The organism is Streptomyces cinnamoneus, from assembly GCF_014650495.1.
GTDB lineage: Bacteria > Actinomycetota > Actinomycetes > Streptomycetales > Streptomycetaceae > Streptomyces > Streptomyces cinnamoneus.
The window spans coordinates 115,344-171,883 of sequence record NZ_BMVB01000009.1 but is presented as its reverse complement, the minus strand read 5'-3'; the positions used below and the strand labels follow the sequence as shown (position 1 = coordinate 171,883).

The following is a 56,540-nucleotide window of genomic DNA, read 5'->3' as shown; positions in this document are numbered from 1 at the left end:
GCTTCCGTCGGCGAGCATCGCCCCGTACGGGCCGACGGACGCCGCGACCCACACCTCCCGCTCGGCCCGACCGGCGGCCCGGCGCGCCAGCTCCACGCTGCGCCGCAATAGCGCGGTCGCCTGCTCCCGGCCCGTGCCGCGCCGGGCAAAGCCCTCGAAGGTGGCCTGGTAGCTGGCGGTGATGAGCACCCGGGCGCCGGCCCGGACATACGCCGTGTGGGCCGCCTCGATCTGTTCGGGTGCGTCAGCGAGCAGCCGCGCCGACCACAGCTCGTCGGACAGGTCACAGCCCTGGGCCACCAGCTGGTTGGACAGTCCACCGTCCAGGACGAGCGGCCCGCGCGCGAGCGCGTCGGCGAGAGGGGTGGTGGGCGGGGACATCACAGGGGCTCCTCCAGCACTCCGATGCCGCGCCGGCCGCGGCCCGGGCCCCCATCCTGCACTCTCGAACACCCGTCAACCCGCCACCCTCCACACCGCCCGACTCACTCCGGCCGGGTGAAATCACCCGGGCGCGGCCGGCCGGCGGAGTATCCGCCAGTGTCCCGGCGCGGCCGGAGATCGTTGGCTCGGGCGGAGCCGGACCGCCCGGCCCGCGCACCGGTGTCCGCTGCCGGGGGCGTCGAACGCAACGCCGCCCTCCCCCCGTGGGAGGGCGAGGGCCGAGGAGGCCACCATGACCCAGGAAGCCGAGCCCGACGAGGCCATGCCCACCCAGGCCGCTTCCCAGCAGCAGGGCGCACCCAAGGGCCTGCTGCAGCAGATGGAGGAGCTGATGGCGGCGCTCAACGCCGATCTGACGCAGCTCGACGCCGACCTTCAGTCGTCGGAGCGGCCGTCCGCGGCCGGGCGGACCGCCGAGCCGACCGTGGACCAGGGCGGCGCCGGCACCGACTGACGACACCCACCGCACCACCGGCGCGGCCGTGCCCGCGCCCGCACTCCACGCCGTTCTCATGCGGCACCTCCCCGCTCCCGCAGGGCGAGCCGTCTCAGCAGCCCGCCGATCCGGTCGGCTGTCTCGTCGGCGGCGTCGATGCCTTCTATGCACTGCCAGTACACGGCGTCCTCCTCGCAGGCGCAGGCGACGCCCACCAGGGCTATGCCCACCTCGCCGAGGAGCTCGCCGAGTCCGGTCAACGCCGCCCAGGGGTCCCGCACTTCGGTGAGCTGCGCGGCCCGTAAGCCTCCGGCGCACAGCGCCGCCCGGCCCAGCGCGCCGGAGGCCCGGCCGCCGGCCTCGCCGAGACCCCGGGCCGCGGCCCGCGCCTCGAAGGGCCCGTGGACCGCGAGATGACTGCCGACAGCCTCCGCCAGCGCCTGCGCCTGCCACGCCTCGACGACCACGTCCCGCACCGTCCTGGCCTGCGCCAAAGCGCGTCTCGTGGCCTCGATCAGCCGCGCTGCCTCCATGACCGTCCCCCATGCTTTTCCGTCCGCCCGCTCTCACTACCCAGAGTGATGACTAACCGCCGGAAAAGGAAGGGGAATTCAGAAATCTGTGGACACAAAGTGCGGTGTGGATAACCCCATCACTCCGGAGAGTGACCAACCCCCTCGCCCCCGCCCTCTCCGGCAGTCCGGCCCGGCGCCGGAAATCGCCGCTCATTTCGGTCGATCTTCGCCGACAGCGCCGCCAGCACGTCGATCCCCAGCACCTCGCAGAACTGCAGCAGGTAGGCCAGGACGTCGGCGACCTCGTCCTCCACGCGCACCGCGGTCGCCGGGGTCTCCATCACCCGCGCGGACTGCTCGGGCGTGAGCCACTGGAAGATCTCCACCAGTTCGGACGCCTCGACGCTCAGTGCCGAGGCCAGGTTCTTGGGCGTGTGGAACGGCTGCCAGTCGCGCTCCGCCGCGAACGCGGCCAGCCGGCGCTGCAGTGCGTCGAGGTCGGGGGTCTTCCCGGGGTGTTCGGTCACGCCCCCAGGTCTACCATCGACGCTCCCGCCACCTCTTCCGCCGCATGCGCCACCGCTCCCCGCACCGTCCCCACCAGTCTGATGTGCCCCCGCTCGCACATCCGCGCCGCCAGCCCCAGCAGTTCACGGGCCTGCCGCGGGTCGAGACAGCGGTCCAGGCCGTCCGCCAGGACCGTCAGCACCTGCCGGGCCGGCAGCACCTCGGCCGCCTGGTCCATCGCCAGCACCCCCGGCCCCGTCAGCAGCACCAGACACAGCGCCAGATAGCGCAGCTCCCCGTCGCCCAGGTGCTCCAAGGGCGTCGCCGACCCCGCCTGCCGCGCCAGCACCGCCCGGACGAAGCCGCCCTCCAGGCCCTGGACCGACACCCCGTCGACCCGCCCCCGGCATCCGGCGCCCGCCGCCGTGACCAGCGCCGCGTGGCGCGTGACGCACTCGCTGCGGGTGCGGCCGAGCACCGCGGCAACGTTGTCGCACGCCCCGCGCAGCAGCCCGTCGCGCGCGGCGACGGGGGCGCGCATCAGCTCGGGCCGCGGGTCGCAGGGGAACACCGAGCGCAGCGCCACCACAACCTGCTCGGCCGCGTCCAGCACGATCCGCTGCCCGGCCGTCTTGCCCGCCACCCGCAGCGGCAGCAGCGCGGTGCCCAGCCGGTCGTCGGGCAGCGGGGCCCGGGTCACGGGCACGGAGCCCGCCGTGTGCCAGGCCGCCTCCACCCTGGGCAGCCCCGGGTCGCGCAGGGCGGTGGAGAGCAGCGTGCGCCCCGAACCCGTCAGCCGTTCGCCGACCACCCGTAGTTCCGGCTCCGCCTGCACGGCCACGTCGAGGCGGACCGGCCCTGCCGGGCCCTCCACGGTGCAACCGATGCGGAAGCCGCGCCGCCCTTGCTCGTCGGGCCTGGCCTGCTGCGGCACGCAGGCGGTGGCGCCGCCGGCCACGGGGGCGAACGCCTCGTCGAGGGTGTCGCCCCCGGCGAGCCGGGCGAGGGCCTCGTACGCCTGGAGGGCGCTGGACTTGCCGCTGCCGCTCGGCCCTCGGAACAGGGTCAGCGGGCCGAGCGGGTAGACGGCGTTGCGGTGCGACTTGAAGGCGGAGAGCCGCAGTTCGGTCACGGCGGGGCGCTGAAGCTGGGTGGCTGCGTCCATGCCCGGACCGTATGTGCCGACCCCTCAGCCAAACCGTTTCAGCTGATCATTCTTCCTACGATCGGGGTACGACGAGGCCACCTCCGTCCCTTCGGGCGCGAGCAGAAAGACATTCGTGTCGACCCGGTGCATACCGCTGCCCAGCCCGAAGACGACACCACTGGAGAAGTCCAGGATCCGCTTGGCGACGTCGGAGTCGGCGTTGGTGAGATCCAGCAGCACCGGAATCCGGGCGATCAGATACTCGGCGACCTCGCGCGCGTCCGCGAAGACCTGCACGCGCAGCACGACGAGCCGCCGCGTGTTCTCCTCGGGCTCCTCCTCGGGCAGGGCCCGGTGGTCGGGCCATGACGGCCATGTCTGGTGTCCGCGCAGCGGGACGACCTCGGCCAGTCCCTGCCACTGCTCGTCGGTGGCCTCGGACCTGTTCACCGGATCACACCCTTCCGGGGAACGTGCTGGCTATGTACATCCCGCGATTCTAGGGATAAACACCCCCGTTAGGCCCAATGACACGCGCCCGTCCGACCCAATGACATCACCCGGAGGGTGGCTGTACCGGCGCGCCGCTCACGAGGCGGCGGGCGCCGGCGGCCGGTGCTCCGCGGTGTCGGCGAAGGACTGCACGGCGCGTGTCCGCAGCGCCCGGTGGAGCCGCAGCAGGTGCCGGATCTCGCGGTGCACGGTGGACTCGCTGGCCTGCACGTCCGGCAGGAGGTCCTTGTCGAGCTCGTGGTGCAGCTTGGTCGCGCCGGCCAGTGCGTCGCGCCGCGTGGTTTCGATCCAGCACGCCACGGCGACGAGCCGCTCCCCCTCGTCCCGGCCGCCGGCCCCTCCGTGCCGCCCGCCGGCCCCTTCGTCCCGCCCGCCGGCCCCTTCGTCCCGCCCGCCGGCCCCTTCGTCCCGCCCGCCGCCCGCGTGTCGCGCCGCCTCCTGCAGCAGCTGCGGCGAGGCCCAGCCGTCGTGCAGGAACGTGATGCTGTCGCGGATGTCGATGACGCGCTGGTGGAGCTGCTCCCAGGGGTTGCTGAAGGTCAGCAGGTCCGAGGTGCGCGAGCGCGGGGTGAGGACGACGAGTTCGGGTGTGGCCTGCCGGAGCAGCATCCACAGGCCGTACAGGCGCTGCCGGCGGTACCAGTACAGGGCCGCCCGCCGCAGCGGTTCGAGCGCCGCGAGCGAACATCCGAGGGCGACGAGGACGAAGCGGGTGAACGAGCACCAGAAGCCGACCAGGGCGAGCGTCGCGGGCGCCTCGGTGAACCACCGGATGGCGCGGATCACCAGGTAGGGCAGCTCGGCAGTGGTGCCGACGGCGAGCGCCAGCATGCTCAGCCGCAGGACGGGGCTGCGCATGGTGATGCCGTGCCGCCAGAACAGGGCGCCCGCGCCCACCGCCGTGACCAGGCCGAAGGTGATCCAGGCGACGGCGTACCCGGCCCACCAGCCGTGGGCCTGCGCCCCGAAGCGGTCGGGCGCCGGGGTGACGACGAAGAAGGCCACGGCGAGCGCCGCCATGGTGGCCGCGCTGACGGCCGGTGCGCGGCGCAGCCACGCGGGGGTGGCGTGGCCGGCGCGGTGCAGTGCCACGGCGAACCACCAGACGGCGGCGAAGTCGGTGAGCGCCACCAGGGCGACGGCCAGTTCGCCGGCCTTGGCCACGCCGGTGGTGCTGTCGAGCCACTTGCCCACCGGGGCCTGGATCATCAGCGAGCCGGTGGCCAGCACCAGGAGCACGATCCAGACCGGGCGTTGGGGGGCGCGCCAGAGCGCGGATATGCGGAGGACCAGAACGGCCCAGACGATGAAGAGTATGAGCCCGCGCAGGGTCTCCACCCAGTCCGGCACATTATGCAAAGCCGGCTCCGAGCAGTTGTTCCGCCCGCCGCTCCACCGCGCTGACGCCCGTCGGCCGCAGCTGGCCCGCCCGCTTCAGGACCATGGTGGAGAACGTCTCGGCGAGCTCCTCCTCGGCGTTGCTGCACGCCTTGCCGCCCGCCGTCTGCCCGGCCTGTCCGTCACCGGCCGCGCGCTCCGCCTGCGACTCGTCGAGCAGCTCTTCGGGCGACTTTCCGTGCCCGGCCAGCATGTGGCAGATCTCGTGCAGGACGATGTGGTCGCGGTAGTAACCGGTGGCGGAGGAACGGTAGATGATGCGGTCCCCGGACCCGTCGTCGAACCACAGCCCGAAGGGCATGGCCGGAAGGTCCATCGGATGCAGGGTCAGGGGGCGGCCCCGCTGCTGGGACAACGCGCGGCACAGCGCTTCGATGTCCCACGGGCGGGGAAGTTCGGGGAGTTGTGTGACGAGCTCTTCGGCGACGGCCCGCACATGCTTACCAGTCATGGGCTTACCTCTTCCTTGGGTGGGCGGGCATCGCCGACTCATCTCTCTCCGATGGGGTTGCACGAAACGTCCTGGCTGACGCCAAAAATCATCCCCCGACGCGTTCGTGTCCCACCCGGTGACTCCCCCAAGTCCCCCCGCCTGTCCGATCAGCTGTTCAACTGTACATCCCGGTGGACACTTGGGGAATGATCTGATAGCCGTCGGTGGTTCCGGCAGGTCCCCGGCGGCGTCAACGCCCCCGAGCCACCCCCGACCCCTTTGGAGCGACGTCCGTGGACGATCCCCGTTCGGCCGTCCGAGCCGCGCGCCTGTTCGACGGAAGCACCCTGCACACCGGCCCGGTCATGGTCCTGGTCGACGACGGCCGCATCACCGGCGTCGACCTCACCGGCGCCCTTCCCCCGGAAGGGGTGGCGCTCACGGACCTGGGCGACGTCACGCTGCTCCCGGGGCTGATCGACGCGCACAGCCATCTCGTCTTCGACCCGGGCGGCCCCACCGAGCACCAGATGGTGCACGACGAGGACGAAGTCGTGCTGGCCCGGATGCGCGAGCACGCCACGCGCGCGTTGCGGGCCGGCATCACGACCGTTCGCGACCTCGGCGACCGGGGTTACCTGTCCCTGCGGTTGCGCGACGAGTACGCCGCCGGTGCCCCGGGCCCGCAGATCGTCGCCGCCGGTCCGCCCATCACCCGCAGCGAGGGGCACTGCTGGTACCTCGGCGGCGAGGCCGACGACAGCAAGCAGGCGGTGGCCGCCGTCGCCGCGCGGGCGGAGCGCGGCGTCGACCTCGTGAAGATCATGGCGACCGGAGGCATGTCCACGCGCGGCTCGAACCCCGGCGGCGCGCAGTACAGCCCTGCGGAGCTGCAGGCCGTGACGCGCGCCGCGCACGAACGGGGCCTGCCCGTCACGGCGCACGCGCACGCGGCGGCGGGCATAGCCGACGCCGTCGCCGCCGGGGTGGACGGCATCGAGCACTGCACGTTCATGACGCCGTCCGGGGTGCGGCGCGACGAGAAGACGGTGGAGGCCATGGCGGCCGCCGGCACGTTCGTCGGCTGCACGGTCGTCAGGCCGCGCGAGGGCATGCCCGCCGAAGTGCTGGCGACCATCGAGCCGTACTGGGAGAACCAGGCGTACATGCACCGCAACGGCGTGCGCGTCGTCTGCTGCACCGATGCGGGCATCAACCCGCACAAGCCGCACGACGTGCTCCCCAGCGACCTCGTCTACTTCGCCTCACAGGTCGCCACGAACACCGAGACGCTCGTGTCGGCCACCTCGCTCGCCGCGGAAGCCTGCGGCCTGGGGCACCGCAAGGGCCGCATCGCACCGGGCTACGACGCCGACCTGCTGGCCGTGGCCGGCAACCCCGTCCACGACATCAGGGCCATAGGCCGGGTCCGTGCGGTCCTCCGCGCGGGCCGTCCCGTCCCGCACGGGACGGCCACCACCGGCTGAGCCCGCCGCCGCCACGGCGCCTGTGGTACCGGATGACTCCGGTACCACAGGCGCCGTGGCCAACACGGTGGCCGCGTTCGTCTCGTCCGTACGGACGGGCGAGGGGCCGGCGTACGACCGCCTGACGCCGTTGCGCCAGGCGGAGCTGCTCGGCGCCGTGCGGCGGGCCGCGGCGTAGGCGCGCGGCACCGGGCGGCCGGCTTCACGCGGCCGCCCGGTGCCGGGTGGCCGCTCAGGCGGCCGGGCCGTCCGCGGTCTCCTGCACGGCGTAGGCGGAGGTCAGCAGTTCGGTGGCGCTGTCGAGGAGCGCCAGGCGCTTGTCCTCGGCGGCGCCGTCGATGTATTCGAGCGCGAACGTACCGAAGTGCAGGGTCAGCAGTGCGCTCACGCAGCGCACCTGGGCGGCCATGGGCGCGTCCGCGTCCTTGAGCAGGGCGGCCAGGGCCGTGGTGCGGTCGGTGAATTCCTGGCCCACGGTCAGTTCGCTGAGCGTCGCGATGTTCTGCTGCATGATGCGGAACAGGGGCGCGGCGTTGTCGAAGATCACGCTGTAGCGGGCGAGGAGCTCGCGCTTGGACTCCAGGGTCCGGGGCTGCTCGCGGCCCCAGGCGATGAGGGCGTCGAGCTCGCGGCCGACGTCGCCGAGGAGGCCGACGAGGATGTCCTCCTTGGTCTTGAAGTGGTAGTAGACCGCCGGCTTGGAGATGCCCAGTTCGTCGGCCACCTCGCGGAGCGAGGTCTTCTCGTAGCCGCGCTCCAGGAAGAAGCCCAGCGCCACGTCCTGGATCCGCTGCCGGGTGTTGCCACCCCTGCGCGCCTGCGGTGCCCCGTTCATCGCTTCGCTCTCCTTCGCTCGCCCTAGGTCCAAGGGCCCAGTCTCTTTTACTTGGCGACAAGTAAGCATGCTTCCTACTCTCTCCCAGTGTACGCAACTGACCTGGTGACAAGTAAGTAGGCGGCCCGGGAGCGGGACCCGTCTGCGGAGGGAAGTGGGGGCAATGTCGCAGGACACCGCCACCGCGGTCGCCGACGAGGGCAAGGTGCCGCAGCCCAGGGGGCTGCTCATCTCGCTCGTCGCACTCGTGATCGCGATGCTGCTGGCCCAGCTGGACAACCTGATCCTCGGGCCCGCGATGCCCACCATCGTGGGCGAGCTCGGCGGCCTCGACCACCTGTCGTGGGTGGTCACCGCCTACGGGCTCACCACCGCCGTCTCCACCCCCCTGTGGGGCAAGCTGGGCGACATGTACGGCCGCAAGGGCGCGTTCATGGCATCGATCGTGCTCTTCCTCGCCGGTTCGGCGCTGGCCGGCCTCTCCCGCGACATGGGCCAGCTGATCGCCTTCCGCGCCCTGCAGGGGCTCGGCGGCGGCGGCCTGATGGTCGGCGCGTTCGCCATCATGGGCACGATCGTCCCGAGCCGGGACCGGGGCAAGTACCAGGGCCTGTTCGCCGGCGCCATGGGCCTCGCCCAGGTCGGCGGCTCACCGGTCGGCGGCCTGATCACCGACTCGCTCGGCTGGCGCTGGGCCTTCTACATCAACCTGCCGCTGGGCGCGGCCGCCCTCGTCCTGTGCGTCACGGTCCTGCACCTGCCCAGGAAGCGGAACAAGGCCCGCGTCGACTACGCGGGGGCGGCCCTGCTGACGGTGTTCATCTCCTCGGTGCTGCTCTTCACCGGCTGGGGCGGCCAGCAGTACGCCTGGGGCTCGGCCCCCGTCGTCGGGACGATCGCACTGGCGGTGGTCTCGGGCGCCCTCTTCCTGTGGGCGGAGCGGAAGGCCGAGGCGCCGATCATCCCGCTGCAGGTCTTCCGCAACGTGAACTTCTCGCTGGGCACCCTGATGGGCTTCCTGGTCGGCCTCGTGATGATGGGCGCACTGACCTACCTCCCGCTCTTCCAGCAGGTCGCGCAGGGCGCCTCGGCCACCAATTCGGGACTGCTCTTGCTGCCGGTCTTCGGCGCCATGATGGCCGTCAACGTCATCGCGGGCCAGGTCGTCAGCAAGACCGGCAAGTACAAGCTGTTCATGATCGCCGGCGGCATCCTGATCCCGGTGGGCTTCCTGCTGATGTCCCGGATGGACGCCGGCACCTCCCGGGTGGTCTCCGCCCTGGGCATGGCGGTCTTCGGCGCCGGCATGGGCTTCCTGATGCAGACGACCATGCTGATCTCGCTGGACGCCGTCCAGCTCAAGGACCTCGGCGTCGCCTCCTCCACCGCCACCCTGGCCCGCACCATCGGCGGATCCGTGGGCGCCGCCGTCATGGGCGCGGTCTTCACCCAGCGCATGACCTCCTCCCTGGAAGCGGACGGCGGGGCGCCCGGCGCCGGCTCCGCCCACCTGGACGCGGGCACCCTGACCCGCCTGCCGGACGCGGTACGCGAGGTCTACGAACACGCGGTCACCAGCGGCATGCACCTCGTCCTCCTCGTCGGCGCCGGAATCTCCGTCGTGACGGCGGTGGCCACCTGGTTCGTCCGGGAGGTCCCGCTGCGCGGATCGGTGCCGAAGCCGGAGAAGAAGGCCCCGACCGACGGGCCGGTGGCCGCCTCCTCCCCCTGAACCGCCCCCTCCCCCAGGGGCGAAGCGGTGCGGCCCCGGCCCCCACGGGGCCGCACCGGACCCACTCCCACAGCACCCCCGCCCCCTTTCTTTTTTCCTTTCGATGACCTCGGATGACCTCGGATGAGCAAGGAGAACGACATGTCCGACAGCACCCTGCGCCTGGCCGTCATACTCGGCAGCAACCGTGAGGGGCGCTTCGGCCCCACGGTGGCCGACTGGTTCGTGGGCCGGACCGAGGAGCGGCAGGACCTGGAGGTCGACCTGATCGACCTGGCCGAGGTGGAGCTGGGATCCGCGGCCCCGACCATGAACCCGTCGCCCGAGGTGCTCTCGGTCCTCAAGGACCTGACACCCCGCCTGGAGGCCGCCGACGCCTTCGTGGTGATCACGCCGGAGTACAACCACAGCTACCCGGCCGTCCTGAAGACCGCGATCGACTGGCACAACCAGCAGTTCCACGCCAAGCCGGTGGCGTTCGTGTCCTACGGCGGCCTCTCCGGCGGCCTGCGGGCGGTGGAGCACCTGCGCGTGGTCTTCGCCGAGCTGCACGCGGTGACGACCCGCGACACCGTCAGCTTCCACACGGCCTGGGAGCAGTTCGGCCCCGACGGACTGCCCAAGGACCCGACGGGCCCGAACGCGGCCGCCAAGACCCTCCTCGACCAGGTCACCTGGTGGGCACGGGCGCTGAAGGACGCCAAGGCGAAGAGCCCGTACGGCTCCTGAGGCGGCGCTTTTGGATGCTCCGGCCCAGGAGCCGGAGCATCCGGTACCGCGCCGGGCGGCGCACCCCGTTCGATGTGAGCCAGGATGAACCGGCAAGTGCACATCGAACCAGTTTCAGTTGCGCCCGATATCTGGCAAAGTGTGGGTGGCCCCACAGCCTGTCGGCGGTCGAGCGGGCGCATTCACTGGTGCCACGTAAAAGGGGGGCAGCAGCCCATGAACGGCGAGAAGGACGACGATGTCCGGCGCCCACTGACGGTGGCCGAGAAACTCGACCACCTGCTCACCTTGCGCGCCGAGCTGAGCGAGGACGGCAAGCCCTCCTACAAGGCGCTCGCGGCGGCCATCGCCGCCCAGTCGGGAGAGACGTTCTCCGGTCCGTACCTGTGGCAGCTGCACCGCGGCGAGCGGACCAACCCCACCTTGCGCCATCTCTGCGCCCTGGCGAAGTACTTCGAGGTCCCCGTCTCGTACTTCACCGATGACGACGTCGCCCGGAAGATGATCAACGAGGAGCTCCTGGCCAGCCGGGAGCTGGACCGGTCGATGGCCGAGGCGGGGGTGAGCGCCCTCTTCCTCCGGGGCAACCTCGCGGCCCTGTCGCCGGAGGGCAAGCGGATGGCGGCGGACATGATCCGGCAGCTCCGCGATCTGGAGCGGGGTGCGAGGCAGCCTCCGTCCTCGTCCCCCGCATGAACCCCGGTGGCACGATCGGTGGTGGCATGATGCGACGTGGGTACGAGGTCATGTGCCCTCCTGTCCCGACGAGTCACGGAGAGCGGACCGACATGCACTGGAGGCGGCTGCGTCGGCAGTGCGAGAAGGTGATCGGCGAAATCCCTCTGCCGGAACCTTTCTCCGCCCAGGAACTCTGCACCCGGCTCGCAGCGGAACGCTCCCGTCCGCTCCACTTGCTGCCCCTGCCCACACCCACCGCCCCCGGCACTCCCTCGGGCATGTGGCTGGCGACCGAGCGCGCCGACTACGTCTTCTACGACGCGCAGACCAGCCCCCTGCACCAAGAGCACATCATCATGCACGAGATCGGCCACATGGTGTGCGACCACCGCTCGGGCATCGACGACTTGCGGCTCTACCGGCACATCGACATCGCGGACCCGCAGTCCATCCGGCAGGCGCTGCCCCGCCTGCGCTACTCGGACGAGCAGGAACAGGAGGCGGAGATGATCGCCACCTTGATCCTGGAGGCCGCGGGCCGCCTGCCGGCCCCGTCGCGGCTCTCGGGGATGCTGGCCGGGCTGGAGTCCGCCATGGGCCTGCGCGGCCAGCGCGGCACGGGGGCGTCATGTTCGCATGGTTAGAGACCTCGGGCATCGCGGCACTGTGGGCGGTCGCGCTCGCCCGCGCCCCGCACGGCCTGCGCAACCGCTTCCAGCGCCCGCTGTGGCTGGCCATCGTCATGATCGCGCTGGCGATGTCGATGCACCTGGAGCCCGTCACGGCCGCCCTGGCGAACGTGGTGCCGGACGAGCACTGGATCGACCTGAGCAAGCACCTGTTCAGCATCGTGGACGCGGCCGCTGTGCTCTGGTTCATCCTCGGCGCCGCCGACCGGCGCCGCCACACCACCCCGGTGTTCGGCACCGCCGCGGCCGTCATGGCCGCCCTGGTGCTGCTGGACCTGGCCGCGCCCCCGCACGCCCGCAACCAGATCGCCCCGGACCCGGCGACACCGGGCGTCCCGGACGCCTACTGGTGGGTCTTCTTCCTCTTCCACCTGCTCGCGGACACCACCTGCGGCATCGTGTGCTGGCTCTACGGCCGCCAGGACACCCCCCGGCTGCTCCGCCTGGGCCTGCTGCTGTTCGGCACGGGCACCCTGCTGGCCTCCCTGCTCTGGGTGCTCAAGCTGGTCTACCTGCAGACCCGGTCACCGGACCTCGGCCCGCTGTTCTCCCCCGTCACCGGCGCGGAAGCCTGGTTCATGGCGGTCGGCGCCGCCCTGCCCGTCGCCCTGCAGCTCCGTGCCCACCGTGACCACCGGCGGACCTACCGCGGCCTGGCCCCGCTGTGGCGCGACCTCACCTCGGCCAACCCCGACGTCGTCCTCAAGCCGGGCAACCGCCTGTCCGCCCTCGCGATGCCGCTGCAACTGCGGCTGTACCGGCGGGTCATCGAGATCAGGGACGCGATGATCGTGCTGCGCAACTACGTCACCCCCGCAACCCTGGAAGCCGTGCGCCGCCACGTCGCCGCACAGTCCGTCCCCGCGCACTTGACCGACGCGCACGTCACCGCCTGCTGGCTCGCCGCAGCGCTGGACGCCCGGCGCAACGGCCACGCCCCGCAGTCCCAGACGGTCAACCTCGCCGGCCCGGACGCCACCGACCTCGACGAGGAGACGGCCCACCTCCTGCAGGTGGCCACCGCCTACTGCGCCCCGTCCACCGGGACGTACCGGGCTTCGCCGGCGGGGGCGGGCTGAGGCTGCTCTTCATCCCCTATCCCCTGCACCCGCTCCCGCGAGGCACTGCCCGTCGGCGGACGAACGGCCATGAAAGGGGTTCTGCCGTGGGCGGTTCCGGCCGCCGTCGCCCATGAGCCCTCAGCGGCGCAAGCCGTCATCCGCGAGCTACTATCGCCCACAGTCAGGCAGTTGCACGGAACAGCGTCAGTGGAACGGTGCGTCAGGGAGAATGACATGTCGCGGGGTTCGCGTGGGCACAGGAAACTCGCTCTCTTGCGAAGGCTCGGCGCGCCGTCGGCGAGCACAGCAGAGGCGTCAGCCGCGGCCGTCGTCTCCCCGGCGCAGCAGCAGGTCGGCAAGGGGGATCTCAAGCAACTGCGCAGGGCTTCGGAAGCGGTCCTGGCCCGTCTGGACCTGCCCGACGGGTGCGACATCGCCACGCTCACCGAACGACTCAGCGCGGACCGCAACCGCCCGATCCGGCTCCTGGAGCTCACCATGGGAGCGGAGTCGCCCTGCGGCATGTGGCTGGCCACGGACGTGGCCGACATCATCGTCGTCGAGGCGAACACCAGCCGGCTGCACCGTGATCACATCATCGCCCACGAGCTCGCGCACATGCTGTGCGGGCATCGCGACTCCACCGGTCCGGACCCGACGGGGCTCGCGTACCTGTTCCCGAATCTGGACCCCCGGCGCGTCCGCGAGATGCTCGGGCGTACGAGCTACTCCACTGCGGAGGAGCAGGAGGCGGAGACCGTCGCCTCCCTCCTCCTGGAACGGGTCACGCGCCCTCCGAAGGAGTCCCGCTGGGACGTCCCGCCCGTCGACGCCGAGACCGTCGCGCGCATCGACCACTCCCTCAATCCCGGCCATGCCGGCTGACCTCCCGGTCCCGTCCGGGGCTCGCCCGCACCGCCGTCCTCCCGTCATCGGCCTGCGGCGACGGCAGGAGGCGTCATGACCGACGTGAAGGCGGTGGTGTTCCCCGCGTGCGCGGCCCTGTGCGCGCTGGCCTTCCTCTACAAAGTGCGCGACGTGCGGCGCCAGCGGGACGACCCGGCGCTGCGGGCGCTGCTCGTCGCCTTCTCCTGCAAGGGCGTCTCCTTCACGCTCTCCACGCCGCTCGTCGCGCTGAAGGTGGACGACGCCCTGGGCGTGCACGACCTGGGGGCACTGGGCATCCATCTCTTCGGCGGGGTGGCCTCCAGCGCTGCCTTCCTCACCGCGATCGTCTACTGGGTGTACCCGCGCGAGGAGGCCCGCCGACGCGCGCTCGTACGGCTGTTGGCCGCGGGCACGGTGGCGGTCGTCATGGTCGGTCTGTGGATCGCGGCGAAGCAGGGGAGCCAGCAGCGCAGCGCGCACTATCTCCTGCAGAACGCCCACCGACCGGTCGTGGCCACTTATCTGCTGCTGTACGTCAGCGCCTTCGGCGCAGGGATGATCGAGATCATTCGCCTGTGCCTCCGGTACGGGCGGGTGGCGGGGCGGCAGTGGCTGCGCAGGGGGCTGCACGCCACGGCGATCGGCGCGAGCGCGTGCCTTCTCTACTGCCTGAACCGCCTGTTCGCTCTGATCACGGTGCAGTGCGGGCTCGACCCGCTGGAGTGGGAGCTGTTGACGCCGATCACCAACGGCACGGGCATCTTCTTCCTCGTGGCGGGGCTCACCATGCCCTCGTGGGGCCCCCGGATGTCCGACGGGCGGCGTCTGGCCCGTAACTTCATCACGTACCAGCGGCTGTACCCGCTGTGGCGCGCCCTGTCCACGGCGATCCCCAGCATCACACTCAACCCCGAGCCGGCCAACCGCCTCGCCCGTCTCCTGCCGGGCGACATCAACTTCCGGCTCTATCGCAGGGTCATCGAGATACAGGACGGCCTGCTCGCCCTGCGGCCCTACATGGACCCTGGCGTCATGGCCGCCGCCCGGCGATCGGGACACGAGGCGGGGCTGTCCGGCGACGGGCTGCGGGCGCGGGTGCAGGCCGTCTCGCTGGCGGCGGCCCTGCGCGCGAAGCGCGACGACCGGCAGCAGCCGGAGGGGCAGCCCACGCCTCTCGGCCCGGACACGACCGAGGGAGGTTACGCCGACGAAGTGGCATGGCTCCTGAGAGTCGCCCGGGCGTACACCGCCCTTCCCTCCGCTGAGACCGCTGAGACCACTGAGAGGACCACTCGATGAAGTACCGCAGGCTCGGGGCCGACGGGCCGGAAGTGTCGGCGATCGGCCTGGGCTGCATGGGCATGTCCATCGCCTACGGCGTCCCCGACGAGGAGGAGTCCCAGCGCACCCTGGACCGCGCCCTGGAGCTGGGCGTCACCCTGCTCGACACCGCGGACGCCTACGGGCAGGGCCTCAACGAGGAACTGGTGGGCCGCTGGCTCCGCCGGCACGCCGGAGAGCGGGAACGGATGGTGGTGGCGACCAAGTTCGGCCTGCGCCACGACGCGGCCACCGGCCGGGTGGGCGACGTCGACACCTCGGCCGACTACGTCCCGGTCGCCTGCCGCGCCTCCCTGCGCCGCCTGGGCGTCGACCACATCGACCTCTACTACGCGCACCGCAGGAACCCTGACACCCCCGTCGAGGAGACGATGGGCGCCCTGTCCCGTCTGGTGGACGAGGGGCTGGTGCGTCATGTCGGCCTGAGCGAGGTCAGCGCCGGCACGCTCCGCAGGGCGCATGCCGTCCATCCCGTCAGCGCGGTGCAGGTCGAGTACTCGCTCTTCACCCGGAACGTGGTCGAGGGCGAACTCCTCGACACCTGCCGGGACCTGGGAATCGCGGTCGTGGCCTACTCCCCCCTGGGACGCGGCATGCTCACCGGGGCGCTCTCCTCCCGCGACGACCTGGCCCCGCACGACAACCGACGTCGCTGGCCGCGGTTCGCCGACGACGCGATCAACCGCAACCTCGCGCTCGTCAAGGCCGTGGGGGACGTCGCCGCGCGGATCGGCTGCTCCCCGTCCCAGGCGGCGCTGGCCTGGCTGCTGGCCCAGGGAGACGACATCGTGCCCATCCCCGGCACCAAGCGCCGCCGGTACCTGGAAGAGAACACCGCCGCAGCCGACCTGCGCCTGACCCCCGACGACCTCGACCTGCTCCGCGAGGCCGTACCGGAGGACGCGGTGACCGGCGCCCGGTACCCGGCTCAGGCACTGGAACGACTCGGGCACTGAGACCTTGCGGCCCGGCTGCCCTGTGGTGTGCAGGGGAGCCGGGGGTGGGATGGGGGGGCGCGCTGCGTTCAGGCGGGCGGCCCTGGCGGCTGGAGCGTAGGGGAGGTGGAAACCACGGCTCAAGGCCGTCACCGACAGAAGCGAGCAGCATGCGTCGGAGGAGCGTCACCAGTCCTCACGCATGGAGCTGCTGCCCAGCTCTCGGGCCTGATCCACGCCCTGTTCCAGGATTGCGATGACCATCTCAGCGGCCCCGCCGGGCTTCCGCTCCACTTGCGTGGAACCGTGAGTCCGCGGCATCGTGGCTACCCGCACCCACCTCGAAGGACGACTGGTCCGGCGTGATTCTGGGTCCGGACCTCTAGAAGCTCCGCTCGTTGGTCCCCCCCCTGTCACTGAGGCTTCGACCGCCGATAGCGCCGGATCAGCGGGATGGCGCATCTCCTCAGCATGGATACGGAGTTGCGAGAAAATCTCCAGGCGGACGGTCTTGATGCGGTCCGTCCCAGCTGTAGCTACCTGCGTTTACCGCGTCACCGTCGCACCTGAGCTCCCGGCTGCCCCGCCATGCTCCCGAGCCGTTGAACGAACGGCGAAATCAGGCCAACACTCACCGTGACGCTGCAACTTGACGCGCGCGCTAGATGCGTCATACGCACTCTGTCGCGGGCATAGCCAGCAAAACTAGTTACGTTGCGTGATTGACACATAAGGGTATATAGCCGAGAGTAACTCGTCTGTCGCTCGTCTCATGCCCGGTCGCCACTACTCTCTGCCGACACAGTGAGAAGCCCACCCAGCCGCTGATGCTTGCCAGGGCGAGCGGTGGGTGGGCAGTTGAACCAGGAGGTTCGGTATGAGTGTGTCCCTCCCCTGCGGGGGTCTGTCAATTCCACGGCAGCGCCGATGGGTCGTCGTCACGGTCGTCGTGGTCGCCCTCCTCGTGGCACCTGCTTGCGCGCAAGCCATGCAGGCGTACGCAGATGCGACAGCGGTCGTAACGCTGCTGCTTGGGGTCGGCGGCGCTGTAGCGAAGCAGCCCGGCAACCGCCTCGGCTCTCGGCGACCCCCGAACACGCGGCGGAAGTGAGTGCCTTACTGCGTGACAACGCCGGCGCACAGCGGCGGACAAGCGGGGACGTCTGCGGGCCATCACAGCAGGTGAGGGTACGCAGGCTCCAGAGTGAGCGCCCGCGCATATGAAGGCCAGAGGCCCCGACCAGTCTCGGTCGGGGCCTCTGGGCACTGATGCCAACGAGTAGCCACACCTGAAGCGCACCGCTTACGCCCCATCAGGTTCAGCGTCAATCGAGCGTCACGAGCGTCATTTCAGCGTCAAGATACCGCCCGTACCGCACGTAACGCCCATAGCGCGCATGCACAAAGCCGCAGGTCAGGCGTCCTTGGCCACCGGCTTCAAGATCGCCACGCACTCCACGTGGTGCGTCATCGGGAACAAGTCGAACGCCCGCAGCTTCACCACCCGGTACCCCTCCTCCGCGAAGTACTTCAGGTCGCGGGCCAGGGCCGCCGGGTCGCAGGCCACGTAGGCGATGCGGCGGGCCCCCAGCGACGCCAGGTGGCGGACCGTCTCCTTGCCGACGCCTGCGCGCGGGGGGTCCAGGACGATGATGTCGGCGCTGTCGATGCGGGTGCGCGGCAGGACCTGCTCGACCTTGCCCTGTTCGATGCGGACGCGGTCGAGGTCCTGGAGGTTGTGGCGGGCGTCCTCCACCGCGCGCTTGCCGGACTCGATGCCCAGTACCGCGCCCTTCTCGCCCACGCGCTCGCCCAGGGCGCCCGCGAAGAGGCCCACGCCGCAGTAGAGGTCGAGGGCCATGTCGCCCTTGCGCGGCATCAGGCCCTGCATCACGGCCTGGACGAGGGTGTCGGCGGCCTGGGGGTGGACCTGCCAGAAGCCGCCCTCGCCGACGCGGTACGTGCGCTCGTCCGCGCGCTCGCGGACGAAGGGGCGGCCGTGGACGCGGTGGACGCGCTGGTCCTTCTCGCCGACGCGCATCACCGACACCGGCTTGTCCAGCTCGACGATGGGCAGGCGGCCGCCCGGCTTCGGGGTGAGGATCACCTGGCGGTCCGCGGAGCCCGAGGCCGCGATGGCCTCGACCGTCGCGATCTGCGGCCACTCGCGCTTCTCGATGCCCAGCTCGCTGACGCCGGGGGCGGCGATCATGCAGTGGTCGATGACCTGGACCTCGTGCGAGCGGTGCTTGCGCAGGCCCGCGTGGCCCTCGGCGTCGATGGCGTACTGGACGCGGGTGCGCCAGGCCGGCACCTCGCCCGCGGGAAGCTTGTCGCCCTCGGCCGGCATGACCGTGCCGTCCCAGCCGGCCTCTTCGGGGGTGAGGCCCGCGAGGCGCTGGAGCTGCTCGGCGATGACCTCGCCCTTGAGGCGGCGCTGGGCGCCGGGCTTGGCGTGCTGCCAGTCGCAGCCGCCGCACAGGCCGGGGCCGGAGAAGGGGCAGGGGGCCTCGACGCGGTCCTTGGAGGCCGAGAGGATCTCCACGGCGTCGGCGCGGAGGAAGCGGGACGTTTCCTCGCCCTCCGTCACCCGCGCCACCACGCGCTCGCCCGGCAGGGTGTGCCGCACGAACAGGACCCGGCCCGACTCGGTGCGGGCGACGCAGTGGCCGCCGTGGGCCACCGGGCCGACCTCGACCTCGTACTCCTGGCCGACCAGCGACTTCTGCGGTTCGGTCTGCATGGGGGTCGGCTCCAGTACGTAGAAAAAGGTGCGGCGGGGGCGCCGGACGACAGCCGTCCAGTCTACCGTCCCGCCGCACCTCGATCACGACGTGCATCCGACGCGGATCATGACGTGCCGCCGGTGGCAGCGGTTTCGCCGCCCGGCGGAGCCGTCACTACTTCTTCGTCGCCGCCTTCTCCTTCTTCGGCTGCGTCACGGGGCCGCGGCGCACCGAGCCGGGGGCGTTCCACTCGGCCCGCTTGCGGGCGCGCTGCTTGGCGGCCTCGGAGGAGTCGAGCTGCCAGGGCACGGAGGTCACCATCACGCCCGGTGTGAACAGCAGGCGGCCCTTGAGGCGCAGGGCGCTCTGGTTGTGCAGCAGGTGCTCGTACCAGTGGCCGACCACGTACTCGGGGATGTAGACGCTGACCACGTCGCGCGGGCTCTCCTTGCGCAGCCGCTTGACGTACTCGATGACCGGCCGGGTGATCTCGCGGTAGGGCGAGTCGAGGACCTTCAGCGGTACGTCGATGCCGCGGCGGTGCCACTCCTCGCGCAGCGCCTTGGTCTCGGGCGCGTCGACGCTGATGGTCAGGGCTTCGAGGGTGTCGGACCGCATGAGCTTGGCGTAGGCCAGGGCCCGCAGGGTCGGCTTGTGGATCTTGGAGACCAGGACGATGGAGTGCACGCGGGAGGGGCGTACGGTCTCGTCGCCCGGCTCCTCCTCGGCGGCGATCTCCTCGGACACCCGGTCGTAGTGCTTCCGGATGGCGGTCATGGTGGCGTAGAAGATCACCATGCCGAGGAGGGCGACCCAGGCGCCGTGGGTGAACTTCGTCAGCAGCACGACGACGAGGACCAGGCCGGTGAGGAACGCGCCGAAGGTGTTGATCGCGCGGGAGCGGATCATCCGGCGGCGCTTGCCGGGGTCGGTCTCGGTGGCCAGCAGGCGGTTCCAGTGGCGGACCATGCCGGTCTGGCTGAGGGTGAAGGAGACGAAGACGCCGACGATGTAGAGCTGGATCAGCTTCGTCGAGTCGGCCCCGTAGATGTAGACCAGGACGGCCGCGGCGCCGGCGAGCAGCACGATGCCGTTGGAGAAGGCCAGCCGGTCGCCGCGGGTGTGCAGCTGGCGCGGCAGGTAGCGGTCCTGGGCCAGGATCGAGCCGAGCAGCGGGAAGCCGTTGTACGCGGTGTTGGCGGCCAGGAAGAGGACCAGGGCGGTGGCGGCGGCGAGCAGGATGAAGAAGAACGAGCCGCCGCCGAAGACCGCCTCGGCGACCTGCGAGATCACCGGGTTCTGGGTGTAGTCCTCGCCGACCGGCACGCCGTTCTTCAGCAGGTGGGTGGCGGGCTCCTCGGCCATGCGCACCTTGGTGACCATGGCCAGGGCGATGATGCCGCAGAACATGGTGACGGCGAGGCCGCCCATCAGGGCGAGCGTCGTGGCGGCGTTCTTCGACTTCGGCTTGCGGAAGGCGGGCACGCCGTTGCTGATGGCCTCGACGCCGGTGAGGGCGGCACAGCCGGAGGAGAAGGCCCGCAGCAGCAGGAAGACGAGCGCGAAGCCCGCCAGGCCCTGGTGCTCGGCGCTGATGGTGAAGTCCGCGGTGGGGGCCTTCATGGTGTCGCCCGCGATCAGGCCGCGGTAGGCGCCCCACGCGACCATCACGAAGACGCCGCCGACGAAGACGTACGTCGGGATCGCGAAGAGCTTGCCGGACTCCCTGACCCCGCGCAGGTTCATCAGGGTGAGCAGGATGATCACGGCGATGGCGCAGGCCGTCTTGTGCTCGACGACGAAGGGGATGGCGGAGCCGAGGTTCTCGATGCCGGAGGAGATCGAGACCGCGACGGTCAGGACGTAGTCGACGAGCAGGGCGCTGGCGACGGTGAGGCCGGCCTTGGGGCCGAGGTTGACGTTGGCGACCTCGTAGTCGCCGCCGCCGCTGGGGTAGGCGTGGACGTTCTGGCGGTACGAGGCGACCACCGTGAACATCAGCACGACGACCGCGACGGCGATCCAGGGGCTGAAGTGGTAGGCGGACACGCCTGCCGCGGAGAGGACGAGCAGCACTTCGCCCGGCGCGTACGCCACGGAGGACAGTGGGTCGGAGGCGAAGACGGGCAGCGCAATGCGCTTGGGGAGAAGGGTCTCCCCGAGCTTGTTGCTGTGCAGCGCCCGGCCGATGAGGATCCGTTTCGGCAGGTCGGTCAGTTTGGACACGCAGAGGATCGTAAGGGTTCGGTATCGATGACGCCCACCCGGCTACCCGTGGGACCCGAAATCCGTTAAGGGGGCGTTAAGACCCCCCGACCGGGGTTTCGGCTCCCGCCGGGCGGGCGATCAACGTCCGTCAGGGGTGCAGGACGACCGGCAGCGCGCGGTGGCCGTTGGAGATGAAGGAGTCCACCTGGCCGCACCGGTCCGCGTCGACCGCCAGGGCCATGTCGGGGAAGCGCTCGAAGAGGGCGGGCAGCGCGATGGACGCCTCCAGCCGGGCCAGCGGGGCGCCGAGGCAGAAGTGGACGCCGTGCCCGAAGGAGAGGTGCTCCTTGGTGGCGCGCATCACATCGAAGCGACCGCCGTCGTCGCCGTAGAGCCCGGGGTCGCGGCCGGCCGCCGCGTACGAGGCGATGATCGCGTCGCCCTTGCGCAGGGTGATGCCGCCGTCGAGGGCGATGTCGTCCACGGCGTAGCGCAGCGGGAGGTTGGCGACGGGGGCCTGGACGCGCAGGGTCTCCTCGATCACGTCGTTCCAGCCGGCCCGGCCGGCGCGGACGAGCGCGAGCTGCTCGGGGTGGGTGAGCAGCGCGTGGATGGCGTTGTCGAGGAGGTTGACGGTGGTCTCGTGGCCCGCACCGATCATGAGCAGGAGGGTGTCGACGAGCTCCTGCTCGCTCAGCGGCGTGTCGGCCTCGTCGTCGCGGGCGGAGATCAGGACGCTGGTCATGTCGTCGCCGGGCCTCTCGCGCTTGGCGGCGACGATGCCGCCGAGGATGCGGTAGAGCTCGGCGTAGGTGGCGGTGACCTCCTCCGGGTCGGCGGAGGTGTGGAAGATCGAGTCGACGCAGCGGCGCAGCCCCTCGCGGGTGGGCTCGTCCTCGACGCCGAAGAGCTCGCAGATCACCTGGATGGGGATGGGGTAGGCGTAGCCCTCGCGCAGGTCGACCCGCTCCCCGGGCGCGGTGGCGGCGAGGCCGTCGAGGAGGTCGGCGGTCATCGCTTCGATGCGGGGGCGCAGGGCCGCGGTGCGGCGGGCGGTGAATGCCTTGGCGACGAGGGAGCGCAGCCGTTTGTGGTCGCTGCCGTAGGCGGTGAACATGTTGGTCACCGCCACCCAGGTGTACAGCGGCCACTCCGGGGAGATCTCACCGTTGATCCAGGCGGGCCAGTGCCGGCGCGGGTCCTTGGAGACGCGGGGGTCGGTCAGCAGCCGCTTGAGCAGCGGCTGGGACGTCACTGCCCACGCCACCACGCCACCAGGGAGCTCCACAGGGGTCGCCGGCCCGTGGGCGCGGATGCGGGCGGCCTCGCCGTGGATGTCGCGACCGGCGGGATCGATCGTGACGGGGCAGGTGGAGCGGTCCATCGGCTCTCTCCAGGTGTCTCGGGCGGCAGGTGCTCGGCTGAGGAGGGGTGGTGCGGCCGTCCGCCGGCCGGGCCGGGGTGCCCCGGGCGGACGGGGGCGGGCGCCGGTACGGGCACGGGTACCGGGGGGAAGCGCACGGGCAGGGCGGTCAGGGCGCGGTGGAAGGGGCCGGGCCGCCACACGAGCCGGTCGGCCGGCACGGCCAGCTCCAGGTCCGGGAGCCGGTCCAGGAGCCGTTCCACGGCCGTGGCGGCGATGAGCCGGGCGGGGTCCTTGGCGGGGCAGTGGTGCGGGCCGGCGCTCCAGGCGAGGTGGGCGCGGTTGCCGGTGCGGCGGTCGGAGCGCAGGACGGGGTCGGTGTTGGCGGCCGCGAAGCTCACCACGACGGGGTCGCCGGCGCGCAGGGGCACTCCCCCGAAGTCCAGGTCCTCGACGGGGTAGTGCACGGCGTAGTTGGCCATCGGGGGGTCGAGCCAGAGGACCTCGTCCAGGGCGTCCTCGACCGGCATGCTGCCGCCGGCCAGGTCGCCGGCGAAGCGGTCGTCGGAGAGCAGCAGCCGCAGCGCGTTGGCGATGAGGTTCTGCTGGGGCTCGGTGCCGGCGCCGATGAGGACGACGAGCTGGTGGAGCATCTCCTCGTCGCCGAGCTGGACGGGGTGGGCCATCAGCCAGGAGGTCATGTCGGCGCCGGGGCGCTCGCGCTTGAGGGCGATGAGCTCCAGGAGGCTGCTGGTGATGAGTGCGTCGGCCCGTTCGGCGTCGACGCCGTCGAAGATGCCGGAGAAGCCCTCGACGAGGCGGTCGCCGATCTCGGGCGGGCAGCCGAAGAGCTGCTGGAAGACCAGGAGCGGCAGGACCTTGGCGTACGAGCCGAGCAGGTCGGCCTCGCCGAGCGCGGTGAAGCGGTCGATGAGGTTGTCGGCGCTGCGCTCGACGTAGCCGCGCAGGGCGTTGGGGTCGATGCGGGCGAGGCTGTCGTCGACGGCCTGGCGGTAGCGGCGGTGGTCGTCGCCGTCGGAGAAGAGGCAGTTGGGCCGGTAGGCCATCATCGGCACGACCGGATTGTCCGCCTCGACCCGGCCCTCGGCGAGGGCCCGCCAGCGGCGGGCGTCCTTGGCGAACCGCTCCGGGCTGCGGAGCACTTCGAGCGCGGCCCGGTAGTCGGTGACGAGCGTGGCCTGCACGCGGGGCGCCAGCTCGACGGGCGCGGCGGGCCCGTACGCGCGCAGCCGCCCGTAGACGGCGTGCGGGTCGGCGGCGAAGTCGGGGCCGTACAGCGGCGTCGCCGGCCCCTGTGCCCGGTGTGCCGGGCAGCCAGGGGGTGGTGCAGAGGTCACACGGGCTCCTGTGCGCTACGGGTCTGCAGGTATTCCACGAGGGTGATCAGTGCGTGGGTGGAGGAGAGCCGGTCGCGGGCGTCACAGGTGACCAGCGGGGTCTCGGGGAGCAGGTCCAGGGCCTCGCGGATCTCCTCCATGGGGTGCACGGGAGCGCCGTCGAAGTGGTTGACGGCGACCGCGTACGGCAGGCCGTGCTCCTCCAGCAGCCCCATGACGTCGAAGGACTGCTCCAGGCGGCGGGTGTCGGCGAGGACGAGCGCGCCGAGCGCGCCCTGGGTCATGTCCTGCCAGAGCCGGGTGAAGCGCTGCTGGCCGGGGGCGCCGAAGAGGTAGAGCACCAGGCTGTCGCTGAGGGTGAGCCGGCCGAAGTCCATGGCGACCGTGGTGGTGGTCTTGCCGTCGATGCCGGCCAGGTCGTCGACGAGCGCGCCGGCCTGGGTCATCGTCTCCTCGGTGCGCAGCGGCCGGATCTCCGACAGCGAGCCGACGAAGGTCGTCTTGCCGACCGCGAAGTGCCCCACGACGAGGATCTTGGCGGCGGTCCGTACGGTTCGGGGCAGGTAGAGGTCTCCGTCAGAGGCGAGCGCGGAGTCCATCGAGCACCTCCTGCAGGATCTGGGCCTCGGGCAGCTGCGCCGAGGGGATGGGGGCGCGGGTGGAGAGGTGGCCGCTGTCCACGAGGTCGCCGAGCAGCACCTTGGTGACGCTGACGGGCAGCATCAGGTGGCCGGCGATCTCGGCGACGGACAGGGCGCCGCCGAGGCAGAGTTCCATGAGCGCGCGCTTTTCGGGGCTGAGGCCGCCGAGCGGCCGGTCGCCGTGCGCCATGACCAGGGTGACCAGGTCGAAGGTGTTGCGGGTGGGGTGGGAGCGCCCGTCGGTGACGACGTACGGGCGCACCAGCCCCTGCTCGCGCCTCGGCGCCGGCGGAGTCACGCCGGGCTGCCCGGGCCGCCCTGCCAGCTGTCCTGCCGCGGCGGGCTGACCAGCTCCTTGCCGAGCCGGTCGACGGTCTTCTGCATGCGGTAGGTGACGGCCTCCATGTCGACGTTCTCACTGGCGGAGACGGCGAGGTAGGCGCCGGGGCCGGCGGCGATGAGGAAGACGTAGCCGTGGGCGAACTCGATGAGCGTCTGCCGCCAGGGGCTGTCGTGGTGGGCGGGGTGGGTGCAGAACTCCGTGGTGGAGCGGCTGATGGACTGCAGTCCGGAGAGCGCGGCGGCCTGGCGCTCGGCCTCGTCCCGGTCGATGCCCCGGGAGTGGGCGCGCAGCATGCCGTCGGCGGACAGCAGGATCGCGTGCCGGGCCTCCGGCATCTTCACGACCTCGTCGAGCATCCAGCCGAGCTCTTTGTTCAGGTGGTCGTTCACGCGTGCGGGTTCCCTTCGTCTTCTGCGGGGGTGTGGCCGGGGTGCGGGGGCTGCTGACCGGGGTGCGGGGGCTGCTGGCCGAGGTGCGGGGGCTGCTGGCCGAGGTGCGGGGGCTGCTGGCCGAGGTGCGGGGGCTGCTGCCCGGTGGCCGCGTCGCCCGGGAGGTGCGGGAGCGGGTGGTTGCCGGTCCGGCCGGAGCGGGTGCCGCGTGCGAACGCGCCCATGCGGCGGGCGTTCTCCTCGGCGGTGCGCTCCCTGGGGAGCTCGGTGGGCGGGGGCGCCACGGGCCGTCCGTGTCCGGCGGCGGGCTGCCGGCGGCGGCGCTTGGGCAGCCCGCCGGCGGTGGACCCGGTCACGGCCCCGCCGCCCGTCGCCGCGCCGCCGCCCGAAGCGGCGCCGTCGCCGGGTGCCGCGCCGTCGCCGGGTGCCGGGGCGGGCGCCACGGGGCCGGCCGGGGGCGCGTCGGGGGCGGGGTGCGCCCGCTCCGGCGCCCGCCCGTGCGGACGGGGGTCATGGGGCCGCGTGTCGTGCGGACGGGCGGTGCCGTGCTTCCTGGTCGCGCCGTGGGCGGTGCGGCCGCGGCCGTGCCCGGTCAGCGGGGTGGTGCTCGGCCCGTCGATGTCGAGCTGGGTCAGCAGCGCGCTGGGCAGGAAGAGGACGGCCCGGACGCCGCCGTAGGGCGAGCGCGTGTCGACCGAGACGCTGAAGCCGTAGCGCGCGGCGAGCACGCCGATGACGGGGAAGCCGAACTGCGGCGGGTCACCGAGCCGGGAGACGTCCACGGGACGCCGGCCGGACAGCATCGCCACGGCCTGCTGCACCTCCCGCCCGTCCATGCCCACGCCCGCGTCGTCGATCACCACGCACGCGCCGTTGTGCACCGGCTGGAGGCTGACCTCGACGGTGGTGTTGGGCTGGGAGTGGCGTGCGGCGTTGTCGAGGAGCTCGGCGACGGCGAGCACGACGGGCTCCACGGCCCGGCTGACGACGGCGATCCCGTCCTGGCCGTGCACCCGGACGCGGCGGTAGTCGCGGATGCGCGAGGTGGCGCCGCGCACGACGTCGGTGAGCGGGGAGGCGACGCGCTGCCGTCCGGGCCAGGAGCCGCAGAGCACGGCGATGGCCTGGGCGCGGCGCCCGAACTGGGAGTTGGCGTGGTCGATCTCCAGCAGGTCCCTGAGGACGTCGGGGTTGTCGTGCCGGTCCTGCATCTCGGAGATGGCCAGCTGCTGTTCGTGCGCCAGACCCTGCAGGGCCCGCATGGACGCCTTGAGCGCGGCCTTCGCGGACTGGTCGGCGCGGGCCTGCGCCTTCTCCACGGCCTGGGCGAAGAGGTCCATCACGGACTGGAGGCGCTGGGCGAAGGCGGTGCCGGTGAGCCGCTCGTCGAGCGGTCCGGGCAGGGGCACGTCCTGGCTCACGGCGTCCGCGACGGCGGGCAGCCGGACGGCGACCAGGTGGGCCGTCTCCTCGTCACGCGCCCGGAGGCTCTCCTCCAGCTGGGCGACGCGCCTGCGCACTCCGGCGGTGATCTTCCGCTGGCGCAGCAGCAGGACCGCAACGACGGTCAGGGCGATCGCCAGACACCAGATCACCGCCTCCGGTATGTGATGTGACATCAATTCCTCTTGGACGACGGGGGCATGGATCGGAGGGACAGGTCGGTGTCCTGACGCCCCGTCCGGAAGCGGAATACCCGGATCATCCTAACCGCGCAGGTGACCGAGTGTCCGATCTTCGTTACCCATACCGAACTGGCTTACGGCTTGATCATTCGGCGAGCCTAGGGGAGCCGTCGGCGAGAGGAAAGGGAAAGGTGAGGGACCTCTCGGGCGCCGGGGATGCAGGGACAAGGGTGCGGGCGCACCATGTAAGGCGAGGCAGAAGGCGCCACGGGATGCCGCGATGCGCGGCGTGGCGCGACGGCCCGGAGTGCGGAGGCACCTCGTCAGGTCCCGCCCCGGAGCGGCACGTTCACCTCCGTCCGCCGGTTGCGGCGCCGGGCAGCGGACCGCAGGTTTTCGGACACCCCACCCCCCGCGGACGCGGTCGGACGGGCCGCGGGCCGACAGACGGACGGACTCCCCCACGGTGACAGGAGGGCAGAGTCATGCGCGGATCGAGAAGGACCGGGCGGCGCGTCGCGCCCGCCCTCGGGGTGGCCGGAATCATGGCGGTCGCGGCCCTCGACACCGCCGGCGCGAGCCCACGGACACCGCAGGCCGCCGGCAAGGGGGCAGCCGCACCGGCAGGGGTCGCTGCGGCCGCACCGGCCGGGGCCGCCGCGGCCCTGGTCGCCGGCCCGGACACCTGCGTACCGGGCATGGTCTGGCGCAAGGCGAGACCGAACGACCTCGTCTGCGTCACCCCACTCTCACGCGCCGCGATCCAGCAGCAGAACACCGAGGCCCCCGCGCACACCAGGGCCGACGGCAGCTGTACGTTCAACTGGGTCCGGCGCCAGGCGACACCGCTGGACCGCGTCTGCGTCTCCCCCGCCACGGCCAAGATCGTGCGGAACCAGACGGCGGTGGCGACGAAGTACTGGGCGGCCACCGCCGACAAGAGGAACGGCCAGACGCTCACCAAGGACCCGTTCTGGTTCCCGAACGCCTTCTACCGGATCCACAGCATCTTCACCGGCCCGAACCCGCTGTTCGCCGACGTCTTCCAGGCGAGCACGGCGGACGGCACCGGGCTCATCATCTACTCCAGGGTCGCCGGCGGTCACCAGGAGTTCCAGTTCCGGCGGGTGGGCAACGACCTCGCCTACCAGAACATCTTCGAGATCGTCGCGCGTCACTCCGGCAAGTGCCTGGACGTCTCCGGCTTCAGCCGGAACGACGGGGCCCGGGTGATCCAGTGGCCCTGCCACGGCGGCAACAACCAGAAGTGGTACCTCCACCGACGCGCCGACAATCTGTTCGAACTGCGCTCGGTCCTGAGCGGCAAGTGCCTGGACGCCGCCAACCCGAACAACCCGGCCGGGACGGCACCGCCCTTCGGTGCTCCGCTGCAGCAGTGGACGTGCCTCGGCAACCGCAACCAGGCGTGGCAGCTCATCCCGCAGCACTGACGGTCCGCACCGACGGTCCGCACCGACGTCCGCGGCCCGGCCCCGGGGCCAGTCGGCGGTCCGGGGGCCCGGTCCGTGAGGGGTTGCGGATACGGTGGTGCCATGCGCCGTGCGCGGACGAGGCTCCGGCGGGGCGTATCGCGTCGTACCCACGGGAACCTTCCCTGGGGCCGTGAGCCGAAGAAGGAAGATGTGAGCAGGGTGTTGGTGCAGGTCAGCGCGGTAGACCGGAGCACGGGGCAATAGTCATGCATATCGTGATCATGGGGTGCGGGCGAGTGGGCTCGGCCCTCGCGCAGACCCTTGAGCAGCAAGGCCACACGGTCGCGGTGATCGACCAGGACCCGACCGCCTTCCGGCGCCTGGGCTCCGGGTTCGGCGGCCGCCGGGTCACCGGTGTCGGCTTCGACCAGGACACCCTGCGCGAGGCGGGCATCGAGGAGGCGGGCGCCTTCGCCGCGGTCAGCAGCGGCGACAACTCCAACATCATCGCCGCCCGCGTGGCCCGCGAGATGTTCGGCGTCGAGAACGTCGCGGCCCGCATCTACGACCCGCGCCGCGCCGAGGTCTACCAGCGGCTCGGCATCCCGACCGTGGCCACCGTGCGGTGGACCGCGGACCAGATGCTGCGGCGGCTGCTGCCGTCGGGCGCGGAGCCGCTGTGGCGCGACCCCAGCGGCGGCGTCCAGCTCGCCGAGGTGCCCGTCTCCGAGGGCTGGGTGGGCCAGAAGATCAGCCTGCTGCAGGACGAGACCGGCGTGCGGGTGGCGTTCCTCACCCGCCTGGGCGAGGCCATGCTGCCGACGTCGGCGACGGTGCTGCAGGAAGGCGACCTGGTGCACGTGATGATGCGCACCGACGAGGTCGAGAAGGTCGAAGCGGCGTTCTCCGCGGGTCCTGAGGAGGCGCACTGATGAGGGTTGCGATTGCTGGTGCCGGTGCCGTCGGCCGCTCCATCGCGGGCGAGCTGCTGGAGAACGGGCACGAGGTGCTGCTCATCGACAAGGCCCCCTCGGCCATCTCGGTGGAGCGGGTGCCGCTGGCGGAGTGGCTGCTGGCCGACGCGTGCGAGATCACCTCGCTGGACGAGGCCGCGCTGCAGCGCTGCAACGTGGTCATCGCCGCGACCGGTGACGACAAGGTCAACCTCGTCGTCTCGCTGCTCGCCAAGACGGAGTACGGGGTGCCGCGGGTCGTGGCCCGCGTCAACAACCCCAAGAACGAGTGGCTCTTCAACGAGTCCTGGGGCGTGGACGTGGCCGTGTCCACCCCGCGCCTGATGTCGGCGCTGGTCGAGGAGGCCGTGAGCGTCGGCGACCTGGTGCGCCTGCTGCGCTTCAGCCAGGGCGACGCCAACCTCGTCGAGCTCACCCTGCCGCCCGAGTCCGCCCTGGCCGGCACCCGGGTCGGGGACGTGGACTGGCCGGAGGACACCTCGCTGGTCACCATCATCCGCGGCAACCGCGTGCTCACCCCCAACCGGGAGGACGCGCTGGAGGCGGGCGACGAGCTGCTGTTCGTGGCGGCTCCGGCGCGCGAGGAGCAGCTGGAGGACCTGCTGTCGGTGCGCCGCGAGAGCACGGAGGGCTGACCGCCGCCGGTCCGCGCCCGTAGGGCGGCACAAGGAGGACGAACAAGGAGGGCCCCCGGGACGTCGTCCCGGGGGCCCTCCGCGTGTCGTGCGAGGCGGCGTGCGAGGCGGCGTCAGCGCGCCGTGGCGTTCGCCTTGGCCTCGCGCTCGGCCTGCTCGGCCGCCTCCATCTCCGCGAAGACGTCGATCGGCGGCGGCGCCTTCGAGAGGAAGATCCAGGTCAGGTAGACCGAGAGCAGCATCGGCGGGATGCCGAGGGCCACCTTCACCCAGCCCAGCTGGGTCGCGTCGCCCCACCAGTAGAGGGGGAAGAGGATCGCCGACTTGGCGAGCAGGATCAGGCCCCACGCCCAGCTGGCCTTGGTGTAGGCGACCTTGCGGCCCGGGTTGCGGGTGCGCCAGGAGAGGTTCTCCTTGAACACCGGTCCCAGGATCAGGCCCATCAGCGGGTAGCCGACGATCGAGGAGACGATGTAGGCGATCGCCAGGCCGAGGCTGTAGAGCATGCCCGGCAGGTAGAAGTTCTTGGCGTCACCGGACATCATCGCGAAGACGGCGCCGAAGGCGACCCCGAAGACGCCGCTGAAGGCGTGCTTGAGGGTGTCCTTGCGGACGAGGCGGGCGAGGCCGAGCACCAGGGAGAGGCCCAGTGCGGCGATCGCCGCGATGTGGATGTCCCGCTTGACCGTGTAGATCGCAACGAAGACCAGGCCGGGGACGGTGGTCTCCACCATGCCGCGCACGCCGCCGAAGGCTTCGAACAGGGCGGCCTCGGTGACCGATCTGGAGTCCGCGCTCTGCGCGTCATCGGGCGTGCGGTGGTCCGTCGGCTTGTCGAAGGACGACAACGGCTACTCCTGTCCGAGCGGTCGGAGTTCGTATCGGGGGTTGAACAGCACTCTCCGGCCGCGGCTCATGGATATCCGGCCGGAGGCGATCAGCTTACGGCCGGGCTCGATGCCCGCGATGGAGCGGCGCCCCAGCCAGACCACGTCGAGCGCGGCCGAGCCGTCGAACAGCTCGGCCTCCAGGGCGGGCACCCCGGCACGCGGCCGCAGGGTGACGGTCCGCAGCGTGCCGGTGACCTTGACTATCTGCCGGTCGTCGCAGTCGCATATGCGCGTGCAGCCCACGGCCTCCGTGTCCTGCTGGAGCTCGGCGTGGTGCAGCTCCTCCTGGGAGGAGGACAGCCGGTCGAGCATCCGGCGGAAACGGCCGGTCGGCCTCTCGGAACGGGGTACGGCACTCATGCCCCCAGCGTACCGGGGCGACCCCGGCCTGGATCAGCACACGGAGGGGCCGTGCGGCCGGTCCGGGGCCGGACCCGAGCCGCGCTCCGGCGGCTCTCACACCTCGAAGCGGTACCCCATCCCCGGCTCCGTGATACCGCACCTCCCGGGGACGACCCCCGGACCCCCGGCCCAGGCCCCCGGCCGCCCTCACACCTCGAAGCGGTACCCCATCCCCGGCTCCGTGATGAAGTGCTGCGGGTGCGAGGGGTCGAGCTCCAGTTTGCGCCGCAGCTGGGCCATGTAGACCCGCAGGTAGTTCGTCTCGGTCCCGTACGACGGGCCCCAGACCTCCTGCAGCAGTTGCTTCTGGCTGACAAGACGTCCCGTATTGCGCACGAGAACCTCCAGCAGGTGCCACTCGGTCGGCGTGAGGCGTACGTCCTTGCCTCCGCGGTTGACCTTCTTCGCCGCGAGGTCGACGGTGAACACCGCGGTCTCGATGATCGCGTCGTCGCCCGCCGCCGACGGACCCGTCGGCTCGGCCCGCCGGACGGCGGCGCGCAGTCTGGCCAGCAGCTCGTCCATGCCGAACGGCTTGGTGACGTAGTCGTCGGCGCCCGCGTCGAGCGCCTCGACCTTCTCGTCGGAGGTCTGGCGGGCGGAGAGGACCAGGATCGGCACACGGGTCCAGCCACGCAGGCCCTTGATCACCTCGACGCCGTCCATGTCCGGCAGGCCGAGGTCGAGGATGACCACGTCGGGGTGGCGCGCGGCGGCGAGCTGGAGGGCGGTGGCGCCGTCGGGCGCGGCGTCGACCTCGTACTTCCGCGCCTTGAGGTTGATCACGAGGGCGCGGACGATCTGCGGCTCGTCGTCCACCACGAGCACCCGGTTCATGCTGAACCACCTCTGCTGTTCATGCGGGCCCCGCCACGGGGCCCGGGATCCTGGTCCGGTTCGGTCTGTGCGGCGACGGTCCCGTGCGGCGGCGCCGGGCTCACGTGGTGGCCTGGGCGGGCAGGTCCGGCCGTACGGGCGGCCGGCCGCCGGCGGCCCGCAGCGTGAGGACCATGGTCATCCCGCCGCCGGGGGTGTCCTCGGCCGCCAGCGTGCCGCCCATGGCCTCGGCGAAGCCACGGGCGACCGCAAGGCCGAGGCCCACACCGGCGCCGCGCGGGGCGTCGCCGTAGCGCTGGAAGGGCTCGAAGATGCGGTCCTTGGCGCTGTCGGGGACGCCGGGGCCCCGGTCGGCCACCCGCACCTCCACGCGGTTGCCGAGGGCGCTGGCGGCCACGAGGACGGGCTCCCGGCCCTCGGGGTTGTACTTGACCGCGTTCTCGACGATGTTCGCGACGCTGCGTTCCAGCAGGCCCGGGTCGACGGCCACCATGGGCAGCGTCTCGGGGATGTCGAGCGTGACGCTGCCCTCGGGGACGCCGCCCAGGGCCATCGGGACGACCTCGTCGAGGTCGATCTCCCTGATCAGCGGCGTGACGGTGCCGGTCTGGAGGCGGGACATGTCCAGGAGGTTGCCCACGAGGTGGTCGAGCCGGTCGGCGCCGTCCTCGATGCCGGCCAGCAGCTCGGCCTCGTCCTCCTCGGACCAGGCGACGTCGTCGGAGCGCAGGGAGGTCACCGACGCCTTGATGCCGGCCAGCGGCGTGCGCAGGTCGTGGCTGACGGCGGCCAGCAGGGCCGTGCGGATGCGGTTGCCCTCGGCGAGCTCCCGGGCCTGCTCGGCCTCGCCGACGAGCCGCTGGCGGTCCAGGACGACCGCGGCCTGCGCGGCGAAGGCCGCCAGCACCCGCCGGTCCTCGGCGGGCAGCACCCGGCCGGAGAGGGCCAGCGCGAGGTTGTCGCCGACGGGCATGTCGACGTCGGCGTCCTCCGGGCGCAGCAGGGGCTTGCCGGAGCTGGTGACGACGCTGCTCGCGCACGTCCACGGGTCGACGTCGCTGGCGCGCTCCAGCAGGGCGACGGACTCCATGCCGAAGGTCTCGCGGACCCGCTCCAGCAGGGCGTCCAGGCTGGTCTCGCCGCGCAGGATGCTGCCGGCGAGGAAGGAGAGGATCTCCGACTCCGCCCGCAGCCGGGCGGCCTGGTGGGTGCGGCGGGCCGCGAGGTCGACGACGGACGCCACGGAGATCGCGACGAAGACGAATATCGCGATGGCGATGATGTTCTTCGAGTCGGTGATCGTCCACCGGTGGACGGGCTCGACGAAGTAGTAGTTCAGCAGCAGCGAGCCGAGGGCCGCCGACGCCAGGGCCGGCCACACGCCGCCGAGCAGGGCCGCCACGATCGTCGTGCACAGGAAGATCAGCATGTCGTTGGCGAGCCCGAGCGGCGGGAGGACCCGCGTCAGCAGCAGGCTGAGCAGCACCGGGACCAGCGCGCCGACCGCCCAGCCGGCCACGATCCGGCCCCGGCCGAGCCGGGCGCCGCGGGCCACCGGCAGGCCTCGCCCCTTGGCGACCTCCTCGTGCGTGACGATGTGGACGTCGAGGTCCGGGCCGGAGTCGCGGGCGACGGTGGCGCCCACGCCGGGCCCGAAGACGTACTGCCAGGTCTTGCGCCGGCTGGAGCCGAGCACGATCTGGCTGGCGTTGACGCCGCGCGCGAACTCCAGCAGCGAGGCCGGCACGTCATCGCCTATGACGTGGTGGAACGTGCCGCCGAGGTCCTCCACCAGCGTGCGCTGGACCGCCAGTTCCTTGGGCGAGGCGGAGGTCAGGCCGTCGCTGCGGGCGATGTAGACGGCGAGGATCTCGCTGCCGGAGCCCTTGGCCGCCATGCGGGCGGCGCGGCGGATGAGGGTGCGGCCCTCGGGGCCGCCGGTGAGGCCGACGACGATGCGTTCGCGGGCGTGCCAGATGGTCGAGACGTCGTGCTCGGTGCGGTACTGGCGCAGGTACTCGTCGACGCGGTCGGCGGTCCACAGCAGGGCCAGCTCGCGCAGGGCGGTGAGGTTGCCGGGGCGGAAGTAGTTGGAGAGGGCGGCGTCGACCTTGTCGGGCTTGTAGATGTTGCCGTGCGCCATGCGGCGGCGCAGGGCCTGCGGCGACATGTCGACGAGCTCGATCTGGTCCGCGCGGCGCACGACCTCGTCGGGGACCGTCTCGCGCTGCCGTACGCCCGTTATCGACTCGACCACGTCGCCCAGCGACTCCAGGTGCTGGATGTTGACGGTCGAGACGACGTCGATGCCCGCCTGCAGCAGTTCCTCGACGTCCTGCCAGCGCTTGGTGTTGCGGGAGCCGGGGACGTTGGTGTGGGCCAGCTCGTCCACCAGGGCCACGCGCGGCCGGCGGGCCAGGACGGCGTCCACGTCCATCTCGGTGAAGACCGCGTCGCGGTAGGCGATCTCGCGGCGGGTCACCTCTTCCAGGCCGTGCAGCATGACCTCGGTGCGCGGGCGCCCGTGGTGTTCGACGAAGCCGACGACCACGTCGGTGCCGCGCTCCACCCGGCGGTGCGCCTCGGAGAGCATGGCGTAGGTCTTGCCGACGCCCGGTGCCGCGCCGAGGTAGATCCGAAGGTTGCCGCGTCCCATGGCCCCATTGTCTTTCACGAATCGCGACGGTGTTCGGGCCGGTTCTCCGTCCCGAGGTGCAGCACTGCCGCGCATGCCCGACCTTACGGCGAGCGATTCGGGCATTTCGGGCGCGAGGCGGTCGGACGGCAGGTATTGACGCACCTCTGACGCCTCCGGCCGTAACGCCCGTTCCGGCCCCGGCGAAACCGCCTTGACACCCTTCTCGCCCGGTTGCGAGGTTGGGCCGCATGACGGAGACACGAACCGTGCACACCTCCCGGCTCACCGGCGACGAGCTCCTGGCGATCCGCAGCCTGCTGGACGACGCCTTCGAGGGCGACTTCACCGACGACGACTGGGACCACACGGTCGGCGGCATGCACGCCCTGGTGCAGGAGGGCGGCGAGCTCGTCGCCCACGGCGCGCTCGTCCAGCGCCGCATGCTGCACGGCGGCCGCGCCCTGCGCACCGGGTACGTCGAGGGCGTGGCGGTGCGGCCCGGCCTGTGGCGGCGCGGGCACGGCTCGGCCGTGATGGAGGCCCTGGAGCAGGTGCTGCGCCGGGGCGCGTACGAGCTGGGCGCCCTCGGCGCCGCCGACGAGGCGGTCCCCCTCTACACGGGCCGCGGCTGGCAGCGGTGGCGCGGCCCCTCCTCCGTGCTCGCGCCGACGGGCATCGCACGCACGCCGGACGAGGACGGCTGCCTCTTCGTGCTGCCGCTGCGGGCCGCGCTCGACCTCGACGGGGAGCTGACCTGCGACTGGCGGCCGGGCGACGTGTGGTGAACGGTCGGCGTGCGATGGACGGACGGCATGCGGCGAACGGACGGCATGCGGCGAACGGTCGGCGTGCGGTGAACGGACGGCGTGCGGTGAACGGACGGCATGCGGCGAACGGTCCGCGCCGCTACCGCCCGCCGGGCAGTCTGGCCGTCCCCGCGTCGAGGTCGATGCCGGTCCGCCGCGGGGCGCCGTCCTGCTCGTCGTCGCGGAGCACCAGCCCGATGCGGCGCTGCTCCAGCTGGACCCGCTTGCTCGGATAGACGAGGGCGTGCAGCTCCTCCGTGGCGGTCGCCCCGCCCCCCCCGGGCGCCCAGGGCGCCGTCGGCGAGGCGGCCGGGTAACCAGCCGCGGCGCTGGGCCGGTTGGGCGGACTTACGCAAGGCCGCCAGCAGGAACAGCGGCACCACGATCAGCAGGACCAGCCTCGGGCCCGTCAGCAGACTCACCACGTGCCGCCACCGCACGGGGGCGAACTCCCGTTCCCCGTACGGCTCACCGTACGTCCGTGCGCGGCCGGGACCGGCGACCCAGCAGGTCTGCCAGGCCCTGCCGGGTCGCGGCCACCACCACGCGGTCGCCGGGGCCCAGGACGTGACCGGCGGGCGGCTCCCCCGGCTGCGCTCCGGGATGCCGGCCGTCGGGCCCCTGGTCCACCGCCAGGACCCGCCACGCACCCGGGCGGCACGCCTGCGCCGCCGTACGGCCCTCCAGCTCCGCGCAGCCCGCCACGTCCAGGGCCGCGATCAGGAGCACGCCGCGCTCCACCGGGATCGCGCCCAGGATCCGGCGGCCCATCATCGCCGCGGCGAACGCCGGAGCGGCCAGGAAGGAAACGCTTCTGCTGCGGGTCAGCGCCCGGGGGTGGGAGTCGCGCAGGGTGCGGTAGACGGCGCGGGCGAAGCGGTCCTCGTACAGGCGCATGACCACCCGGACGTCCGGCTTGACGGCCCGGGCGTACAGCACCGCCTCCAGGTTGGTGGTGTCGCTGCTGGTGAGGGCCAGCAGGGTGCGGCTGTCGCCGATCTTCGCGGCCTCCAGCACGCCCTCCTCGGTGATGTCGCCGATGACCGTCGGCACCCGCAGCGAACGGGCCAGGGAGATGCCGCGGGCCTGCGGGTCGCGCTCCACGCACACCACGGGGATGCCGAGCTCGCGCAGCCGGACGAGCACGCGCGCCCCGATCTTGCCCAGGCCCAGCAGCACCACGTGCCCCGACAGGCCACGCGGCGGACGCCGCAGCGCGGAGGCGGACCGGAACGTGCCCAGCCCTTCCAGCGCCGCGGCCAGCAACAGGGGCAGCAACAACAGCCCCACCAGCCCCGAGAGGAGCTGGAGGACCTTGCGGCCCGTCGACTCGTCCTTGGCCGGGTCGTTGATGGCGAACAGGTCCAGCAACGACAGGTACATCGCGTGCTTCGCACTGCTCTCCTCGACGACCAGCCACGACGCCACCGCCAGCCCGCACACGGCGGCCGCCAGCCCGAGCAGCGCCCACCGCAACCGTCGCGAGAAGAACGACCCCAGCGGCAGGCTGCGGGCGGCCGCCAGCCGGGAGGCGGGCGCCGGCGCCGACTCCGTGTACCGCACGGTCTCCAGCACGATCCGCCCGCGCGTCGCGGCCCGTTCCGCCTCCTGCTCACCGGGCAGCAGGTCGGGGCCGTCGCCGTCGGAGAGCAGCGCGAGCGTGCAGGTGCCGGGGGCGGCGGTGGCGCCGGGGCCCGGTGCGGGACGTTCGACGGCGCGCAGCAGCAGGCCGCCCGCCTCGATGACCTTGCTGGTGCCGGCGACGGCCGCGGCGACCAGCGCCGGGGCGGCGGTGTCGGCGTCCGAGAGGACGGTGGTGCCGGCGTCGGCGTCCCCGACGAGGGCGGCCTGGTCGAGGAGTTGCTCCAGGTGCTGGCCGAGGCGGCGGTTGTAGAGGCGGATGACCAGGCGCAGCCGCGGGTTGATGCGGCGGGCGCGCAGGGCCGCCTGGATGTTGGTCTCGTCGTCGTCGTAGACGAGCGCGAGGGCCATGGCCCGCTCGACGCCGGCCTCGGCCAGCGCCTCGTCGTCGGGCCCGGGCGCCTCGACGACGCGCACCGCGGCGGCGGGGCCGCCGTTCGCACCGCGCCCGACGGCACCCGTCATCCGCCCGAGGAGCGCGGCGGCCCGCCCCTGGACGGCCGCCGGCCGGCGGCGGCCCTCCCCCGCGGGCGGCACGACGAGGGTGACGCGCTCCCCGTAGAGACCGGACAGCTCCGCCGCAAGCCGGTGCACGAGCCCGTCGTCACCGCAGACGACCATGTGCGGGACCACTGGGGCGACTTGAGGTTGCTGAGGCAAGGTGACCACGGTCCAAGCGTGCCTCTTCGGCCCCCGCCCCGGCACGCATTTACGGGGGTGGTCCGGACACGTGTCCGGACCACCCCCGTCGTCCCGGGCGGGCTCAGTGCTGCGTCAGTGCTGGGCCCTGAGCTCCTTGAGCGCCACGTTGAGCTTGAGGACGTTCACGCGCTCCTCCCCCATGAAGCCCAGGAGACGGCCGTCGACGTGGTCCTCGACCAGCTTCTCGACCGTGGCCGCCGGCAGGCCGTTGGCCTTGGCGACGCGCTTCGCCTGCAGCCGGGCGTAGTCCGGCGAGATGTGCGGGTCGAGGCCCGAGGCGGAGGCGGTCAGGGCGTCCACCGGGACGGCCGAGGGGGAGACGCCGTTGAAGGCGGCGACGTCCGTACGGCGCTGCTCGACCGAGGACAGCAGGACCTTGCTGTCGGCGGCGAGGTTGGAGGCACCGGAGACCAGCAGCTTGTACTGCGTGTTCTCCGTGTTCGGGCCGGCCGCCGAGGGGCGCGGCTGGAAGAACTTCGGGTCCGGCAGCGGGTTGCCGTCCTTGTCCTTCTCTTCGAGGGTGTAGCTCTGGCCCAGCAGCCCGGAACCGACGGACCTGCCGCCGGACGTGATCTCCGAGCCGTTGGCCTGGTCGTGGAAGGCCGCCTGGGCGATGCCGGTGACGACCAGCGGGTAGATCACCCCGCAGACCACCGTGAGGACGAGCAGGGCGCGGAGTCCCGCGCCCAGCAGGCGGGCCGTGCTGCGTACGGAGTTGTTCATGGTGACGTCACCCGATGCCAGGGATGAGGGAGATGAGCAGGTCGATGATCTTGATGCCGATGAACGGGGAGACGAGGCCGCCCAGTCCGTAGATCAAGAGGTTGCGCCGGAGCATGGCGTCGGCGCTCATCGGTCGGTAGCGCACGCCCTTGAGGGCGAGCGGCACCAGCGCCACGATGATCAGCGCGTTGAAGACGACGGCCGACAGGATCGCCGACTCCGGGGACGTCAGACCCATGATGTTGAGCTTGTCCAGGCCCGGGTAGGCCACCGCGAACATCGCCGGGATGATGGCGAAGTACTTGGCGACGTCGTTGGCGATCGAGAAGGTCGTCAGGGCGCCGCGCGTGATGAGCAGCTGCTTGCCGATCTCAACGATCTCGATGAGCTTGGTCGGGTCGGAGTCCAGGTCCACCATGTTCCCGGCCTCCTTGGCGGCCGAGGTGCCGGTGTTCATGGCCACGCCGACGTCGGCCTGGGCCAGCGCGGGTGCGTCGTTCGTGCCGTCGCCCGTCATCGCGACCAGCTTGCCGCCGGCCTGCTCGCGCTTGATGAGGGCCATCTTGTCCTCGGGGGTGGCCTCGGCGAGGAAGTCGTCGACGCCGGCCTCCTCGGCGATGGCCGCGGCCGTCAGCGGGTTGTCACCCGTGATCATGACGGTCTTGATGCCCATGCGGCGCAGCTCCTCGAAGCGCTCGCGCATGCCCTCCTTGACGACGTCCTTGAGGTGGATGACGCCCAGGACGCGGGCGACGCTCTTTCCCCCCGGGAGTTCCTCTTCGACTGCCACGAGCAGCGGCGTGCCGCCCGCCTGGCTGATCCCGTCCGTCAGCGCCCGGGTGTCCTCGGCGATGCGGCCGCCGCGCTCCTCGACCCAGGCGATGACCGAACCGGTGGCGCCCTTGCGGACCTTGCGGCCGTCCACGTCCACGCCCGACATGCGGGTCTGGGCCGTGAAGGGCACCCACTCGGCACCGACGAGCTCGCCCTCGTGACGTTCGCGCAGGCCGTACTTCTCCTTGGCGAGGACGACGATCGAGCGGCCCTCGGGCGTCTCGTCGGCGAGCGAGGACAGCTGGGCGGCGTCGGCCACCTCGGCGGCCGTGGTGCCCTTGACGGGCACGAACTCCGCCGCCCGGCGGTTGCCGTAGGTGATGGTGCCGGTCTTGTCGAGCAGCAGCGTCGAGACGTCGCCCGCGGCCTCCACCGCGCGCCCGGACATCGCCAGGACGTTGCGCTGCACCAGCCGGTCCATGCCGGCGATGCCGATGGCGGAGAGCAGCGCGCCGATGGTGGTCGGGATGAGGCAGACCAGCAGGGCGGCCAGCACGATCATCGTCTGCTCGGCCTGCGCGTAGATCGCGAAGGGCTGGAGGGTGACGACGGCCAGCAGGAAGACGATGGTGAGCGAGGCCAGCAGGATGTTGAGGGCTATCTCGTTCGGCGTCTTCTGGCGGGCGGCGCCCTCGACCAGGTTGATCATCCGGTCGATGAAGGTCTCGCCGGGCTTCGTCATGATCTTGATGACGATGCGGTCGGAGAGGACCTTCGTACCGCCGGTGACGGCCGAGCGGTCGCCTCCGGACTCGCGGATGACCGGCGCCGACTCACCCGTGATGGCGGACTCGTCGACGGAGGCCACGCCCTCGACGACGTCGCCGTCGCCGGGGATGATGTCGCCGGCCTCGCAGACGACCAGGTCGCCCACGCGCAGCTCGGTGCCGGGCACCGACTCCTCGGCGCCGTCGCCGGTCAGCCGGCGCGCGACCGTGTCGGTCTTGGCCTTGCGCAGGGTGTCGGCCTGGGCCTTGCCGCGGCCCTCGGCGACGGCCTCGGCGAGGTTGGCGAACAGGACGGTCAGCCAGAGCCAGACCGTGATCGCCCAGCCGAACCAGTCGCCCGGGTCCTTCAGTGCCAGCACCGTGGTGGCCACCGAGCCGACCAGCACCACGAACATGACCGGGGCCTTGACCATCACCCGGGGGTCGAGCTTGCGGAACGCGTCCGGCAGCGACTTCAGCAGCTGCGCCGGGTCGAAGAGGCCGCCGGAGACGCGGCCGTGCTCCTCGGCGCCCCGGGGACGCTCGTCCTCGGGCCCGTCGGGGACGGTACGGACAGGGGTGGTCGTGCTCATGAAAGTCCCTCCGCCATCGGGCCAAGGGCCAGGGCCGGGAAGTAGGTCAAGCCGGTGATGATGAGGATCGCGCCGACGAGCAGGCCCGCGAAGAGCGGCTTCTCGGTGCGCAGGGTGCCCGCGGTCTCGGGCACGGGCTTCTGCTCGGCGAGCGAGCCGGCCAGCGCCAGGACGAAGACCATCGGCAGGAAGCGCCCGAGCAGCATGGCGAGGCCGATAGTGGTGTTGTACCAGGGCGTGTTGGCGTTGAGGCCGGCGAAGGCGGAGCCGTTGTTGTTGGCACCGGAGGTGAACGCGTAGAGCACCTCGGAGAAGCCGTGGGCGCCGCTGTCGTGCACGGAGTTGCCCGCGGTGTTGAGGATCGACCCGGGCGGCGACGCCAGCGCCATGGACAGGGCGGTGAAGCCCAGCACCAGGGTCGGGGTGATGAGGATGTAGCACGCGGCGAACTTGATCTCGCGGGTGCCGATCTTCTTGCCGAGGTACTCCGGGGTCCGGCCGACCATCAGGCCCGCGATGAACACCGCGATGATCGCCATGACGAGCATGCCGTAGAGGCCGGAGCCGACGCCGCCGGGGGCGATCTCGCCGAGCATCATGCCCAGCAGGGTGATGCCGCCGCCGAGGCCGGTGAAGGAGGAGTGGAAGGAGTCCACCGCGCCCGTGGAGGTCAGCGTGGTGGTGGTCGCGAAGATCGCGGAGGCGCCGACGCCGAAGCGCTGCTCCTTGCCCTCCATCGCACCGCCCGCGGCCTGGAGGGCCGCGCCGTGGCCCGCGTACTCGGTCCACATCATCAGCGCGGTGAAGCCGAGCCAGATCAGGCCCATGGTGACCAGGATCGCGTAGCCCTGCCTGACGTTGCCGACGAGCCTGCCGAAGGTCCGGGTCAGCGAGAAGGGGATGACGAGGATCAGGAAGATCTCGAAGAGGTTGGTGAAGGCGTCGGGGTTCTCGAACGGGTGGGCGGAGTTGGCGTTGAAGTAGCCGCCGCCGTTGGTGCCGAGCTCCTTGATGACCTCCTGCGAGGCCACGGCGCCGCCGTTGACCTGCTGGGTGCCGCCCGTGAGCTGCCCGATCTCATGGATGCCGGCGAAGTTCTGGATCGCGCCGCAGGCGACCAGGACGAGCGCGCCGACGACGGAGAGCGGGATCAGGATGCGGACGGTGCCGCGCACCAGGTCGGCCCAGAAGTTGCCCAGTTCGCCGGTGCGGGACCGGGCGAAGCCCCGGACGAGCGCGACGGCGACGGCCATGCCGACGGCGGCGGAGACGAAGTTCTGCACGGCCAGGCCGAGCGTCTGCACGGCGTGGCCCATGGCCTGCTCGCCGGAGTACGACTGCCAGTTGGTGTTGGCGACGAACGACGCGGCGGTGTTGAACGCCTGGTCGGGGCCGATCGCCGTGAAGCCCAGCGACAGCGAGTGGGGCAGGACGCCCTGGAGGCGCTGCAGCAGGTAGAGGAAGAGGAGCGAGACGGCGGAGAAGGCGAGGATGCCGCGCAGGTACGCCGGCCAGCGCATCCCGGCGCCCGGGTCGGCGCCGATCAGGCGGTAGATCCACTTCTCGGCGCGCAGGTGCTTGTCGGAGCTGTAGACCCGGGCCATGTAGTCGCCGAGCGGGCGGTGGACCAGGGCCAGCGCCGCGACGACGGCGGTGAGCTGGAGGATTCCGGAGAGGACGGGACTCATGTCTGCGCTCAGAACCTCTCCGGGAAAACGAGGGCGAGGATCAGGTAGCCCAGCAGGGCGACGGCCACGAGCAGGCCGACGATGTTCTCGGCGGTCACAGCTTCGTCACCCCCTTGGCGACGAGAGCCACCAGCGCGAAGACCGCGATCGTGGTGACGACGAAGGCCACATCGGCCATCGTGTGCTCCTAGAGAGGTTCGGATGAACGGACCTCTAGAGGAAACAGCCAATACCGACGCGTGCGGCCTGCGTTGACGCCTCCCTTACGGCCATTAGCGCGCCCTTGACGTATTCCATACGCGCACCGCCTGGACCTGCGAAAACGCCGCTGGGCCGGAACCCGTACTACGGGTTCCGGCCCAGCGAAACGGCATCTTCGAGCCGCCCAGGGCCTGTGGGAAGCCCCTGGGAACGGCTGTCGGGTCAGCGCACCTCGGTGATCTCCGGGCCGCGCTGGAGGCGGTCCACACCGCCCGCGAAGCGCGAGCCCTGCTCCTCCTGCTGCAGGCCCTCGGCCACCATCTGGGCGTCCTCGGGCAGCTTCAGGACGATCGGGTCGCGGGGAGCCATCGGGGACTCGCCGCGCACCACGACGGTGTCCCGGAAGATCTGCTCCAGCAGCCCGGCGGTCTGCGGCTGCACCGCGCCCTGGCCGGAGATCACACCGCGCAGGAACCAGCGCGGTCCGTCGCATCCGACGAAGCGCACCAGCTGCACGCCCTGGGTGCCGTCCGGCAGCGCCACGGGCACCTGGGCCCGCAGCTCCCAGCCGAGCGGGCCCTCGACCAGGTCCACGACACCGCCCTGCTGGGTGATGCCGCCGGCGATCTCCTCCCGGACCTCGTGCCAGATGCCCTCGCGCTTGGGGGCTGCGAACGCCTGGAGCTGCACCGCGCTGTCGCGCAGCACCACGGTCGCGGCGACGATCGCGTCACCGGCGACCTCGACCCGCAGCTCCATGCCCTCGACACCGGGCACGAACAGCCCGCCGAGGTCCACCCGGCCGTCGCCGGGCTCCATGACCTCGGAGATGTCCCACGGCCCGTCGGGGCGCGGTTCCGGCTCCAGCCGGATCCGGCTCTCGGCCGCGGAGGCATGTGCGTCATCGTCGGCGAGGGCATCCCCTGCCGACTTCTCGGAGGTCACGTCGTCGAGGTGATCGGCACTCTCGACGACGTCCTCGCTGCGCTTGCGGCGACGACCGAACACGTCACTGTCCTTCCCGGTCGCAGGCGACCGAAGCGAATCCATTCCCCACGGCAGCGTGGCCACCGGTGGACCCGAAGCCCCCTTCGGCCCGCGCCGAGCCGGGAAGCTCCGCCACCTCGTGGAAGCGAACCTTCTCGACCTGCTGAACAACCAACTGGGCGATGCGGTCGAACCTCTCGAACCGGACGCTTTCGCGCGGGTCCAGATTGACCACAATCACCTTGATCTCTCCACGGTACCCGGCATCGATGGTGCCCGGGGCGTTGACCATGGACACTCCGCACCGGGCGGCGAGGCCGGACCGGGGGTGGACGAACGCGGCGTAGCCGTCGGGCAGCGCGATGGAGATGCCGGTGGGCAGCACCATGCGCTCACCGGGGGCCAGCTCGGCGGCCTCGGTGGTGACCAGGTCGCAGCCGGCGTCACCGGGGTGACCGTACGAGGGAATGTCCACCTCGGGGTCGACGCGGCGGATCAGGACGTCGACGGGCTGGCGCACTAGGGGTTCACCTCAAAGGCTCGGGCGACCTTCACCTGGTCGGGGTCGGCGAGAGCGGCCTGGATCTCTTCCTTGCGGCCGTTCTCGATGAAGTGGTCGATCTTGACCTCGATGAAGACGGCGTCCGCGTGGACCGCGACCGGCCCGTCCGGGCCGCCGATCCGGCCCGTCGCCGTGCAGTAGATCTTCCGGCCGTGCACCGCGACGGCCTCGGCCTCCAGGTGCAGCACGGTGCCCACCGGCACCGGACGCACGAAGTCCGTCTCCAGCCGGCCGGTCACCGCAATGACCCTCAGGAGCCAGCCCAGCCCGCCCAGCGTCTCGTCCAGCGCCGTGGCCAGCACACCGCCGTGCGCCAGGCCGGGAGCGCCCTGGTGGGCCTCCTTGACCCGGAACTCGGCCGTGACGCTCACGCCCTCGCCCGCCCGCGTCTCCAGGTGCAGCCCGTGCGGCTGCCCGCCGCCACAGCCGAAGCAGTGCTCGTAGTGCGACCCGATGATCTCTCCGGGCGCGGGGGCTTCGGGGTGCCGCACCGGGGGCCCGGCATCGGCCGGCGGTGTCAGCGCTGTCGTTCGTCCACTCACAGGGGCTGACCTTACCCGCGCAGGACGCACCCGGTCCCGTCCGTGCCAAGCTTGTGCATATGCAGCCTTACGAAGAACGCCTGACGGCGCCCCGTTCCTGGTGGTTCATCGCGGTTCTCACCGGTGTGGCCATGGCGCTGATCCTGCTGCCCCTGGGCACCCTGCCGATGCTCGGCGGGCTCGTCGGCGGCGGGGCGCTCGCGGCGGCCGCGGTCAGTTCGTACGGCTCGGTGCGCATCCGGGTGGTGGGCGACTCGCTCGTGGCGGGGGACGCGAAGATCCCCGTCGGGGCGCTGGGGGCGCCGGAGGTCCTGGACGCGGAGGAGGCCCGCGCCTGGCGTACGCACAAGGCCGACACCCGGGCGTTCATGCTGCTGCGCGGGTACGTGCCGACGGCGGTGCGCATCGAGGTCACGGACCCGGCGGACCCGACCCCCTACCTCTACCTCTCCACGCGCTCCCCGGAGCGCCTGGCGGCCGCTCTGACGGCCGTACGGGCCTGAGGGCTAGGCGAGGCCCATCCCCTGCTCGCCCCACGGCACCTGGCGCGTGCGCAGGTCCTTGCGGACCTTCTCGGCGAGCCTCTTGGTGTCGCGGCGGTTCATCACCGCACCGACCGTCGCGCCGATCATGAAGGGTGCGAGGTTCGGCAGGTTGCGGAAGGTGCGCTTGAGGACCTGCTGGCGCAGTTCGCGCCGGAGCTGGCCGCCGAGGGCGGCGTTGACCGTCAGCGGGGACGTGACGTCGATGCCCCGCTCGTCGGCCCAGGCGCCGAGGTAGGCGACGGCGCGCTGGCGCACCGTGCCGGGCGCGGGAACGCCGTACACCTCGTGCAGCTCGGCGATGAGCTTGAACTCCACGGCGGCCACGCCGATGATCTCGGCCGCCAGCTCGGCGGGCATGGCGGGCGGCACGGGCAGCATCGCCGCCGCGCCGACGCCGGCGCCCACGGTGGACGTGCCGTAGACGGCCCCGGCCACCAGCTTGTCCGCCAGCTCCTCCGGGCCGAGGCCGGGGAACTGGACGCGAAGGGTCGCGAGGTCGCGCACGGGGATGCGCGGGGCGTTCGCGATGATCCGGTCGGCGACGACGGTCAGGGCCGCCCGCGCTCCCCGGCCGCCCTGCTTCACCGTCCGGGCGCCGCGGCCGACGGCGGCCGCGAGCGAGGCCGTACGGCCCCGCTCGACGCTCGCGTCGTCACCGGCTCCCGCCGGGCCGCCGGGCACGTCCACGGCAGGCCCGGTGGTCGGCTCGGGCTGCCGGGAGCGCCGCTTCCGGAACGGGGTCGAGCCTGCCATGGCAGACCCTCACCTCACTCGCAGTCGCGGCAGATCGGCTGACCGTTCTTCTCACCGGCCAGCTGGCTGCGGTGGTGCACGAGGAAGCAGCTCATGCACGTGAACTCATCGGCCTGCTTGGGCAGGACCCGGACGGCCAGCTCCTCGTTGGAGAGGTCCGCGCCGGGCAGCTCCATGCCCTCGGCCGCCTCGAAATCGTCCACGTCCACGCTCGACGCGGACTTGTCGTTCCGGCGAGCCTTGAGTTCTTCCAGGCTGTCGCTGTCGACGTCCTCGTCGGTCTTGCGTGGGGTGTCGTAATCCGTTGCCATGTCGCTCTCCCCCTCTGGGTGTCTGCGGTATCTCCAGCGCACGTAACGCGTGAGAGGCCGGACTTGTGCCCGACCCGAGGCGGAGATTTTGCCTCACATCAAGGTCTGTTACTCAATCGACACCCAACCGCACACCTGAAGAGGTGATCGGGACGGGTGGCGATCGGGACCCCACCCGGCCCGAAGACCGGGTGCGGCCGCGCCATCTCGTGTACTTCCCGTGATCAGGACCCCCGGAAACCCCCATTTTTCAGGCGTTCCCGGAGCCACGGTCGTCACGGAGAGTAGATGGCCGGAAGTCGGCGTATGTGACTGAACACACACGGCCACGGTGCCGGTCGGAACGGGTAAATTCCGCCCAAAGCGAACCGGTGGCCGACCTATTGTCTCAGGTCTGCGCGGCTGCTGCGGACCTCACGGCCCCCTGCCTCAGGTGGGCAGCACCACACGCATGACCAGGCCACCCCCCTCGCGGGGCTCCGCGGTGATCCGCCCGCCGTGCGCGCGGGCCACCGAGCGCACGATGGACAGGCCCAGGCCGACGCCCTTGTCGCTGCCCGTACGCTCCGTGCGCAGCCGGCGGAAGGGCTCGAAGATGTTCTCCAGCTCGTAGGCCGGGACGACCGGGCCGGTGTTCTCCACGACCAGCACCGCCTGGCCCGGCTGGGCCTCGGTGGTGACCTCCACCCAGCCGTCCGGGGCGTTGTAGCGCACCGCGTTCTGCACCAGGTTCAGCGCGATCCGCTCCAGCAGCACGCCGTTGCCCTGGACGACCGCGGGCTGGCGGGTGCCCCTGAGCTCGACGCCCTTGGCCTGGGCCTCCGCGCGGGCCTGGTCGAGCGCCTGGGAGGCCACCTCGGCGAGGTCCACGGGCTTGCGGTCCACGATCTCGTTGTCGCTGCGGGCGAGCAGCAGCAGGCCCTCCACGAGCTGCTCGCTGCGCTCGTTGGTGGCCAGCAGCGTCTTGCCCAGCTGCTGCAGCTCCGGGGAGACCCCGGGGTCGGAGAGGTGGACCTCCAACAGCGTCCGGTTGATGGCCAGGGGCGTCCGCAGCTCGTGCGAGGCGTTGGCCACGAAGCGCTGTTGCGCCGTGAACGCCCGCTCCAGCCGGTCGAGCATCTCGTCGAAGGTGTCCGAGAGCTCCTTCAACTCGTCGTCCGGCCCGCCCAGTTCGATGCGCCGGGTCAGGTCCGTGCCGGCGACCCGGCGGGCCGTGCGGGTGATCTTGCCCAGCGGCGAGAGGACCCGGCCCGCCATGGCGTAGCCGAAGGCGAACGCGATCACGGCGAGGCCCAGCAGCGCCAGCAGGGAGCGGCGCAGCAGGGAGCCCAGGGCCTGGGCGCGCTGGTCGAGCATGCACTGTTCGAGGATGCGGTTGGCCTGCTCGGCGTTGAGGCCGGGCGTCTTCAGGTCCGGGCAGGTGTCACCGGTGACCCGGACCTGACTGCCGTCGACCAGCTTGATCAGCGGCTCGCTGCCCACGCTCAGCGCGTTGGCGGCCAGCAGGTAGATGATCGTCAGCAGCAGCACGCCGGCCATCAGGAACATCCCGCCGTACAGCAGGGTGAGGCGTATGCGGATGGTCGGACGCAGCCACGGGAACGGGCGGACGACCGGCTGGCGGGGGTCCCAGGTGGGCTTCGGCGGCGTCGCGGACGGTCCGGCCTGCGGCGGCGTGGGCGGCGCGGGGGTGGGGGGCGTGGCGGGCATCGCGGGTCAGATCCGGTATCCGGAGCCGGGCACGGTGACGATCACCGGGGGCTCGCCGAGCTTGCGGCGCAGCGTCATGACGGTGACCCGCACGACGTTGGTGAACGGGTCGGTGTTCTCGTCCCAGGCCTTCTCCAGCAGCTGCTCGGCCGAGACCACGGCGCCCTCGCTGCGCATCAGCACCTCCAGCACCGCGAACTCCTTGGGCGCCAGCTGCACCTCCTTGCCCTCGCGGAACACCTCGCGGCGGTTGGGGTCCAGCTTGATGCCGGCCCGCTCCAGGACGGGCGGCAGCGCGACGGTCGTGCGCCGGCCGAGGGCCCGTACGCGCGCGGTCAGCTCGGTGAACGCGAAGGGCTTGGGGAGGTAGTCGTCGGCACCGAGCTCCAGGCCCGCCACGCGGTCGCTGACGTCGCCGGAGGCGGTCAGCATCAGGACGCGGGTGGGGATGCCGAGCTCGACGACCTTGCGGCAGACGTCGTCCCCGTGGACGACCGGCAGGTCGCGGTCGAGCACGATGACGTCGTAGTCGTTGACGGCGATGCGCTCCAGGGCGGCGGCCCCGTCGTACACGACGTCGACGGCCATGGCCTCCCGGCGCAGTCCGGTGGCTACGGCGTCTGCGAGCAGCTGCTCGTCCTCGACGACGAGTACGCGCACGGCGCTGATCCTTCCTCTTGAGCCCGTCTGGGCAGCCTCGATGACCCCGTTGGGTCACTCCATCCTGCCTCGGATGTCGATAAACCGGCCGTAAGGGGTGCTCCTCGGCCGGACGGGGCAGGGATTCCGGATTGCTTGCCGGTGGCAGGTTTCCCTCCGGGCGGGGGTGGGGAAGACGTCTGCACACCCGCGATCACGCTTCTCCGTACGTCCACGCGTACCCGGATACCCACGCACGTGATCGTTTTCGCCGTGGCACACCCCCGTGCCGCCTACCCACGACGAGGGGGCGCAGCACCATGGACGCGTTCACCGCTGGCATCCTGCAGCGCATAGAGAGCACCCGATCCGACCTCGACCACGCCCGCCGTACGGGTGACGATCACCTCGCCGACGTCGAACTGGCGGAGCTGGAGGACCTCCACCGCCTGGCCGCCGAGCACGGCGTACCGATCGACGCGCACTGACGCTCACAGAGCGCCCCGGCACCGTCCAGACGGTGCCGGGGCGCTTTGCCGTGCCCGGGGCCCTGCAGGGCGGCAGGGGCCGCCCTGCAGCGCCGTGGGGGCCCGGTCAGTCGTGCCAGGCCCCCAGGGCCTCCAGCCGTTCCTGGAGGGGCTCGAACAGGCCGAGGGGCGCCGCCACCGTCAGCTCGCCCGACGCGGGCTCGCCGGGCCGCCCGCCGGTGAGGGCGCCCGCCTCGTGGGCGATCAGCGCGCCGGCGGCGTGGTCCCACGGGTTCAGGCCCCGCTCGTAGTAGGCGTCGAGCCGGCCGCAGGCCACGTCGCACAGGTCGATCGCGGCGGAGCCGCTGCGCCGGATGTCGCGGACCTCGGGCAGCAGCGCCCTCAGGACCTCCGCCTGGGCGGCCCGCCGGTCGGTCAGGTAGCCGAAGCCGGTGCCCAGCAGGGCCTGCGCGAAGGGCGCTGCCGGTCGGCAGCGCAGCCGCCGGTCGCCCAGGAAGGCGCCCTCGCCGCGCACCGCACGGTAGGTCTCGCCGCGCACCGGCGCCGCGACGACCCCGACGACGGCCTCGCCGTCGATCTCGGCGGCGATGGACACGGCCCAGGCCGGGAGGCCGTAGAGGTAGTTGACCGTCCCGTCGACCGGGTCGATGACCCAGCGCACCCCGCTGGTGCCCTCGCTGCTGGTGCCCTCCTCCCCCAGCAGGCCGTCCTGGGGGCGGCGCTCGGCGAGGAAGGAGGTGATCAGCTTCTCGGCGGCGATGTCCATCTCGGTGACCACGTCGATGGGGCTGGTCTTCGTCGACGCCACGCCGAGGTCGGCCGGGCGGCCGTCCTTCAGCAGGGCGCCGGCCCGCTCGGCGGCCTCCAGGGCCACGGCCAGCAGTTCGGCCTTGAGGGTGTCGCTCACGGTGGTGGTGCTCCTTACGCGTACGGGCTGTCGGCGCCCGCGGCCGCCGGGCGGGGGGCCCGGGCCGGGCAGCAGCCGACGGGGCAGAGGTCGTGGCCGGGGCCGAGCGCGCCCAGCGCGCAGCGCTCGGGCAGCTCGCCGCGCTCGCTCGCGGCGCGCTCCAGGACGAGCTCCCGCACGGCGGCGGCGAAGCGGGGGTCGGCCCCGACGGTGGCGGCCCGGGCGACCGGCAGGCCCAGCTCGGCGGCCTTGGCCGTGGCCTCGGTGTCGAGGTCGTACGTGACCTCCATGTGGTCGGAGACGAAGCCGATCGGGACCATGACCACCGCCGGCGCCCCCTCGCCGTGCACGGCTTCCAGGTGGTCGCAGATGTCGGGTTCGAGCCAGGGGATGTGCGGGGCGCCGCTGCGCGACTGGTAGACCAGGCGCCACGGGCGGTCGGTGCCGGTCCGCTCGCGCACCGCCTCGGCGACGAGCCGGGCCACGTCCAGGTGCTCGGCGACGTACGCCCCGCCGTCGCCGTGGCCCTCGGCCGGGCCGGAGGTGTCCGCGGCGGCCGTGGGGATCGAGTGCGTGGTGAAGGCGAGGTGCGCGCCGGCCCGTACGTCCTCGGGCAGGCTCTCCAGCGCGGCCAGCGTCGCGTCGACCACGGGCCGGACGAAGCCGGGGTGGTTGAAGTAGTGCCGCAGCTTGTCGACGCGCGGCAGCGGCAGCCCCTCCGCCTCCAGCGCGGCCAGGGCGTCGGCGAGGTTCTCGCGGTACTGCCGGCAGCCGGAGTAGGAGGCGTAGGCGCTGGTGGTCAGGGTGAGCACGCGGCGGTGGCCGTCGGCGACCAGCTCGCGCAGGGTGTCGGTCAGGTACGGCGCCCAGTTGCGGTTGCCCCAGTAGACCGGCAGGTCCACGCCGTGCGCGGCGAAGTCCTCGCGCAGGGCGCCCAGCAGCTCGCGGTTCTGGTCGTTGATGGGGCTGACGCCGCCGAAGAGGAAGTAGTGCTGCCCGACCTCCTTGAGCCGCTCGCGGGGGATGCCGCGCCCCCGGGTCACGTTCTCCAGGAACGGCACGACGTCGTCCGGCCCCTCGGGCCCCCCGAAGGAGAGCAACAGCAGGGCGTCATAGGGGGCGTGGGCTGGCTGATCCGACATGGCCCCGATCCTGCCACCCGGTACTGACAGGCGGGAAATGCGAGTGCATCGCGGAAAGTCCGCCCGTAAGCTGTATCAGCCTCCAACAGTCCTTACGGCACCCTCTGTCCACCCCTCTGAGCCTCTACGGGAGCCGTCGTTGTCCAGTCCGTACAGTGCGATATTCGCCGCCCCCGGCGCCAAGGGCTTCTCCGCGGCCGGATTCTTCGGCCGGCTGCCGCTGTCGATGATGGGCATCGGCATCGTCACGATGGTCTCGCAGCTCACCGGCCGCTACGGCCTGGCGGGCGCGCTGTCCGCGACCCTGGCGCTGGCGGCGGCGGTGTGCGGCCCGCAGATCTCCCGGCTGGTCGACCGGCTGGGGCAGCGCCGGGTGCTGCGGCCGGTGACGGCCGTCTCGCTCGTCTCGGTGGCGGGGCTGCTGGTGAGCGCGCACGAGCGGTGGCCGGACTGGACGCTGTTCCTCTTCTCGGCCGGCGTGGGCTGCGTGCCGAGCGTGGGCTCGATGGTGCGGGCCCGCTGGGCGGCGATCTACACGGGCTCGCCGCGCGAGCTGCACACGGCCTATTCCGCCGAGTCCGTCATCGACGAGGTGGTCTTCATCGTCGGGCCGATCCTGTCGATCGGCCTGTCCACGGCGTGGTTCCCCGAGTCGGGCCCGCTGCTCGCCGCCTGCTTCCTCGGAGCCGGCGTCTACTGGCTGACCGCCCAGCGGGCCACCGAGCCCCGGCCGCACCCGCGCACGGAGCACTCGGGCGGCTCCGCGCTGAAGTCTCCGGGACTCCAGGTGCTGGTGGGGGTCTTCGTGGCCACCGGCGCCATCTTCGGCTCGGTCGAGGTGGTGACCGTGGCCTTCGCCGAGGAGCAGGGCCACAAGGCCGCGTCCAGCCTGGTGCTGGCCGTGTACGCGCTGGGCTCGTGCCTGGCGGGGGCCGTCTTCGGGCTGCTGCACCTGAAGGGCGAGCCGGCCCGTCGCTGGGTCCTGGGCGTGTGTGCGATGGCCGTGAGTATGATCCCCCTCCAACTGGTCGGGAACCTGCCGTTCCTGGCCGTGGCGCTCTTTGTCGCGGGCCTGTCCATCGCGCCGACGATGGTCACCACGATGGCCCTCGTCGAGCAGTACGTACCGCGCGCACAGCTGACCGAGGGCATGAGCTGGACGAGCACCGGGCTCGCGGTCGGAGTGGCGCTCGGCTCGTCGGCCGCCGGCTGGGCGGTGGACGCCGCCGGCGCCGCGGCGGGGTACGCGGTGCCCGGCGCGGCGGGGGCACTCGCGGCCGCCGGCGCGTTCCTCGGGTACCGCCGGCTCCGGCCGGCGTCGGAGCGGGTGGGGGTTCGCATTGATGACGGCGACGACACGGGCGAGCAGTGCATGGCGTAGCGGTACGTGGCGTAGCGGTACATGGCGCAACTGGGCGGGCAACGTCACCGCACGGCCCGTGCGGACCGTCGCCCCGGCGACGGCTCAGGAGCTGGCGGACGCCGTCGTCCGGGCGGCCTCGGACGGCCTGAGGGTCAAGGCGGCCGGCTCCGGTCACTCCTTCACCGCGGCTGCCGCCACGGACGGCCTGCTGATACGCCCCGAGCGGCTGAGCGGCGTCCTCGCGCTGGACCGGGCCGCCGGGACGGTGACGGTCGCGGCCGGTACGACGCTGCGGCACCTCAACCGCACGCTGTCCGCGCACGGCCTGTCGCTGACGAACATGGGCGACATCATGGAACAGACGGTCTCCGGGGCCGTCAGCACCGGCACCCACGGCACCGGGCGGGACTCGGGTGCGATCGCCGCCCAGATCCGCGGCCTGGAGCTGGTGACGGCCGACGGCTCGGTGCTGACCTGCTCGGCGCAGCAGAACGCGGACGTCTTCGCCGCGGCCCGGGTGGGGCTCGGCGCCCTGGGCGTGATCACCGCGATCACCTTCGCCGTCGAGCCGGAGTTCCTGCTGAGGGCGCAGGAGGAACCCATGCCCCTCGACCGGGTGACGGCTGAGTTCGATCAGCTGGTCGCCGAGAACGAACACTTCGAGTTCTACTGGTTCCCGCACACGGGCAGCTGCACCACCAAGCGCAACAACCGCAGCCCGGGCCCCGCCGCGCCGGCCGGCCGGTTCGGCGGCTGGGTGGAGGACGAGCTGCTCTCCAACGGCGTCTTCGGGGCCGCCTGCGCCCTGGGCCGTGCCGTGCCGGCGGCCGTTCCCGGCATCGCCGCCCTCGCCGCCCGCGCCCTGTCGGCCCGTACGTACACCGACGTGCCCTACAAGGTCTTCACCAGCCCGCGCCGCGTCCGCTTCCTGGAGATGGAGTACGCGCTGCCGCGGGCGGCGGCGATGGCGGCGCTGCGGGAGCTGCGGGAGGTGATCGGCCGCAAGCGGCTGCGCGTGAGCTTTCCCGTGGAGGTGCGGACGGCCCCGGCGGACGACGTCCCCCTGTCCACGGCGTCCGGGCGGGACACCGCCTACCTCGCCGTACACATGTACAAGGGAACACCGCACCGGGCGTACTTCACCGCGGCCGAGCAGATCATGACGGCCCACGGCGGCCGGCCGCACTGGGGGAAGCTGCACAGCCGCGACGCGGCGTACCTGGCCGACGTCTATCCGCGCTTCGCGGAGTTCACCGCGGTGCGGGACCGGCTGGACCCGCACCGCGTGTTCGGCAACGACTACCTGCGGCGCGTGCTCGGGGAGTGAGGCGGTGCGGCGGGGCCGGCCGCGGCAGCGCGTCGACGCGGCGCAACGCCGCACGCGCGCGGGCCGCCGCGCCTAGGCCGCGTCCTTGCCGGTGGTCGTGCCCGCCGCGGCGTTCTGGCCCGGCGGCGGGGCGGAAGGGGCGCCGGTGGCGCCGCCGGCCCCCTGGCCGCCGGTCGTGCCGCCCTTGCCGTCGCCGGTCGTGCCGCCGCCCGGGGACCCGCTGGGCCCGGGGGTGGTGTTCGGCGACGGCGTGGCGCCGCCCCCGGCCGACGGGGAGGTCTTCGGCTCCGGAGTCCTGCCCGTGCCGCCGCCCGGCTGCGAGCCACCGGGGGACGGCGTCGGGGTGTCGTCGCGGCCGGGCTGCTCGCTGCCGCCGTCCTGGGAGCCGGTTCCGGGCGACTGCCGCGGACCCTCGTCCTCCTGCTTCCCCTGCTTCTCCGGCTGGAACAGGCGGCTGACGGTCGTCCCGTCCTTGCTGCCGTCGGCGCTGGAGCCGGAGACCAGCTCGACCGCGGTCACCGTGCCCATCGCGAGGGCGAAGACGGCTCCGGCGGCCAGCAGCGGGCGCTTCCAGCCGCGCAGCCGGGTGCCGTGGGTGGTGCGCTGCCCGTATTCCCCTTCCTCCGGCCATCCGCCGACGTGCGCGTGAGGGGGCGCGCCGGTGTACGCACCGGCGTGCGCCCTCGAAGGCGCCGGGTGCCCGTCGGGGCGGGACGCCTGAGGCAGGAGTTGCGTACGGTCCTCGGCCCGGGGCAGCGCACGGGTCTCGTCAGGCGTGCCGCGCACCGGAACCCGGCGGGGCTGCGGCTCCGAACGGCTCGCCGACTGGCCCGTCGCATCGCGGAACTGCTCACCCGTACGTTTGAACAGGTGGTGAAAGACCGTGCCACCGGTGGTGGCCACCACGCTGACGACGCCGGCACCGATCACCGTGCCATATACACCGAGCTTGCCCGCGAGCAGCGCCGCGACCACCGCCGCCAGTGCACTGCCGGACACTTGTGCGACGCTCAGGTCCAGGCGCCTGTCCTTGGCTTTTGCCTCGCTTTCGGCTTTGTCGTCCATCTCCAACCCCTGTTGGTACCTTCAGTCCCTGTTGTAGACAGAAGAGACATTCGAGCCTAACGAACAGTTCCGCATCGGGCGATTGTGTGAACCTCGCCACCCATGGGTAGGCGCCCCGCCACAAGGGGCGCATTTCAACTCCCTTGTCGCAGGTGAACTTCGCTGGCGCGCCGATCCACCCCCAGTGGCCCGAATGGAGTACTGTGACGAGCCCTGGCCCCAATATCCCGTCCGGCTGCCCGGAACCCACCGGAACCGACGGGAGGGGCCCGGGCGGCTCTCGCCCCGTCAACTCGGCAATGTTGTGGCAGGCTGCTACCCGGGCAGGCCACACTCGACTAGCGGAAGCAGCGACGCAGGTGACGTCGGCAGGCACCACCCGGGAGGTCCCCATGCCCGAACTGCGTGTCGTGGCAGTCTCCAACGACGGCACACGGCTGGTGCTCAAGGCTGCGGACAGCACGGAGTACACGCTTCCCATCGACGAGCGGCTGCGTGCCGCCGTGCGCAACGACCGTGCGCGTCTCGGCCAGATCGAGATCGAAGTGGAGAGCCACCTCCGCCCCCGCGACATCCAGGCCCGCATCCGGGCCGGTGCGTCCGCGGAGGAAGTCGCGCAGCTCGCGGGCATCCCCGTGGAGCGGGTCCGGCGCTTCGAGGGCCCCGTGCTCGCCGAGCGCGCCTTCATGGCGGAGCGCGCCCGCAAGACGCCCGTGCGGCGTCCGGGTGAGAACGCCGGCGGACCGCCGCTCGGCGAGGCCGTGGCGGAGCGGCTGGTGCTGCGCGGCGCCGACAAGGACACCGCCCAGTGGGACTCCTGGCGCCGCGACGACGGCACGTGGGAGGTCCTGCTCGTCTACCGCGCCGCCGGAGATCCGCGCGCGGCGAGCTGGACCTACGACCCGCCGCGCCGGATCGTTCAGGCGCTGGACGACGAGGCCCGCGCGCTGATCGGCGAGACCGACGACACGCCGGAGCCGAGCTTCCCGTTCGTGCCGCGCATCGCCCGTCTGCCCCGCGACCGGCCGCTGGACCGCTCCCTGGACCGGCAGCCGCAGGCCCCCTCGACGGATCCGGAGGCGTCCTCCGACGACGCCCCGGCCGAGGAACCCGCCAAGGAGCGGGACTCCCTGACGAGCCTGCTCGAAGCGGTGCCCAGCTTCCGGGGCGACATGGTCGTCCCGGAGACGGCCGGCACGGCCCCGGCCCCCGCCCCGGCCTCCGACACGCCGGAGGAGGAAGCGGATTCGGTGGAGCCGCCCGCGCCGGCCGCCAGCGCGGGGTCCGCGTACGCCGACGTGCTCATGCCGCGCTCCGTCGCCGGCCACCGCGATCGCCTCATCGGCACCACGGACCGCCAGGCCGAGGCCGACGGCGTCCGCCCGGGCCGCCGCGCGGCGGTCCCGAGCTGGGACGAGATCGTCTTCGGCACCCGGCGCAAGAAGCAGGACTAGCCGCGTGCGCCCCGGTCGCCCCGGGGCGCGGCAGCGTCAGCCCGGCAGCGGTCCCGTGGCCACCGGCCGGGCCGGGTCGGACGTCCATTCGCTCCACGAACCGACGTACAGGGCCGCGGAGATGCCCGCCGTCTCCAGCGCGAGCACCTGCTGCGCCGCGGAGACGCCGGACCCGCAGTAGACGCCCACCTCGGTCCCGTCCGCCGCCCCCAGCGCGGCGAACCGCGCCGCGAGCTCCTGCGCGGGCCGCAGCCGGCCGTCCTCGTCCACGTTCTCGGTCGTGGGCGCCGAGACGGCTCCGGGGATGTGCCCGGCGACCGGGTCGAGCGGCTCCACCTCACCGCGGTAGCGCTCCCCCGCCCGGGCGTCGAGCAGCAGCCCCCGGCGCGCCAGCGCCGCCGCGCCGTCCGCGTCGAGGACCGGCAGCGCCCCCGGCCGCGGGACGAAGTCGCCCTCCGTCACCGACGGCACCTCCGTCACCGGCCGGCCCCCGGCCGCCGTCCAGGCGGCGAAGCCGCCGTCGAGCACGCGTACGGACGGGTGCCCGGCCCAGCGCAGCAGCCACCACGCCCGGGCGGCCGCCCAGCCCAGACCTCCGTCGTACACGACGACCGGGTGGT

General features: G+C 72.2%; 57 protein-coding genes (2 of these 57 cut by a window edge). 20 read left to right on the top strand and 37 right to left on the bottom strand.

All coding sequences use genetic code 11. The annotated features are described in order from the left end of the window. Positions 1-381 carry the 5' end (the start) of a homocysteine S-methyltransferase gene (gene mmuM / locus IE182_RS16075; protein ID WP_190110493.1) on the bottom strand. 531 nt of this gene lie to the left of the window's left edge, so only the first 381 of its 912 coding nucleotides appear in the window; it begins with the start codon at positions 379-381; the stop codon falls past the left edge of the window. A gap of 295 nt (positions 382-676) precedes the next feature. Here mmuM and IE182_RS16070 point away from each other — a divergent pair, with 295 nt between their 5' ends. Then, positions 677-898: a hypothetical protein gene (locus tag IE182_RS16070; protein WP_190110492.1), complete on the top strand. Its 222-nt coding sequence runs from the start codon at positions 677-679 to the stop codon at positions 896-898. A 56-nt stretch (positions 899-954) separates the two neighbouring features. Here IE182_RS16070 and IE182_RS16065 read toward each other — a convergent pair whose 3' ends face one another. The 6 genes from IE182_RS16065 to IE182_RS16040 form a co-directional block, all read right to left on the bottom strand. Beyond that, on the bottom strand, positions 955-1,413 hold the full coding sequence (locus IE182_RS16065) for a DUF6099 family protein (protein WP_190110491.1): 459 nt from the start codon (positions 1,411-1,413) through the stop codon (positions 955-957). A gap of 119 nt (positions 1,414-1,532) precedes the next feature. Beyond that, positions 1,533-1,922, bottom strand: a complete 390-nt coding sequence (locus tag IE182_RS16060) for a nucleotide pyrophosphohydrolase (protein WP_190110490.1) — start codon at positions 1,920-1,922, stop codon at positions 1,533-1,535. Beyond that, entirely contained in the window at positions 1,919-3,067 is a 1,149-nt protein-coding gene (locus IE182_RS16055; RefSeq protein WP_190110489.1) for an AAA family ATPase, read from the bottom strand. The genes IE182_RS16060 and IE182_RS16055 overlap by 4 nt, the downstream gene beginning before the upstream one ends. A 24-nt stretch (positions 3,068-3,091) precedes the next feature. Then, positions 3,092-3,499, bottom strand: coding sequence for a cell division protein SepF (locus IE182_RS16050; RefSeq protein WP_190110488.1), 408 nt, complete (start codon positions 3,497-3,499; stop codon positions 3,092-3,094). Positions 3,500-3,637: 138 nt separating this feature from the next. Beyond that, entirely contained in the window at positions 3,638-4,912 is a 1,275-nt protein-coding gene (locus tag IE182_RS16045; RefSeq protein ID WP_308432116.1) for a DUF6545 domain-containing protein, read from the bottom strand. Between the two features lies 1 nt (position 4,913). Next, positions 4,914-5,411, bottom strand: coding sequence for a hypothetical protein (locus IE182_RS16040; RefSeq protein ID WP_190110486.1), 498 nt, complete (start codon positions 5,409-5,411; stop codon positions 4,914-4,916). Between the two features lie 275 nt (positions 5,412-5,686). Here IE182_RS16040 and IE182_RS16035 point away from each other — a divergent pair, with 275 nt between their 5' ends. Both IE182_RS16035 and IE182_RS32455 read left to right on the top strand, forming a co-directional pair. Further along, positions 5,687-6,880 carry an amidohydrolase family protein gene (locus tag IE182_RS16035; protein ID WP_229844855.1) on the top strand — a complete coding sequence of 398 codons (1,194 nt, stop codon included), beginning with the start codon at positions 5,687-5,689 and terminating at the stop codon, positions 6,878-6,880. Between the two features lie 55 nt (positions 6,881-6,935). After that, positions 6,936-7,058, top strand: coding sequence for a hypothetical protein (locus IE182_RS32455; RefSeq protein ID WP_268249617.1), 123 nt, complete (start codon positions 6,936-6,938; stop codon positions 7,056-7,058). Positions 7,059-7,112: 54 nt separating this feature from the next. Here IE182_RS32455 and IE182_RS16030 read toward each other — a convergent pair whose 3' ends face one another. Further along, positions 7,113-7,715, bottom strand: a complete 603-nt coding sequence (locus tag IE182_RS16030; RefSeq protein ID WP_190110485.1) for a TetR/AcrR family transcriptional regulator — start codon at positions 7,713-7,715, stop codon at positions 7,113-7,115. A 163-nt stretch (positions 7,716-7,878) separates the two neighbouring features. Here IE182_RS16030 and IE182_RS16025 point away from each other — a divergent pair, with 163 nt between their 5' ends. The 8 genes from IE182_RS16025 (at position 7,879) to IE182_RS15990 (ending at position 15,789) form a co-directional block, all read left to right on the top strand. Next, on the top strand, positions 7,879-9,447 hold the full coding sequence (locus tag IE182_RS16025) for an MDR family MFS transporter (RefSeq protein WP_190110484.1): 1,569 nt from the start codon (positions 7,879-7,881) through the stop codon (positions 9,445-9,447). Between the two features lie 141 nt (positions 9,448-9,588). After that, a complete protein-coding gene (locus IE182_RS16020; protein ID WP_190110483.1) occupies positions 9,589-10,176 on the top strand; it encodes an NADPH-dependent FMN reductase in 588 nt (195 codons plus the stop codon). Between the two features lie 216 nt (positions 10,177-10,392). Continuing rightward, positions 10,393-10,872: an XRE family transcriptional regulator gene (locus IE182_RS16015; protein WP_190110482.1), complete on the top strand. Its 480-nt coding sequence runs from the start codon at positions 10,393-10,395 to the stop codon at positions 10,870-10,872. Between the two features lie 92 nt (positions 10,873-10,964). After that, positions 10,965-11,498: an ImmA/IrrE family metallo-endopeptidase gene (locus tag IE182_RS16010; RefSeq protein ID WP_190110481.1), complete on the top strand. Its 534-nt coding sequence runs from the start codon at positions 10,965-10,967 to the stop codon at positions 11,496-11,498. Next, a complete protein-coding gene (locus IE182_RS16005) occupies positions 11,483-12,622 on the top strand; it encodes an MAB_1171c family putative transporter (RefSeq protein ID WP_190110480.1) in 1,140 nt (379 codons plus the stop codon). Before IE182_RS16010 ends, IE182_RS16005 begins: the two co-directional genes overlap by 16 nt. Before the next feature lie 255 nt (positions 12,623-12,877). After that, entirely contained in the window at positions 12,878-13,489 is a 612-nt protein-coding gene (locus tag IE182_RS16000) for a hypothetical protein (RefSeq protein ID WP_190110479.1), read from the top strand. A 75-nt stretch (positions 13,490-13,564) separates the two neighbouring features. After that, positions 13,565-14,791 carry an MAB_1171c family putative transporter gene (locus IE182_RS15995; protein ID WP_190110478.1) on the top strand — a complete coding sequence of 409 codons (1,227 nt, stop codon included), beginning with the start codon at positions 13,565-13,567 and terminating at the stop codon, positions 14,789-14,791. Beyond that, on the top strand, positions 14,788-15,789 hold the full coding sequence (locus IE182_RS15990) for an aldo/keto reductase (protein WP_190110477.1): 1,002 nt from the start codon (positions 14,788-14,790) through the stop codon (positions 15,787-15,789). The genes IE182_RS15995 and IE182_RS15990 overlap by 4 nt, the downstream gene beginning before the upstream one ends. 1,393 nt (positions 15,790-17,182) lie before the next feature. On the opposite strand, the gene IE182_RS15985 is transcribed toward IE182_RS15990, so the two are convergent. The 8 genes from IE182_RS15985 to IE182_RS15945 all read right to left on the bottom strand — a co-directional run bounded on the left by IE182_RS15985 (position 17,183) and on the right by IE182_RS15945 (position 26,415). Then, positions 17,183-18,511: a class I SAM-dependent RNA methyltransferase gene (locus IE182_RS15985; protein WP_190110476.1), complete on the bottom strand. Its 1,329-nt coding sequence runs from the start codon at positions 18,509-18,511 to the stop codon at positions 17,183-17,185. Between the two features lie 157 nt (positions 18,512-18,668). Further along, positions 18,669-20,720, bottom strand: a complete 2,052-nt coding sequence (locus IE182_RS15980) for an APC family permease (protein WP_190110475.1) — start codon at positions 20,718-20,720, stop codon at positions 18,669-18,671. A gap of 130 nt (positions 20,721-20,850) precedes the next feature. Continuing rightward, entirely contained in the window at positions 20,851-21,957 is a 1,107-nt protein-coding gene (locus tag IE182_RS15975) for a cytochrome P450 family protein (protein WP_229844854.1), read from the bottom strand. Continuing rightward, positions 21,954-23,423 carry a cytochrome P450 gene (locus IE182_RS15970; RefSeq protein ID WP_229844853.1) on the bottom strand — a complete coding sequence of 490 codons (1,470 nt, stop codon included), beginning with the start codon at positions 23,421-23,423 and terminating at the stop codon, positions 21,954-21,956. Before IE182_RS15970 ends, IE182_RS15975 begins: the two co-directional genes overlap by 4 nt. Continuing rightward, positions 23,420-24,022, bottom strand: coding sequence for a GTP-binding protein (locus IE182_RS15965; RefSeq protein ID WP_190110473.1), 603 nt, complete (start codon positions 24,020-24,022; stop codon positions 23,420-23,422). The genes IE182_RS15970 and IE182_RS15965 overlap by 4 nt, the downstream gene beginning before the upstream one ends. Then, positions 24,000-24,362, bottom strand: coding sequence for a DUF742 domain-containing protein (locus tag IE182_RS15960; protein WP_190110472.1), 363 nt, complete (start codon positions 24,360-24,362; stop codon positions 24,000-24,002). Before IE182_RS15960 ends, IE182_RS15965 begins: the two co-directional genes overlap by 23 nt. Beyond that, complete coding sequence (locus IE182_RS15955; RefSeq protein WP_190110471.1) at positions 24,359-24,796, bottom strand: roadblock/LC7 domain-containing protein; 438 nt, start codon at positions 24,794-24,796, stop codon at positions 24,359-24,361. Before IE182_RS15955 ends, IE182_RS15960 begins: the two co-directional genes overlap by 4 nt. After that, positions 24,793-26,415 carry an ATP-binding protein gene (locus IE182_RS15945; protein WP_229844851.1) on the bottom strand — a complete coding sequence of 541 codons (1,623 nt, stop codon included), beginning with the start codon at positions 26,413-26,415 and terminating at the stop codon, positions 24,793-24,795. Before IE182_RS15945 ends, IE182_RS15955 begins: the two co-directional genes overlap by 4 nt. 491 nt (positions 26,416-26,906) lie before the next feature. On the opposite strand from IE182_RS15945, the gene IE182_RS15940 reads away from it, so the two are divergent. From IE182_RS15940 to IE182_RS15930, 3 genes are all read left to right on the top strand, one after another. Further along, positions 26,907-27,872 carry an RICIN domain-containing protein gene (locus IE182_RS15940; protein WP_190110470.1) on the top strand — a complete coding sequence of 322 codons (966 nt, stop codon included), beginning with the start codon at positions 26,907-26,909 and terminating at the stop codon, positions 27,870-27,872. A 248-nt stretch (positions 27,873-28,120) separates the two neighbouring features. Continuing rightward, entirely contained in the window at positions 28,121-28,786 is a 666-nt protein-coding gene (locus tag IE182_RS15935) for a potassium channel family protein (protein WP_190110469.1), read from the top strand. Continuing rightward, positions 28,786-29,463, top strand: a complete 678-nt coding sequence (locus tag IE182_RS15930; protein WP_190110468.1) for a potassium channel family protein — start codon at positions 28,786-28,788, stop codon at positions 29,461-29,463. The genes IE182_RS15935 and IE182_RS15930 overlap by 1 nt, the downstream gene beginning before the upstream one ends. Positions 29,464-29,576: 113 nt before the next feature. On the opposite strand, the gene IE182_RS15925 is transcribed toward IE182_RS15930, so the two are convergent. The 4 genes from IE182_RS15925 to IE182_RS15910 all read right to left on the bottom strand — a co-directional run bounded on the left by IE182_RS15925 (position 29,577) and on the right by IE182_RS15910 (position 34,248). Next, entirely contained in the window at positions 29,577-30,311 is a 735-nt protein-coding gene (locus IE182_RS15925; protein WP_190110467.1) for a DUF3159 domain-containing protein, read from the bottom strand. A 3-nt stretch (positions 30,312-30,314) separates the two neighbouring features. Then, on the bottom strand, positions 30,315-30,713 hold the full coding sequence (locus tag IE182_RS15920; protein WP_190110466.1) for an OB-fold nucleic acid binding domain-containing protein: 399 nt from the start codon (positions 30,711-30,713) through the stop codon (positions 30,315-30,317). A gap of 189 nt (positions 30,714-30,902) precedes the next feature. Further along, a complete protein-coding gene (locus IE182_RS15915) occupies positions 30,903-31,592 on the bottom strand; it encodes a response regulator (RefSeq protein ID WP_190110465.1) in 690 nt (229 codons plus the stop codon). 100 nt (positions 31,593-31,692) lie between these two features. Further along, on the bottom strand, positions 31,693-34,248 hold the full coding sequence (locus tag IE182_RS15910) for a DUF4118 domain-containing protein (RefSeq protein WP_190110464.1): 2,556 nt from the start codon (positions 34,246-34,248) through the stop codon (positions 31,693-31,695). Between the two features lie 230 nt (positions 34,249-34,478). On the opposite strand from IE182_RS15910, the gene IE182_RS15905 reads away from it, so the two are divergent. After that, the gene (locus tag IE182_RS15905; protein ID WP_190110463.1) at positions 34,479-35,015 is read left to right on the top strand and encodes a GNAT family N-acetyltransferase; all 537 of its coding nucleotides are present in this window, start codon (positions 34,479-34,481) and stop codon (positions 35,013-35,015) included. 121 nt (positions 35,016-35,136) lie between these two features. Here the strand turns inward: IE182_RS15905 and IE182_RS32785 are convergent, their stop codons facing one another. The 9 genes from IE182_RS32785 to IE182_RS15865 all read right to left on the bottom strand — a co-directional run bounded on the left by IE182_RS32785 (position 35,137) and on the right by IE182_RS15865 (position 44,216). Beyond that, positions 35,137-35,226, bottom strand: coding sequence for a DUF6191 domain-containing protein (locus IE182_RS32785; RefSeq protein ID WP_229844850.1), 90 nt, complete (start codon positions 35,224-35,226; stop codon positions 35,137-35,139). A gap of 278 nt (positions 35,227-35,504) precedes the next feature. Beyond that, positions 35,505-37,298, bottom strand: a complete 1,794-nt coding sequence (locus IE182_RS15900) for an NAD-binding protein (protein WP_190110565.1) — start codon at positions 37,296-37,298, stop codon at positions 35,505-35,507. A gap of 153 nt (positions 37,299-37,451) precedes the next feature. Next, on the bottom strand, positions 37,452-38,102 hold the full coding sequence (kdpC, locus tag IE182_RS15895) for a potassium-transporting ATPase subunit KdpC (protein WP_190110462.1): 651 nt from the start codon (positions 38,100-38,102) through the stop codon (positions 37,452-37,454). 7 nt (positions 38,103-38,109) lie between these two features. Beyond that, entirely contained in the window at positions 38,110-40,236 is a 2,127-nt protein-coding gene (kdpB, locus tag IE182_RS15890; protein WP_190110461.1) for a potassium-transporting ATPase subunit KdpB, read from the bottom strand. Next, positions 40,233-41,924 carry a potassium-transporting ATPase subunit KdpA gene (gene kdpA, locus IE182_RS15885; protein ID WP_190110460.1) on the bottom strand — a complete coding sequence of 564 codons (1,692 nt, stop codon included), beginning with the start codon at positions 41,922-41,924 and terminating at the stop codon, positions 40,233-40,235. The genes kdpB and kdpA overlap by 4 nt, the downstream gene beginning before the upstream one ends. Before the next feature lie 8 nt (positions 41,925-41,932). Beyond that, a complete protein-coding gene (kdpF, locus tag IE182_RS15880; RefSeq protein WP_071961700.1) occupies positions 41,933-42,022 on the bottom strand; it encodes a K(+)-transporting ATPase subunit F in 90 nt (29 codons plus the stop codon). A gap of 325 nt (positions 42,023-42,347) precedes the next feature. Further along, complete coding sequence (locus tag IE182_RS15875) at positions 42,348-43,133, bottom strand: DUF3710 domain-containing protein (protein ID WP_190110459.1); 786 nt, start codon at positions 43,131-43,133, stop codon at positions 42,348-42,350. A gap of 1 nt (position 43,134) precedes the next feature. Further along, complete coding sequence (gene dut / locus IE182_RS15870; protein ID WP_190110458.1) at positions 43,135-43,632, bottom strand: dUTP diphosphatase; 498 nt, start codon at positions 43,630-43,632, stop codon at positions 43,135-43,137. Then, on the bottom strand, positions 43,632-44,216 hold the full coding sequence (locus IE182_RS15865) for a PaaI family thioesterase (protein ID WP_190110457.1): 585 nt from the start codon (positions 44,214-44,216) through the stop codon (positions 43,632-43,634). The genes dut and IE182_RS15865 overlap by 1 nt, the downstream gene beginning before the upstream one ends. A 59-nt stretch (positions 44,217-44,275) precedes the next feature. On the opposite strand from IE182_RS15865, the gene IE182_RS15860 reads away from it, so the two are divergent. Next, positions 44,276-44,719, top strand: coding sequence for a DUF3093 domain-containing protein (locus IE182_RS15860; protein WP_190110456.1), 444 nt, complete (start codon positions 44,276-44,278; stop codon positions 44,717-44,719). Positions 44,720-44,722: 3 nt separating this feature from the next. Here the strand turns inward: IE182_RS15860 and IE182_RS15855 are convergent, their stop codons facing one another. The 4 genes from IE182_RS15855 to IE182_RS15840 all read right to left on the bottom strand — a co-directional run bounded on the left by IE182_RS15855 (position 44,723) and on the right by IE182_RS15840 (position 48,195). Then, on the bottom strand, positions 44,723-45,514 hold the full coding sequence (locus IE182_RS15855; RefSeq protein ID WP_229844849.1) for an EcsC family protein: 792 nt from the start codon (positions 45,512-45,514) through the stop codon (positions 44,723-44,725). Between the two features lie 14 nt (positions 45,515-45,528). Beyond that, positions 45,529-45,825, bottom strand: a complete 297-nt coding sequence (locus IE182_RS15850; protein WP_190110455.1) for a DUF4193 domain-containing protein — start codon at positions 45,823-45,825, stop codon at positions 45,529-45,531. 429 nt (positions 45,826-46,254) lie between these two features. Then, positions 46,255-47,535, bottom strand: a complete 1,281-nt coding sequence (locus IE182_RS15845; protein WP_190110454.1) for a sensor histidine kinase — start codon at positions 47,533-47,535, stop codon at positions 46,255-46,257. A 6-nt stretch (positions 47,536-47,541) separates the two neighbouring features. Then, positions 47,542-48,195: a response regulator transcription factor gene (locus IE182_RS15840; protein ID WP_190110453.1), complete on the bottom strand. Its 654-nt coding sequence runs from the start codon at positions 48,193-48,195 to the stop codon at positions 47,542-47,544. 299 nt (positions 48,196-48,494) lie between these two features. Here IE182_RS15840 and IE182_RS15835 point away from each other — a divergent pair, with 299 nt between their 5' ends. Further along, positions 48,495-48,662, top strand: coding sequence for a hypothetical protein (locus IE182_RS15835; RefSeq protein ID WP_190110452.1), 168 nt, complete (start codon positions 48,495-48,497; stop codon positions 48,660-48,662). 106 nt (positions 48,663-48,768) lie between these two features. On the opposite strand, the gene IE182_RS15830 is transcribed toward IE182_RS15835, so the two are convergent. Next, on the bottom strand, positions 48,769-49,569 hold the full coding sequence (locus IE182_RS15830) for an inositol monophosphatase family protein (RefSeq protein ID WP_190110451.1): 801 nt from the start codon (positions 49,567-49,569) through the stop codon (positions 48,769-48,771). 14 nt (positions 49,570-49,583) lie between these two features. Beyond that, entirely contained in the window at positions 49,584-50,711 is a 1,128-nt protein-coding gene (locus IE182_RS15825) for a ferrochelatase (protein WP_190110450.1), read from the bottom strand. Positions 50,712-50,850: 139 nt separating this feature from the next. Here IE182_RS15825 and IE182_RS15820 point away from each other — a divergent pair, with 139 nt between their 5' ends. Next, positions 50,851-52,092: an MFS transporter gene (locus IE182_RS15820; RefSeq protein ID WP_190110449.1), complete on the top strand. Its 1,242-nt coding sequence runs from the start codon at positions 50,851-50,853 to the stop codon at positions 52,090-52,092. After that, positions 52,055-53,401: a D-arabinono-1,4-lactone oxidase gene (locus IE182_RS15815; protein ID WP_190110448.1), complete on the top strand. Its 1,347-nt coding sequence runs from the start codon at positions 52,055-52,057 to the stop codon at positions 53,399-53,401. Before IE182_RS15820 ends, IE182_RS15815 begins: the two co-directional genes overlap by 38 nt. A gap of 72 nt (positions 53,402-53,473) precedes the next feature. On the opposite strand, the gene IE182_RS15810 is transcribed toward IE182_RS15815, so the two are convergent. Further along, entirely contained in the window at positions 53,474-54,400 is a 927-nt protein-coding gene (locus IE182_RS15810) for a hypothetical protein (protein ID WP_229844861.1), read from the bottom strand. Between the two features lie 425 nt (positions 54,401-54,825). On the opposite strand from IE182_RS15810, the gene sepH reads away from it, so the two are divergent. Next, a complete protein-coding gene (gene sepH / locus IE182_RS15805) occupies positions 54,826-55,920 on the top strand; it encodes a septation protein SepH (protein ID WP_190110446.1) in 1,095 nt (364 codons plus the stop codon). A gap of 36 nt (positions 55,921-55,956) precedes the next feature. Here sepH and IE182_RS15800 read toward each other — a convergent pair whose 3' ends face one another. Beyond that, positions 55,957-56,540, bottom strand: partial view of a sulfurtransferase gene (locus IE182_RS15800; protein WP_190110445.1) — the 3' portion only. 253 nt of this gene lie beyond the right edge of the window; the window shows 584 of its 837 coding nt (coding positions 254-837); its start codon lies beyond the right edge, outside the window — the gene reads right to left on this strand; it ends in the stop codon at positions 55,957-55,959.

Coding starts and splice junctions, on each gene's coding strand:
- IE182_RS16070 (WP_190110492.1), top strand. CDS start 677: ATGACCCAGGAAGCCGAGCCCGACGAGGCCATGCCCACCCAGGCCGCT.
- IE182_RS16065 (WP_190110491.1), bottom strand. CDS start 1,413: ATGGAGGCAGCGCGGCTGATCGAGGCCACGAGACGCGCTTTGGCGCAG.
- IE182_RS16055 (WP_190110489.1), bottom strand. CDS start 3,067: ATGGACGCAGCCACCCAGCTTCAGCGCCCCGCCGTGACCGAACTGCGG.
- IE182_RS16040 (WP_190110486.1), bottom strand. CDS start 5,411: ATGACTGGTAAGCATGTGCGGGCCGTCGCCGAAGAGCTCGTCACACAA.
- IE182_RS16030 (WP_190110485.1), bottom strand. CDS start 7,715: ATGAACGGGGCACCGCAGGCGCGCAGGGGTGGCAACACCCGGCAGCGG.
- IE182_RS16025 (WP_190110484.1), top strand. CDS start 7,879: ATGTCGCAGGACACCGCCACCGCGGTCGCCGACGAGGGCAAGGTGCCG.
- IE182_RS16020 (WP_190110483.1), top strand. CDS start 9,589: ATGTCCGACAGCACCCTGCGCCTGGCCGTCATACTCGGCAGCAACCGT.
- IE182_RS16015 (WP_190110482.1), top strand. CDS start 10,393: ATGAACGGCGAGAAGGACGACGATGTCCGGCGCCCACTGACGGTGGCC.
- IE182_RS16010 (WP_190110481.1), top strand. CDS start 10,965: ATGCACTGGAGGCGGCTGCGTCGGCAGTGCGAGAAGGTGATCGGCGAA.
- IE182_RS16005 (WP_190110480.1), top strand. CDS start 11,483: ATGTTCGCATGGTTAGAGACCTCGGGCATCGCGGCACTGTGGGCGGTC.
- IE182_RS15995 (WP_190110478.1), top strand. CDS start 13,565: ATGACCGACGTGAAGGCGGTGGTGTTCCCCGCGTGCGCGGCCCTGTGC.
- IE182_RS15990 (WP_190110477.1), top strand. CDS start 14,788: ATGAAGTACCGCAGGCTCGGGGCCGACGGGCCGGAAGTGTCGGCGATC.
- IE182_RS15985 (WP_190110476.1), bottom strand. CDS start 18,511: ATGCAGACCGAACCGCAGAAGTCGCTGGTCGGCCAGGAGTACGAGGTC.
- IE182_RS15965 (WP_190110473.1), bottom strand. CDS start 24,022: ATGGACTCCGCGCTCGCCTCTGACGGAGACCTCTACCTGCCCCGAACC.
- IE182_RS15945 (WP_229844851.1), bottom strand. CDS start 26,415: ATGTCACATCACATACCGGAGGCGGTGATCTGGTGTCTGGCGATCGCC.
- IE182_RS15940 (WP_190110470.1), top strand. CDS start 26,907: ATGCGCGGATCGAGAAGGACCGGGCGGCGCGTCGCGCCCGCCCTCGGG.
- IE182_RS15935 (WP_190110469.1), top strand. CDS start 28,121: ATGCATATCGTGATCATGGGGTGCGGGCGAGTGGGCTCGGCCCTCGCG.
- IE182_RS15930 (WP_190110468.1), top strand. CDS start 28,786: ATGAGGGTTGCGATTGCTGGTGCCGGTGCCGTCGGCCGCTCCATCGCG.
- IE182_RS15920 (WP_190110466.1), bottom strand. CDS start 30,713: ATGAGTGCCGTACCCCGTTCCGAGAGGCCGACCGGCCGTTTCCGCCGG.
- IE182_RS15915 (WP_190110465.1), bottom strand. CDS start 31,592: ATGAACCGGGTGCTCGTGGTGGACGACGAGCCGCAGATCGTCCGCGCC.
- IE182_RS15910 (WP_190110464.1), bottom strand. CDS start 34,248: ATGGGACGCGGCAACCTTCGGATCTACCTCGGCGCGGCACCGGGCGTC.
- IE182_RS15905 (WP_190110463.1), top strand. CDS start 34,479: ATGACGGAGACACGAACCGTGCACACCTCCCGGCTCACCGGCGACGAG.
- IE182_RS15900 (WP_190110565.1), bottom strand. CDS start 37,298: ATGGTCGTCTGCGGTGACGACGGGCTCGTGCACCGGCTTGCGGCGGAG.
- kdpC (WP_190110462.1), bottom strand. CDS start 38,102: ATGAACAACTCCGTACGCAGCACGGCCCGCCTGCTGGGCGCGGGACTC.
- kdpB (WP_190110461.1), bottom strand. CDS start 40,236: ATGAGCACGACCACCCCTGTCCGTACCGTCCCCGACGGGCCCGAGGAC.
- kdpA (WP_190110460.1), bottom strand. CDS start 41,924: ATGAGTCCCGTCCTCTCCGGAATCCTCCAGCTCACCGCCGTCGTCGCG.
- IE182_RS15860 (WP_190110456.1), top strand. CDS start 44,276: ATGCAGCCTTACGAAGAACGCCTGACGGCGCCCCGTTCCTGGTGGTTC.
- IE182_RS15855 (WP_229844849.1), bottom strand. CDS start 45,514: ATGGCAGGCTCGACCCCGTTCCGGAAGCGGCGCTCCCGGCAGCCCGAG.
- IE182_RS15850 (WP_190110455.1), bottom strand. CDS start 45,825: ATGGCAACGGATTACGACACCCCACGCAAGACCGACGAGGACGTCGAC.
- IE182_RS15845 (WP_190110454.1), bottom strand. CDS start 47,535: ATGCCCGCCACGCCCCCCACCCCCGCGCCGCCCACGCCGCCGCAGGCC.
- IE182_RS15835 (WP_190110452.1), top strand. CDS start 48,495: ATGGACGCGTTCACCGCTGGCATCCTGCAGCGCATAGAGAGCACCCGA.
- IE182_RS15825 (WP_190110450.1), bottom strand. CDS start 50,711: ATGTCGGATCAGCCAGCCCACGCCCCCTATGACGCCCTGCTGTTGCTC.
- IE182_RS15815 (WP_190110448.1), top strand. CDS start 52,055: ATGACGGCGACGACACGGGCGAGCAGTGCATGGCGTAGCGGTACGTGG.